Genomic DNA, 57,192 nt, shown 5'->3' on the forward strand with positions numbered 1-57,192 from the left:
GCTCTATGTAACTTTAATAGTTTTTTGAAGTGCCTATTTTGAAAGAAGAAAAATAAGACTGATAATTATAACTTAAGATCTCCTTTAACCTTATTGAATTAGCATAAAATTCATAAATTCGCTAGAATTAAATAAAACTCTTATGTCCAAAGATATCGTTATAGTAAGTGCAGTAAGAACTCCTATTGGAAGCTTTTTAGGAAGCTTAGCCAATATTCCTGCTACTAAATTGGGAGAAATTGCCATAAAAGGAGCTCTTTCCAAAATCAACTTAAAACCAGAATTGGTAGATGAAGTCCTCATGGGGAATGTTGTACAAGCCAATAATGGCCAAGCACCAGCAAGACAAGCAGCCATGGGTGCTGGTATTCCAAATACTGTCCCTTGTACCACTATTAATAAAGTTTGTGCTAGTGGTATGAAAGCTGTGATGCAAGCCGCTCAAGCTATTGCGTTAGGCGATGCTGAAATCGTTGTTGCCGGTGGAATGGAAAATATGAGTATGATTCCTCATTACTTGCATTTGAGAAAAGGTCAAAAATTTGGACCAGCTCAAATGGTTGACGGCCTGCAAAGAGATGGTCTAGTGGATGCTTATGACAATAATGCTATGGGAACTTGCGCGGACTTATGCGCCACAGAACACCAAATTTCTAGAGAAGAACAAGATGAATTCGCTAAAGAATCTTACCGAAGAAGCGCTGAAGCGTGGAAAGCTGGAAAGTTTGATGATGAAGTTATTCCTGTAGAAATTCCACAAAGACGCGGCGAACCTGTCATTATGAAAGAAGATGAAGAATTTAAAAATATCAATCTTGATAAAATTTCTAGCTTAAGGCCTGCGTTTAGTAAAGATGGCACTGCAACAGCTGCAAATTCCTCTGGTATAAATGACGGTGCCGGTGCTGTAATTTTGATGACTAAAGAAAAAGCTGAAGAATTGGGGCTTGAAATTTTAGCGACTATAAAAGGCTATGCTGATGCGGCTCAAGAGCCTGAGCGTTTCACTACTGCGCCTGCAAAAGCCTTGCCTCTCGCACTTAAAAAAGCAAAAGTATCCAAAGAAGATATTGACTTTTTTGAATTTAACGAAGCCTTTTCTGTCGTTGGTATTGCCAATACTAAATTGCTAGGCTTAGACAGTAATAAGGTTAACGTAAATGGTGGTGCGGTTTCTTTAGGACATCCATTAGGCTGCTCTGGAGTAAGAATACTGATTACGCTTATAAATATTATGAAACAAAATAATGCTAAGCTTGGAGCTGCTGCTATTTGTAATGGCGGCGGAGGTGCTTCTGCTATGATTTTAGAACGATAACTCTTAATACTTCAAAATGCTATACGGAATTTGTCCTCTAAGTGTTGTGCCTGTGAGAGCAGAAGCTAACGACACTTCAGAAATGGTTACCCAGTTGCTTTATGGGGATCATTTCGAAATTACTGAAATAAGACCCAAGTGGATTAAAATTCGCATAGCTTTTGATAGTTATGATGGCTGGATAGATGAGAATCAAGCTTTCAAAATCGATGAATTGACATTTCAAAACCTTCAAGAGACATCGACTTATTCTACAGATTTAATTGGTTTAATGACCACCTCTTCCAGTCAATTGATGCCTGTTTGCATTGGTTCTGCAGTTCACGCTTCAGAACTCCTTAGTCATCACTTCGATGGCTCTACCAATGCGAATTATAACAAAACACAGCTTGTAGATACAGCTATGCTTTATCTCAACTCTCCTTATTTATGGGGGGGTAAATCTCCATTTGGAATAGATTGTAGTGGATTTACCCAAATGGTCTATAAAATAAGCCTCATACCTCTTCATAGGGATGCTTATCAACAAGCTAAACAAGGTCAAGCTCTTTCTTTTATTGAAGAAAGCGAACCTGGCGATCTAGCCTTCTTTGATAATGAAGAAGGACACATTATTCACGTTGGTATTATGATGAAAAATAATTATATTATTCATGCTCATGGCCAAGTAAGGATCGATAGGATTGATCATTCAGGTATCTTTAATGAAGATATCAATCGCTATTCACACAATCTAAGAGTTATCAAAAAAATAGTTTAAAAGCTTGTACCAAAACCAAAAGAGAACCAAAATCCCTCTTCACTATGGAAAAAATTGAAGGTTCCCGCGAATAAATCAGCGCCATTCACCCAAAATCCAAGTCCATAATTATTTCTCCACTGGTTAGATTCTGGGACATCAGACCAAACCCTACCTACATCTAAACCACCAAACACTCCAAACTGAAGAGGCATCACACTGGTCCTTATAGTATTGAAACTATGTCTCAAATCGACATTACCTACCAAGCTTTGCTGACCTATAAATCGATCTCTTCGAAAACCTCTTAACCCATTATTTGCTCCCAATATAGCTGCTTGATAAAATTCATAATTATCATCGAAAAGAAGCTGAGAAGCTACTTTAGTTCTCAGCACCCATTTCTTATCTACAGAAATAGGATTATAAAATTCTAAATATGGATTCAAAAAGAAAAAATGCTGATCTGTATTTTCTACATTCATAGTCGCACCAGCTTCAATTTTGAAATCCATTCCACGCTTAGGGTTTAAATTATCATCCAAGCTTTTATAGTGATAGGAAGACCTGTAAGACACAAAATTTTGGGTATCAAAAAAATCAGGATTATTCGATAGTAATTCTGCACTAGCTTCGTCAATAAATCGACCTTCAGTTCTTTGGACTCTATAGTTTTGATAGCTCAATTTATGTTCAAAAATACTACCATAGGCAGATGCTTTTCTAAGACCGATTTCAGCTTCAATACGTCTTATTTTAACCCTGTTATAGTCTTTGCCTAACTCATCATCACGGTTTTCTGAATTATTTCCAATTCCAAAAAAGTTCCTAGCAAAATTTGGGCTTGTATAGTCTATACTAGTCACAAAATTATAATTGCCTATCACGTTAGCGAACTCCCCTTCATAACCAAGATCGAAACCACCCGTAGAGGTGTATAATCCTGCTCTTAATTTGTGCCGATATGTAAACGGATTGAGTTGAAATCCTTTAAATGCATGTGTGGTTTGCAAACCAAAAAGCAATCCATCATCTGGGTTAAAACCTAGCCTTGGCAAAAACGTATTGGAAGAGGATATTTTTCTGTTTTTATTGAAAAGATTTTGTTCATAATCATCGGACTTAACAACTCTAGCCTTCGACTTCTTTTTTACTGTATTTTCAAAAGACTTATAATCGTAAATTACAGTTCGTTGACCAGAATTTATAGTGTACTCATCCTCGTCATGCCCTCCTATTAATCTTACTTTTATTTTGCTTTTAAAATCGCCATTAACGTAAAACTCATCAGTTTCATCCAAACCATAAATCCATAATTCTTTGGTCTGTTCGGAGTCAAAAGTTTTATCAATCATCAAACTTTCGCGATCTCCGCCTTTGTTTCTATATACTCGAACTCGAGTCTTTCCATTTTCAAACCTGTCAACATCAATAATATCGTCTTTATCCGTAGCACTCAAAATAGCATATTCATTCAAGATATTGCTATAGCGTTTTGCTATAGACTCTAGATTTCCAAGTCTCTCTTTAAAGGTTTTGATTAAAGCTTCAGTATTCCTTTTATTAATTTCTTCTGGGAAATGACTAAAGGCTTTTTGGATCACTTCATCAGACAAATGGTTTTGAATATAAAGAGCTTCTTTTGTCCAGTCTTCTTCAGTTGCATTCCGAATGATAATTCTATCGAGTCCTAAGCCAGAATTATTAAACCATCTTAAGTATTTAATATCACTAGCATAAGGATGATAAATTTTAGGAAAGCTACTGATGGTCCGAATCGCATCAAAAAAACCACCGTCGAAATTGGCGAAAACTTGATCTCTATCTCTTGGAATAGGTTTGAAAGTATGATTTCCATCTTCATCTTCAAACTCAGACCAACGCCATTGATCTGAGTGCCTATCCCAATCTCCTAATAACATATCAAATAACCTAGCTCTTAAATAACCAGATTCATCTACACTGTATTTTTCATCACGACGAAGGCGTTCTATTAAATCTGCTGTACTGACTATATCGTGATTGGGGTTTCCAAACCTACCTTCTGTTCCCATCCAGTTACTTTCTGGACGTTCCTCTATCATGTAGATTGCATCACCATGTTTAGCATTAAACTCCCCTAGAGCTTCTTGTTTTGGGATGTAAACTAATTTTGGATTGGTGTGGTATATATCTAAAGCTTTTGCTAAATCTGGTACTGCCATAAATGAAAATGGGTGTGCCGAGGTTAGAAAATCTAATAATAACTCTTCTACTGCAGTATCATCAAATTCCCCAGTTAAGTTCTTATTTGGATAGACGAACTGCTGCAATAAACGTATAGGATTTTTCTTGATTTGCCTGATATTATATTGACGGCCTAAACTATCTTCTAACCTTAAAGAATTAGTTTGCATGCCGCCCCCTAATCGAATTGGAAGAAGACCTCCATATGCAGAGTCCAGATCAAGAACTGGCATCTCAATAGATCTTCCGTACATATCTCTGTACCGCTCTCCCCATATACTTTCAAAAAAATCTGTCCTTTTTAGTTTGAAATCTTCATAAATAGAAGCTTTTACTGTTTCTGGAAACTTCTCTGAAAGTTGATTTAAATCAAAAATCTCATCTGGACTATAAACCTCCTTCTGAAATATCAATTCTGATTCATCTTCGTTAGCTGAGTAAAATTGGACCCAAGAGGAACCATCCTTGAAAACATCAAAAATAGCAAAACCATAACCAGGATAGGCGAACTCACCATCACTTCCTAATTTGGCATAAGACACTTTAGACCCAGAACCAGAAACAATCTGCTTTACCAAATCGTGCTCAATGTATTGCAGATTATGCTCATGGCCGGAAGCGAAAATGACTTTATTCCAACGACTTGCAATAGCAGAGATCCTATCTACCATCTCTCGATATTGATTATTTTGAGTGTCTTGTATAGAAATCCCCCCTGTGGCCCTTATCATATTAGCTAAAGATCCCAAAACAGGTAGAGGAACTTTGCGTTGAGAAGGAAACAAATGTTTTACAAATTCGAAAGTTCCCCCGTGAATTCCATTGGTATACAAGGGATGATGAAGTGCTACAAGTGTCGTTTTATTTTGATTTTTTTTTAGCTCAGTTTCAAATTCACTGTAAAATTGATCTCGCGTTTTGATGTCTTCACAATCTCTATTGATTTGTGGTATGTTATCCCAATTTTGTAAAACCCATTGAGAATCTAAAATAATAAGATGAACATCGTCTGAAATGTCTACGAAAGACATCCCACAACCTGGCTCAGGCAACCAAGGTAAATCTTGGTTTGGCAAAGCGTCTTCAATTCGCTGCTTCTGGTTTTCTAAAGACTGAATGCCTTCTGAATACCAATCGTGATTCCCTGGAATAAAATGAACATCACCTTCAAAAAAATCAAGACTTGACGTTTGCCTGTCGATAATTTGTTCTGCTTGCACCCTATCCTCTTCCCCTTCACTTGGCAAACCTGCAGGATAAATATTATCCCCCAAAATAATAAGCTTATCCGTTTGAGTATCTATTTCCTCTGCAAATTTTCGAAAAGCTTGAAGGCCTGGTGCAACAGAATCTAACTTTTCATTTCCTGTATCCCCAATAAGATAAAAGCGCTGTAACCTTGTTTTATCCTCAGGATAAAAAGTCGATTCGAATTTTTCTAAGTTTTTATACTTAACTTCGTAAGTCGCGCAGGAAACAAATACCCCGCAAAGCACAATCAATTGTATTTTTTTTCTCATTCTTAAATTAAACTTAAATTATAGTCTCTTAAATATAGAAAAATGACAGATTTACTTTCTAAGGTTGAAACTTTTGTTTTGCATTTTTTCAAAGATAAGTTATCTAATATATATGTATACCATAATTTCAATCATACTAAAAGAGTTGTTGAAAATGCTGAGTTTCTAGCGGAGAAAAAAAAACTAAGTCCCCAAGATAAAAACTTGCTCCTTCTTGCCGCATGGTTCCACGATACAGGACATACAAGGTCTAATGAAAATCATGAAAAAGAGAGCAAACTGATAGCAAGGAGCTTCCTGAAAGAGCATAACCTGCCTGAAGATGATCTTTCGATTATTGAAAAAGCTATTGATATCACAAAGCTTGGTGTGCAACCCACAACTGATATTGAGAAAGTCCTAAAAGATGCCGACTGTTCTCATTTTGCTAGAGAAGACTTTAAAGAGATAAGCGAATTATTGAGGCAGGAATTTTATCTGCAAGGAAATTCATACAGTCCTAAAGAGTGGCTTGATCTTAATATCGATATGCTTTCAAGTCAGCATCAATTTTATACAGATTATGCCATTAAAAATTGGAATACTTTAAAGCAAAAGAATTTAATCGATCTTGTTATAGATAAAGACAAGAAGAAGAGAAAAGAGGAAAAAGAAAAATTAAAAGCAAAATTTAAGGCTCAATACAAAAACAACAATCCAGAAAGGAGTATACAAACCTTATTTAGGGTCACCTTAAGAAATCACATTAAGCTGAGTGATATCGCCGATACAAAAGCAAATATTCTGTTATCGGTAAATGCGATTATCATTTCTTTAGCTTTGGCTAATATCATCCCAAAATTAGATAATCCAAGTAACCAACATTTAATGATACCTACTCTTATCTTAATCTGTTTTAGTGTAGCATCAATTATTTTGTCGATATTATCTACAAGACCCAACGTGACTTCTGGAGAATTCACCAAAAAACAAGTAGAAGATAGGGATGTGAATATTTTATTTTTTGGGAATTTTCATAAAATGAGCTTTAAAGACTATTTATGGGGAGTAAAGGAGATTATAAAAGACAAAGACTATGTCTATGAAGCTTTGGTAAAGGACCTTTACCTGCTAGGAAAAGTATTAGAAAGAAAATATCGCCTCCTAAGGTTGACCTACACAACATTTATGGTCGGTATTATTATCTCTGTAGTTAGTTTTTTTATCGCTTTTAAAATTATATGACGCAACCATTTTTGGTTTTAGAGTCTTATGGAAAACAAGTTGAATGTTTAAATTCCATTCAGAGTTTAGTAGTCTTAAAAATTTATAATAAAACCAATTATGAAAAAACTCCTCATTATTTCTATTCTGTTAGTAAGCCTAAATGTTCAACTCCAGGCTCAAGACCAAATTAGCTTTGGAGTCAAAGCTGGTGTGAACTTCGCTTATGCTACTGGAGATGCTTCAGATTCGGGTTCTCAATTAGGATATGATGAAGGCCGAACAGCTTTTCATGCTGGACTAGTCTCAGAATTAGAGCTTACTGAGAAGTTCTCTATTCAGCCTGAACTGTTATATTCTCAGGTTGGAGCAGCTTATCTCTTCGACAACAGAAGTTTTGACGGGATTAGGGTCGAGTCAGATTTGAATTTAGATTACCTTAGTTTACCCATACTTGCAAAATATTACGTCTTCAAAGGTCTAAGCTTAGAATTAGGCCCACAATTCAGTTACATTTTAAATTCAGAAATTGAAAATCAAATATTATCTTCAGGTTTTATATCCACAGAAACTATAATAGTATCTGATTTTAACATCAAGGATGATATCAATCGTTTTGAGTTTGGTTTAGCTCTAGGAACGAGTTATGAACTACTCAACACTGGTTTATTCATTCAAGCACGTTATGTTATTGGCTTAACAGAAGTCTTCGACAACCAAAACTTCACAACCTCAACTGACTTAAAGAACGCAGTTATACAATTTTCAGTTGGGTATAAGTTTTAGTTTAATAGTCGATGGATTAAGAGTTTAGTGATTCTATCAGATCTTCATAAGTTAGACCAGAAGCTTCGCTTTTGTCGGTATGGTATAAAATCCCTACCCTTAGGGCTTTTAAGCCTGAAATACCTTGTAAATCTTCAACATCAAGAACCTCTACATTTTCATCTAGATACTTCTTCCTCTGCAAGTAATGAATATATTTCAGGTATTCTCTTTCAGATTCTTTTTGAGAGTAAACTATAGCTAGTTTCCCTTTGGAGGTAATACGCTCTTCGGTATGCTTTATAAAGGCTTTATCTATTCTTTTTTTGATGATTTCATAGCGGGCATTATAGGATCCGTCAACATCAAAGTGCTTTTCATCCATTCTATAATTAATACTTAAGGTGTTATTGAACGCTAAAATCAAAGATCTAGAACTCAACTTTAACTCATTGGAATCTTGCAATTTATAAAATTTGTTTTCCATCTCGCACATCACATTGAGTTGCCATAGTCTCAAATTTTGAAGTATCACTTCACTAAACTTTTGTTCACGAGTAATAGATTGACCTATGTACATATTATGTTCAACGCCATCGGTTTTGTAACGATCAAAATAATGAGGGAATATTTTCTGTGCTTCCACTTGCTTCAAATCAATATAGTTGGCCATACAAGAGTTTAAGGTAGAAACTGTCTCATCAAACTCGTCTCTTTGTTCATGAAAAGCTTTGGCACCTGCCTCTATTTTTTTTAAGTACGTATTGACTATACGTTTGCAGTTTGGAACATTATTTTTGATGTGTTGCAAGATAGGAAGAATATCATTTTTTAAAAGATTATCGATTTTCTGCTCTGTTGAAGCTGAGATTCCCTCCATTAAACTCGAAAGATTATCTGTTATTCTATATCCTATTTGCTCATATACTGGAATAGGTTGAGCTTCAAAGGCTGAATTAATGATATTCAGAACTTGATTGAGTTGATGAATTAAATCATTTTGAATCGCAGAATTTCTTTGGGTTGACGATCCTGCAATGTCTATTTGACCAAAGAGTGGATATACCTTTTTAAAGGTAATTTCATCTAAGTTAGCCTCTTCCTTATTTGCAAAACCTTCTAAAAACTTTTCTGCTTCTTCTTGGAATTTCCATTCTACACTTGGGTGTATAGAGGTGTATTCACTTTGAATGACCGCCTTTATGCGGTTTTGCTTTTCTTGTCTATAATTTTCTACTGTTTCAGCGATATAAGGAACGATATCATCAAGCTTTGTAGCATTGATATTATTTAAATCATTTTTGGAATAGCTCACCAATTCGAGAATGGCTAGAAGCTTTTCATTTTTGATTATCGGTGCTAGTATAGCTGATTTTATAGATTGTTGATGAAGATGTTTCGCGAATTTATTACTAGGATTTTTCTTAGCATAACTTTCCACATCTGGAATGCTAAAATAAGTATGTCGAGTTACAATAGATTTATAAGCTCCTTCACAAAAAGCTTCTTTACATCCATTTTCTGAAATTGAATCTAAAATAAAACTTTCTATATATTTTATATTTATATGTTGGAATTTCTCTTCGACTTCATTAAAAAGAGCAAAGCCAAATTTTAATTTGGGCAGACTAAAAATAGAGCTTAAAACATCTCTCATTTTCGTAGAAATAATCTTTGAGTGTGAGAGTATATTGTTGTTTAATAACAGGTTTTTAATTTCAGAAATGCTATTGTCTGCTGTAACATCAGATAGGTTTAGAATTGCAAATCCTTTAAAAATCCATGAATTTGGAGGAAATTTTTCCTTCCAAAAATCGATATCATCATAACGATTTAAAAGCTCATCTATATCTTTATCTGTGATATCCAAAGCCTCTTTTGTGGGGATGAGTTCAATAAAATCAGCATTTATAAAAAGCCGATAATTTTTTAGGTTACCATTTGCATCTGGAACATCATAATATTCTGGGCGGAAGAAATCAATATTATAGTTGTAATACGTATTTATAATTATGATGCAAGCTAAAATATAATCCTTTTCGATATTGAAATTTCTAGGTAGAAATTCAAAGTCTTTATCTTTTACTGAATTCAGTATGGATTCAAATCGCTTGGTTTTTCTAAACATTTTAGAGCGAAAAGGAACTGTAGCGACTTTTATCTCGTTGTAAGTTAACACATCTGGAAACAGATCATCAAGAAGAATTTTTATTTGATCTTGGTAGACTTCTAAATTTTCAAAGTCTTCGATACCTTCAAATAACTCTGGGTAAGATTTAGAGTATTCTAAAACACCTTTTATATATGTTTTGGAAATAGGATTGGTTTCAGTTTTCAAGCGTTGGCTAAAGTTATCCAATATTTTTTGGAAACTCAATTTTATTCTAAAAGGATAAATATCTTTACAGTGATCCATAGTTAAATATACAAAATACAATACTATTTATAACGGAAAGATTTGATAGTTCACTTAAGATACTTTTATAAGTTTTGGCTATTTTATTCTTAAGTTATTCTTCTACTCTTTTGGAGTTGTCTATTTTTGTACAAAATCAAAATTAAATTAAATGAAAATTTTATATGCCTTTTCGATCTTAGCCCTTCTTTTAGGATGTAACTCATCCTCTCCAAAACTCGAAGCATCTATTGATCAAGTTGCTGATGGAACCAATGTCTATTTGGCTCTTTTAGGTCCGCAAAATGTTCCTGTCCCGATAGACACGACTCAAGTGAGTAACAGTTCTTTTAAATTTGATTTAACTACCTCCAAAAATCAAGATATCAATCTTATTCAAATCGAAGGTGTAAACGGTAACATCATTTTTATTAATGATGCTGAATCAATAAAGATTGATGCTTCAAATGAAAATTTGAGAAATTCTAAAATAAAAGCAGGCGAACATAACATATTATTGAAAAACTATATCAGCATCATCACCAATTTTGCAGAAAAGAAAAATTTCATTAAAAATCAGCATACACAGGCTTCACAAAGTCAGAAAGAAATTGCCATGCTAGATGCTAGATTAGATATGGATGCCTTGGAAGAAGAATCAAAAAAAGCTACTTTGGATTTCATTAAGTCCCATACCAATTCTATAGTGGGAATGATGGCCTTGTCTGATGTCATGAACTCTAAATCTGTTCCCTCTAATAAAATGAAATCCCTTTACGAAGGTTTTATTGATACTGTAAAAGATACACCCCTAGGTAGGATGTTAGGCCAAAATATTGCAAAGATAGGCGCTACTGATGTTGGAGCAGAAGCTCCGAAATTTTCAGGACCAACACCAAGTGGAGAAGAGCTAACTCTTGATGAAGCAATGAGTAAAGTAACCCTTATTGATTTTTGGGCTTCTTGGTGTAGACCCTGTCGTGTTGAAAACCCTAATATTGTAAGTATTTATAACGACTATAAAGATAAAGGGTTTTCTGTAATAGGTGTTTCTTTAGACAAGCCAAATAGCAAAAATTCTTGGTTAAAAGCTATTGAGGATGATCAATTGGAATGGAATCATATTTCAAACCTAATGTACTGGCAAGAACCAATAGCCCAAAAATATGGAGTAAAAGCTATCCCAGCAGCATTCTTAATTGATGAAAATGGTGTCATTGTTGGTAAAGACCTTCGAGGTCAAGCTTTACGAGATAAGGTAAAAGAAGTTTTAGAAAAATAAATCTTATTAAACTTCCACTTAAAAAGGGACTTTTCACTAAAGCGAAAAGTCCCTTTTTAAGTGTTCGTAACAACTAATCGGGAGATCTTATTTTCTCTGCTTTAAAAGGCCTCACGATTAAGCGAGCCGCTCTATCGTAATTGATGTAGCTGTAAGTCCAGTTAAAAAAAGTGACTATTCTATTCCTGAATCCAACTAGGAACCACAGATGAACAAACATCCACACAAACCAAGCAAAGGCACCCCCAAATTGGATTTTACCTATGTCAACCACAGCTTTATTTCTTCCTACCGTTGCCATGGTACCTTTATCGAAATATTCAAAAGGAGTAAGAGATTGCTTATTTATAGTTCTCAACAAATTTTTTGCCAAGTGAGCACCTTGCTGAATAGCAGGTTGGGCGACCATAGGGTGGCCTTTTGGATACTCTGCGCTAACCATTAAAGCAATGTCGCCTATTGCAAATATAGTTTCGTAACCCTCTACTTGGTTAAATACATTTACATTATATTGGTTTGATTTCTTCATCAAAGCTCCATTCTTAAGTCCTTCTACAGATGCTCCAGTTACACCAGCGCTCCAGATAAAAGTTTCTGTAGGAAAAGAGAGGTCTTTGTTACTTGTCCTAACGATATGGTCTTCATAAGACTCAACAAAGGTATTGAGGTGGATTTCGACACCAAGTTCTTCTAAGTATTTCTTTGCATTTTTAGAAGATTTTGCACTCATTGGAGGTAGAACTTTATCCATCCCCTCAATTAAATGAATATGAATTTCCTCAGGATCGATATCTTGATAATCTTTAGGAATTACATTTTTACGAAGTTCTGCAATAGCGCCACTTAGTTCCACGCCTGTGGGTCCTGCACCTGCAATAACAAAATTCAGTAAAGCTTTTTTTCTTTCAGGATCTTCAGCTATTGTAGCTTCTTCAAAATTTTCCAAAATCAAACTCCTCAAATTTAGAGCTTGGGGTACTGTTTTCATCCAAATAGCATTGTCCTCTACACTTTTATTTCCAAAAAAATTAGTCCTTGACCCAGTTGCAATCACCAAATAATCATAAGTAACCTCTCCTATGTTTGTATGGATTAATTGTTTATCGGAGTCGATATGCTCGACATCCGCCATTCTGAAATAAGCATTTTTATTATTTTTAAGAATCTTTCTTATCGGATATGCTATAGAATCAGGCTCTAAACCAGAGGTTGATACTTGATATAATAAAGGTTGAAAAGTGTGATAATTCCTCTTATCTAGCATAACCACCTGAAATGGTTTTTTCTCTAGATCATTAACTAAACTTACTCCACCAAAACCAGCCCCTATAATAACCACTCTTGGCAAATCTGTAATTGGAATGTTCATAACTTTTTTTTTTAAAATTACTATCTTTTCCTGTTTAGCATGTAACTTTTGGTAAATTTAACGACATATAAACGTAATGTATAGTTTTGAAGACCTCATTAGAGAAAAAATTTATCGACCTACTAGAAAAGCATCAGAACATTGCTCACAAAATCTGTAGGATGTATACCTATGATGCGGATTCACATAAAGATTTGTTTCAGGAAATCACTGTTCAACTTTGGAAAGCTTACCCTAAGTTTAGGGAAGAATCTAAGTTTAGCACATGGATGTATCGTGTCGCTTTTAATACTGCGATAACTCTTTACAGAAAGAAAAAAAGAAGGGTGCAAACTTCGCCTTGGGAAGACTATGATTTTAAGATTTCTTCTGAGGGCTATGATTCAACTTTAGATGATAACTTAAAATTGATGTACGCAGCCATTAAGGAATTAAATGATATTGACAAAGCGCTGGTCCTGCTTTACCTGGAAGACAAACCTTATACTGAAATATCCGAAGCTTTAGGAATTTCTGAAGTTAATGCTAGAGTGAAAATGAATAGAGTGAAAACAAAATTAAAAAACATATTGAATCCTTAATTATGGATGAATTAGATCTTATAAAAAAGGACTGGCAGAATAGAACAAAAAATTTGCCCAACTACTCAAAAGATGAGCTATTTCCTATGATTCATAAGAAGTCTTCTTCTAATGTGAAGTGGATTTTGATCATCAGTATTTTAGAATTTTCATTTTGGATTATTGTAGAGTTACTAAGCTTTTCTCAAGATTATAATTCTGTTATTGAGAGCATCGGATTTACTTGGTTTCTAAGACTATCTTCGATTGTTAATTATACAGTCCTTGTCGGATTTATCATTGTTTTTTTTAGAAATTACAAACGTATACAGGTCAATGATTCTGCTAGACAACTTATGAAGCAAATCATCAAAACACGTTCGACTGTAAAATACTATGTGCGTTATAACATCATATTTTTAGCTATTATTTTTATAATAACGTCTGCAAAGGTCATTTTAAGTCAAACTGAGTTAGATCCTACAGAAATATGGATTATGACAGGAACCATGGTTTTTATCTTGTTGATTATCCTCGCCTTCTTTTTGCTTCTCTATAAATTACTTTATGGGATATTGACCAAGCGTCTTTACAAAAACTACAAAATATTAAGCAAAATAGAAGTTTAGCAATTAAGCTCTTGGATGGTAATTTTCTAAAACTGACTTAAGATGAGTTTTATCCAAATGCATATAAATTTCTGTAGTTGTAATGCTTTCATGACCTAGCATTTGTTGAATAACTCTTAAGTTGGCTCCATTCTCCAAAAGATGAGTCGCAAACGAATGCCTGAAAGTATGAGGACTAATGTTTTTTTGAAGATTTATTTTTTTAGCCAACTGTTTTACAATCGTAAAAATCATAGCACGAGTCAACTGAGCCCCTCGCCTATTCAGAAATAAAATATCTTTAAACTCTGACTGCTGATTGATATGTATTCTGAACTCATCTTTATAAATACTGATGAATTTCTGTGTGTACGTATTGATGGGAACTAGTCTTTCTTTATTTCCTTTTCCAATTACTTTTACAAAACCTTTCTCAAAAAAAAGATCTGAAATTTTAAGTTCTACGAGTTCACTGACGCGCAGGCCACAACCGTACAATGTTTCTATAATAGCTTTATTGCGGTGACCTTGCAGATGTGAAAGGTCTATAGCTTCAACAAGTTGATCTATTTCATCCGTAGACAGCGTATCTGGCAACCTCCTCCCTAATCGAGGGGATTCAATAAGCTCCAAAGGGTTGGTTTTTCTGTAATCTTCAAAAATGAGATAATCAAAAAAACTTTTTAAACCTGAAATTAATCGGGCCTGAGATCGTTCATTAATAACTTTTGAAATAGAGTAAATAAAACCTTGAAGGGTCTCTTCATCGACAAGCTCTGGGGTAAGAGTCGCATTATATTCTGAAATATAGTTGGTGAGTTTTAAGATATCTAGCCGATAATTTTGAACAGTATTATCGGCTAGCCCTCTTTCTATTTTAAGGTAATATGTAAAATCTTGAATTGCTTCTTGCCATTTCATGAAGGCAAGTTAAGATGATTATTTTAAAATTACAGAATTTGTTCAGCGTGAGTTTTGGTTTTCACCTTTGTAATCACCTCATCTAAAACTCCATTTTCATCTATAATAAAAGTGGTTCTATGAATACCGTCATATTCTTTGCCCATAAACTTTTTGGGCCCCCAGACTCCAAAGGCTTCAATAACCGATTTGTCTTCATCTGCGAGAAGTGGAAATGGTAACTCATATTTATTTTTAAAATTTTGTTGGCGCTTTTGTGAATCTGCACTTGCCCCTAATATATGGTAACCTTGAGCTTGTAAAGCTTTCCAGTTGTCTCTCAAGTTACAAGCTTCTGCAGTACAACCAGGAGTACTCGCTTTGGGATAGAAAAAAACAACGAGTTTTTTTCCTTCATAATCTTTTAAGCTATGTATATTTCCATCCTGGTCTTTAGCTTCAAAATTTGGAGCTTTATCTCCTGCTTTTAATGTTGTCATAATTCCTATTTTTGTATAAAAGTAAAGCAAATGAAAAAATCTGAAAAAGTAGATTTCGTTATAAATACGTTAGAAGAAATTTACCCAGAAATCCCAATACCTCTAGACCATAAAGATCCGTATACTTTATTAATTGCTGTGTTGCTTTCTGCGCAAAGCACAGATGTAAAGGTAAACCAAATTACTCCACTTCTTTTTGAAAGGGCCGATAATCCTTGGGACATGATAAAAATGAGTGCTGATCAAATACGAGAAATAATTAAGCCCGTTGGATTATCGCCTATGAAATCTAAAGGTATTTATGGTCTTTCTCAAATTATAATCGAAAAATACAATGGGAAAATACCTCAAAGTTTCGAGGGTTTGGAAGAATTACCGGCTGTTGGTCATAAAACTGCTAGTGTTGTTCTGGCACAAGCTTTTGGTGTTTCCACTTTTCCTGTGGACACTCATATCCACAGATTGATGTACCGATGGGGTCTTACGACTGGTAAGAATGTTCAAAAAACAGAAAAAGATGCTAAGCGATTGTTCCCTCAAGAAGTTTGGAACGATCTACACCTTCAGATCATTTGGTATGGACGACAATATTCTCCTGCCAGAGCATGGGACTTGGAAAAAGATATCATCACAAAAACCATTGGACGAAAATCTGTAATCGATGAATACAATAAAAAAAAGGCTTCTAAATCTAAATAAAGAAGTCTTTTCGATTTAAAGATAAAACCATTAATTTTGAACATTATCAAATTGAAGATTTTTGTAGGTCACTACAGTAAAAGCTTTAGAGAAATCCAAAATAAATCTAACTGTTTTTGCTGAAGGTTTCATACTCTTTGAAGGAGTTCGAGATGCTTCGTTTAAGTAAATTTTTGCCATATCTGTGAATTTAAGATATTACAAAAACGCAATTTTTTACGAATTATTGTAGACTAATTGGTCAAGACGACTTGGTGCTTTTCTATAATTTTTCTCAAATTGATAAGAGCATAACGCATACGGCCTAATGCAGTATTGATACTAACATCTGTTTTAAAGGCAATTTCTTTAAAACTCATCTCTTTAAAAATTCGCATTTCCAAAACTTCTAGCTGATCTTGTGGAAGTTCTTTAATTAATTCATGCAAATCAGTTTCAATCTGAGTTTTTATAATTTGCCGCTCAGCGTTAAGATCACCATCGGTCATGAAATCTAAAATTTCAAAATCTCCTTTCCCTTCAAACTTTGGCATCCTGTTACTTTTTCTGAAGTGATCTATGACCAAATTATGAGCAATTCTCATTACCCAAGGAAGGAATTTACCTTCTTCATTATACTTGCCGCGCTTTAAAGTTCTAATCACTTTAATGAAGGTATCTTGAAAAATATCTTCAGCTAAATCTTTATCATAAACTTTAGAAAAAATGAAACTAAAAATTTTTTGTTGATGCCTATTGATTAAAGTAGAAAGAGATTTTTCATCACCGTCTATGTACTGCTTTACTAATATGGCTTCCGAAGAAATTGGAATTCTATTCATGTCTTTTACTTAAATAAACACCTATCCTGAAGTGGTGGCGTTAATAATTAAAAATATTTTTAAGTAAAAGTGTTATATAGGCTATTATTTATAGAGCTAATATATAAATATAAGTTAACCCATCACGCACCGTTAATAAATTTAACACATTATACGGTTGTATTCAACTCCAATTTGGAGTGACATATCTTTATATTTGCAACATTCCATTAGTCTATGAAACAAATAAATTTAGATAAGTTCGATCCCAAAGAGTATATTATTATCAAAGGAGCGAAACTTCACAATCTTAAAAATATTGATGTTGTTATACCCAGAAATAAGCTAGTCGTTATTACAGGACTATCTGGCTCTGGAAAATCTACTTTAGCATTCGACACTCTATATGCAGAAGGTCAAAGACGTTATGTAGAAAGCCTTTCAGCGTATGCTAGGCAATTTCTTGGCAGATTAGATAAGCCTAAAGTAGATTATATTAAAGGTATTTCACCCGCAATAGCTATTGAACAAAAGGTGAATTCAACAAATCCCAGATCTACAGTAGGAACCTCTACTGAAATCTATGACTACCTTAAGTTACTCTATGCCAGAGTAGGAAAAACACTCTCTCCCATTTCTGGTAATGAAGTCAAAAAACATAGAGTTACCGATGTGATTGACTTTGTAAAGTCACTCGAAGAAAAACAAAAATTACTACTTCTTGCTCCTGTAAGTTTAGAAAAGAACAGAACTATAGAAGAGAAAATAAAAATTCTTCAGCAACAAGGCTTTAGCCGAATTAAGGTCGATGATAAGATCTTAAAAATAAGTGATGCCTTAGAGCAAAAAATATCTGAAAAGAGCGAACTTTCTATAGTTGTAGATCGAATTGTTGTTAAGCATGACGAAGATTTTTATAACCGATTAGCAGATTCAATTCAAAATGCTTTTTACGAAGGCAAAGGAGAATTAAATATCGAAGATGTAGCTTCTGGTCAACTCACCAATTTCAATAATAAATTTGAGCTCGATGGCATGCAATTCACAGAATCCAGTGTGCACCTTTTTAGCTTCAATAATCCTGTGGGGGCTTGTCCCAAATGCGAAGGTTATGGCGATATTGTAGATATTGATGAAGCTTTAGTTATTCCAAATACTGGCTTAAGTGTATACGAAGGGTGTATTGCTCCATGGAATGGAGAGACTTTAGGTTGGTATAAAAAGGAGTTGATAAAAAATGCTCATAAATTCGATTTTCCAGTTCACACGCCTTATTTTGAATTGACGGACGAACAAAAAAATATAATCTGGAATGGAAATCAATACATAACTGGTGTCAACGAGTTTTTTGTAGTGGTAAAGTCCAAAGCCTATAAAATTCAAAATAGGGTTTTATTATCCAGATACCGAGGACGAACCAAATGTCCAGAATGTAAAGGAAGACGACTTAAAAAAGAAACCACCTACGTCAAAATTAACGACGTTAATATCACAGACCTAGTCGATTTACCTATTGATAAAGTCAGTGAGTTTTTTGAAAATCTAAAGCTTAACGAACACGATACAATTGTTGCCAAACGCTTATTGAGAGAAATCAATAATAGGCTTAAATTTTTAATAGATGTAGGTTTAACCTACTTATCGCTTAACCGAAAGTCCAACACCCTATCTGGTGGAGAATCTCAACGTATTAATTTGGCTACCTCTTTAGGAAGTAGTCTGGTAGGTTCCATGTATATTCTTGACGAACCTTCCATTGGTCTACATTCTAAAGACAATGAACGCTTAATTGAAGTTTTAAAAAACTTAAGAGATCTGGGCAATACAGTTATTGTGGTAGAGCATGATGAAGATATAATGAAAGCTGCAGATTATATCATAGACATTGGCCCAGAAGCAGGAACTCATGGAGGGGATCTCGTCGGCAAGGGAAGTTATAAAGAGATTCTAAAAGGATCCTCCCTGACGTCTTCGTACCTCAATGGAAAAAAAGAAATTGAAATCCCTAAAAAAAGACGCAAGACGAAAGCTTTTGTAGAACTTAAAGGAGCCAGAGAAAACAACTTAAAAAACATCAATGTTAAAGTTCCTTTGGATTGTTTTGTAGCTATCACAGGAGTTTCTGGAAGTGGTAAAAGTACACTTGTTAAAAGAATTCTATACCCTGCCATGATTAAGCATAATGGGGGCTACGGAACCAAAGCTGGACAGTTTGATGGTATTGACGGAAACTTCAAGCACATCAAACATATAGAATATGTAGACCAAAATCCGATAGGGAGATCCTCTAGATCTAACCCTGTGACCTATATTAAAGCTTATGATGATATTCGGAATTTATTTGCTAAACAAAAGCTTTCTAAAATCAGGAATTTCAGACCAAAACATTTCAGTTTTAATGTAGAAGGAGGTCGTTGTGACACTTGTGAAGGTGAAGGTGAAGTGACTATCGAAATGCAATTTATGGCAGATGTTCACTTAGAATGTGAAGCTTGTTATGGAAAGCGCTTTAAACAGCAAGTTCTAGATGTGAAGTTTGAAAGTAAGAATATAGATGACGTCTTATCCATGACGATTGATGATGCTATGGAATTTTTCTCGTTTCATAATGAAACGAAAATTTCCAATAAGCTGGAAGCTCTACAAGAAGTAGGTTTGGGGTATGTCGCTTTAGGACAAAGTTCGTCTACTTTATCTGGTGGTGAAGCTCAGCGTATCAAATTAGCTTCATTTCTTACCAAAGGTAAAAATGCAGATAAGACCCTTTTCATTTTTGATGAGCCCACTACAGGACTTCATTTTCATGATATCAGTAAATTACTGAAATCTTTTGAAGCACTTATAGAAAATGGCCATAGTGTAGTGGTTATTGAACATAACATCGACTTAATAAAATGTGCAGACCATGTGATCGATCTTGGTCCTGAAGGAGGAATAAACGGGGGTAAATTACTTGCCGAAGGAACTCCGGAACAAGTCGCCCAAGTAAAGTCCTCATTTACTGGTCAATATTTAAAGATGAAAGTGTAAAGACTCAGAAATTTTTACGACTCACTAATGGATAGAGTGTATGTCGAGGCCTTATGCCTTAAAATAATTTTTGGTTGATTAATTCGGAAAACTCCTTAGTCTTAAATAGGCTAAGGAGTTTTCTTCTTAAAAATCAAATGATAAAATTTGGACAAGTCTTTAGATAGCTCTCCTTTTAAACTTGCAATAAGATATAAGCTGGTAATCATAATAGATTTAAGGATAATATTGACTAAAACGTGACCTGTTGTAAAATCCCAAAAATAGAAGCTAAGGCTCAAAAGTGATATGATTATTGAGATATAAAGACTCTTCTTATTGAAAGGATGAATTCCAAAAGTGATTTTTACAAAAATTAATTTGAAAATATTATACATCATAAAAGAAATAAAGGTTGCATAAGCTGCACCGTAAATTCCAAATGTTGGTATTAACCACATGTTTAAAAGAAAGGCAATCCCAACAACAATAAGGCCAACTAACAAGATAGTTTTATAGTATTTTGAATTAAAAACAATGCTGTTGTTATTCCCTAAAATATTGTCTGACAGCTTTACAAGACTGATCAAAAAAACAATACTCACTCCTATCCTGTAGGGCTCTGGAATAATTTGATAAAGCTGATACACATTGGTAACGATAAGTGTAAAAATTAATCCACTAATTAAGAAAAGGGTATTAGAACTTCTTACATAAAGATCTTTCAAGAGAAGAAAATCTTGAGAATTTAAATATTTAGCAGTAATTGGATTTGTAATTTGATGCATTGCTTTAGAGGGTACTGCTATGACAGTAGCGATATAGATAGCAATTCCATAAATAGAAACATGTTCTATAGGCATAAAGTATTCAATCATAACTTTATCCAGATCGAAAAGCGCAACAGCTACTGTTCCTGCAATAAAAATAAGCAGGGAATAGCTAATTATATCCTTCAGTTCTCTGGGGAGTTCAAAGCTAAAGCGGGGAGTATACAATCTAAGCGCATAGACCATCATCACCAATGTTCTCAAGAAGAAAACAAGTATGAGTAGATAAATAAATAATGAAACGTCAATAAATTCAAAATAAAGAAAGATCAGTAAAATAGAAATAGCTATCCTATGAAACAGTTCTCGCATCAAAGTTCCAAAGACACTTTTGTAGTAGACTTTTGCCCATGCAAAAAAAATTTCAAAATAAGCAGTGGTCATAGCAATCACAAAAATACCCCACACATAAGGTTGGACTAAATCATTTTCACCTTCAAAATAATTCAACAAGCTATCGTAAACTAAGACTCCTACAAAAGCCAACAAAACTCCTAATCCCAAAGGCAGTAAAAGAGCAAAGTTAAAAAGCTTATCAACGTCTTCTTTTAAGGTATATCTGCTAAAGTATTTAACGATTGTATTATGAACACCAAGAGCCATAAATGGCCAGAATAAATTTCCAGCCGATAGTAAAAAAGCAACTAAACCGTAATACTCTGAGGTTAAAAACATCGGGTAGAATATCAAAACATTAATCGCTCCAATCCCAAAACCCAAATAGGTTGAAATCAGGTTTCTGAAGGATTGTTTGGCGACTATTCCCATAGGAGATCATTTGATAAGTTTTACCAGCTTTTGAGTTAAATTCTTGCGGTGATATTGATCGATATTTTTAGTATTAGATTTCAATTTACCATTTAAAAAAGCCTTAAAAGCCTCTTTTACATAGCTTTTTAGGCTTGTTTTTTCATCGTAGTTAAAACATTTGCCTGAATGGGTTTCAAAAATAATTTGGTTGACGTCCCAACCCTTAGGACCAATAGCTAAAATAGGACGTCTGGAGGCTAAATACTCGAAAATCTTACCTGGGATAATACTCTTATTTTCGGGTTTGTTAATTTCAATGAGCAAGAGCATTTGAGAACTTTTTTGGCTCTCAACAGCATCTTTATGGTCCAAATAACCAATGATACTCACAAACTTTTTTAAACCAGATTGATAGGCAGATTCTAAAACACTATTGCTGACTTTACCAATTAATTTTAGTTCAAAGAAGTCTTTAAAGACTAGATCCTCTTCTATCAATTCTGCGAAAACCTCCCATAAAACTTTTGGATTTCTATCATTAAGCAGTGAGCCTACATGAGAGACTGTAAAGTTTTCGCTAAGCTCAACATACATCGGTGTATCTTCAAAGCCGTTTGTGATCACGTCTATAGGAGTTTTCGTTTTGGTTTCAAACTCGCCTTTAGTTTGAGAACTAGTCACTATAAGTTGATCTGCTGAGTCTAATACTTCCTTTTCTAATGCTTTATGTTTAGCTTGAGAAGAAACGGTAAGTTTCAAAGCGGAATGGTAACCTATGGTTGTCCAAGGATCTCTAAAGTCTGCGATCCATTGGAGATGTGGATTGGCCTGTTTTAAAGCTTTCCCTATAAGGTGCATACTATGTGGAGGACCCGTTGTGATTATCGTGTCTATCTGACTATTTGAAAGATACTCTTTCAGATAATCAACAGAGGGCTTCACCCAAAACTTTCTTGCATCCGGGATAAAAAAATTACCTCTGATGTAAAGCATTAATTGCTCAGACCAGGATTGTCTAGCTTTTAATTTAATAATACCGCTACTAATTGTTTTAGTGTCATCTTTCGATAAAAGATTAGCCATTGCATAGGGTTCAAAAATAGGTTTTTCAAGAACCACAACTTCTGGACTCACTTCCAAAGAAAAATCAAGAATAGGATAACTTGGATTTTTGGGTTTATAAATAATAGGCTGAATACCAAATTCTGGCAAATACTTGGAGAATTTAAGCCAACGCTGTACTCCTGGGCCTCCTGCTGGCGGCCAATAATAGGTCACAATCAATACTTTTTTCATTGCTGAATTTGCTTGTATTTTACTCTATAAATGATTCCTCCTACTGCTACTAAAACTAAAATTATAAAGCTTACTAAAGATACCCTTCCGCCAAACTTTATTACATCTGGCTGAAAGCTAAAAGTGATTTGATGCTTTCCTGCAGGCAATTCCAAAGCTCTTAAGACATAATTAGCCCTAAAGTGTGGAACTTCTTCTCCATCGACGGAAACCTTCCATCCTTGTGGATAATAAATTTCTGAAAACAAAGCGAGACGCTCTCCCTTACTATCATAAGAATAAGTCAATTCATTTTCTGAATAGGATTCTAGTTGAATCTTATCCGACGATTGTACATCGTAAGTTTTAGCCGACTTAGAAAATTGATTGGACTCTACTATTGCTGTAGTACGGGGATTGATTGTATCTAAAGCCAAGATCGCTTGATTGGCATTTTCCACAGGAATCAATTGGTCAACAAACCATGCATTCCCTAAATGGTCTGGGTTAGGTTGAGCCTTTGGCTGACCTTCATCATCAAAAATAAAGTACTTCACATTCAACATATTCAAAATACTTTGCTTGCCTTCATAAATGTAAAAGTCAAACAACTCTTGTGTGCGTCCAGGCTTAGCCGCGTGGTAACCGCCAATAGACTTATGAAAATAAGAAGCCCTTGCAGAGTTTAAAGGATTGGAAGTTAAATCATAAACTCTGTAATGAGAATCGTCGGTAAGAATATCCCGATCTGCTTGAGTAGGCTGGAAAGGTCTTGCTATCACAGAAGCTGCTACAAAATCATCTTCATTCACATATCTAGAATTCACTCCAATCAAATCCACAAGAATAAAAATTCCTATAAGACCTAAGAGCATTATTTGCTTTAAGTTTTTCTTTAGATATAAATAGAATACTGAAGCTAATAGCAAAACAAACACCAGAGATCTTATGGTGTCTGAGGTAAACATTGCCTTTCTATCTTCTTTAAGAGCTCTTACAAATTTTGCTCCATATTGTTCCAAAAACATAGAATCGGTGTTGCCGCTGAAATCAAAAAGCATTGACTTGAGTAATAAAAACAGTAAACTTAATCCTACAAGAATGAATGTGGTATTCTTTAGTGCATTCCATTTCGACTCATAAGACACTTTAGAACTTAAGAATTTGGAGAGTCCTAAAATTGCTAATAGAGGCACACAAAACTCTATGATAACTTGTATAGAAGATACCGCTCTAAATTTGTCATAAAATGGAACAACATCTACAAAGAACTTTGTCAATAGAGAAAAGTTATCTCCCCAAGATAAAAGCAAAGCAAGAATAGACCCTGCCACAATCCACCATTTAGTTTTACCCTTTATAAGAAAGAGGGCTAGAACAAATAGAAATAGTATAGATGCACCAATATAAGCTGGTGCCCCAATAAAGGTTTGATCTCCCCAATAAGTTGGCAAATTCTTACTAAACTCTAAAGCCTGAACTGGAGACGCTCCTAGTTGTATTATTTCATTGTAAACTTCAGAATCTTTGCCTAAAGACTCACTGCTAGATCCTCCCATGAATCTAGGGATAAACAAATTAAAGGTTTCCATAACACCGTAACTATATTCAGTGATGTAGTCGTAATCTAAACCAGATTTCACTTTTTCAGTTCCGTTGGGTTCTATCGTTAGACCTGTTTCACCTCGCGTACTAAAATCGGCGTACTCTTGTGTCGCCAATAAATTGGTTATATTAAGCAAAACAGCCAATATAATAGCTGGGATAAAACTTACGGCAGCCTTGAAATAAGATTTCAATTGTTTGTTTTTATATGCGTTTACAGCATACACAATAACCATAACAAAACACAGCAACATAAGATAATAGGTCATCTGGAAGTGATTGGTCATCAATTCAAAAGCCAAGCCTACACAGAAAAGGAGGTTTCCCCAAAATAACTTTTGCCTAAAAACGAGAACCACACCACTTATAACTATTGGAAAATATGCAATAGCATGAGCTTTAGCATTATGACCAACTCCTAAAATAATGATAAGGTATGTGGAAAATCCAAAAGCAAGTGCTCCTAAAAAGGCCAATTTATAATTAACCTTGAAACACAACAACAAAATATACATACCTATAAAATACAGGAACAAATAATCTGCAGGTCTTGGCAAAAACCTAAGTTGACGATCGATTTCTTTTATAAAATTATAAGGATAGTTTGCGCCTAATTGGTAGGTAGGCATTCCTCCAAAAGCAGAATTGGTCCAGTATGGTTCTTCTCCCTGACTTGCTCTAAAGTCGTTTTGAGCCTTTGCCATTCCTGTATACTGCACAATATCACTTTGATATATTGTTTTTCCCTTGAGAACAGGATAGAAAAAAGCTAATGCAGCTACTATAAATAAAACAATCACCAAAAGGTGCTTCCAAGAGTTCTTAAACAAAGACTTCATAAATAGTTTTAATTTGAAAAAACCTGAAAGTTAGTCAATTTCTTCATAATCTACGTACTCTCCTGCTTTGCTTTCTTTGGGTTTAGATTTAAAAGTTTTGGAAGTTTTAGTCTCTTTGTCTTGTGTTTGAGACTGAGCAGAATTGAATTTATCTTCCATATTTTTTCTGACTTTTTTGAAAACGTATTTCAGCAAAATCGGCCCAAGATACCTCGCCATCAATTTAAGGCCAAAAAAGACCAAAAGGATAATAAGTAAAGTCTTTAAAAATACCATAGTATTATATTGTATGACAAAAATACCACTATCTAGCTGTAACCTGAAAAGTAAAGCTCAAAAAATCATATTTTAACTTATATTTGGGCTATAAACTCTATCTATGAAACTGAAGCTAATCAGCCTTATAACTTTTATTTCCTTAACTGTAAACGCTCAATATACCGATGTGATTAATTCAAATAGACCAGGAGAATCCTTTGGAGCTTATTCCGTAGGTATTAATGTTTTACAATTCGAAACAGGATTAGCCTTTGGCCAAGACAATCACGTCTCCCCTTTAATTCCTGACCGTACTTTATTTGAATATCAATATCAAATCAGATATGGATTAGTAGTGGAGCGCCTAGAAATCTTATTGGACGGAACTTTTGCTAACGTTGAAGATCAATTATTAAGAGGCGGGACTCAAACGACCTCAAACTTCAGTAATTTCGAAAGCAATACATTAGGAGTCAAATATTTACTGTACGATCCTAATATTCAAAAAAAAATAGACGGGCCTAACCTATACAGTTGGAAGAAAAATAATCTTCCCCAGTGGAGTGATTTGATTCCTGCAGTATCTATTTATGCTGGAGTAAATTTGAATTTTGGCGATAATCCCTTCAAATTTGAAGGAGAACCTAATGCTTCCCCGAAAGCAGCTATCATAACACAACACAATATCGGAAGCAAATGGGTCTTTGTATCCAATCTTATTGCCGATAAACCCACTACCGACTTCCCTACTTATGCAGGAATATTTACGCTCACCCATTCTATTTATAAGAAAATAGGGGTTTTTGCTGAATTCCAAACTTACATCAGCGATCTCTACAGCGATGAAATTTTAAGAGGAGGCGTTGCCTTTTTAGCTGGTAAAAACCTTCAAATTGATGTTTCTGGACTTGTTAACTTCAAAGACTCTCCTGAACGCTGGAGAGCAGGCATAGGTATTTCTTATAGAATTGATATGCACGATTCTAACTAATATATTTTAAAAATGATAAAGAGCGTGAGCTTTACCTTGAAGAGCCATAAAATTATAGAAAAAAACGAAGTCTACAAGTTCAGTTTAATCTCAGCTGGGTTTAATTCCCCGAGGCTTGACTCGTGTTTTTAGGAAAGTTTGAAAACGGTTGGTTTTCATCAATCAAAAAAAGCCATTTAAATACCTCGTGGGCTTGCCCCGAGCATTATTTACTTGAAATTTTTAATCAAAAAATCCTCACTAGAAATTTTTAGATTACCATTTATTTTTTAAAATCTTTAAGTGTAGTTATAATGATATCTACACAATGTATCCATTGTTCTTTGTTGATCAATTAATGCTGGTAATAGTATGATGTTACCATGTGTCAGTTTTGTTAGTAAACCATTATTTTTGAAGCGTCACATATGTTTCAAACTCTAAAGCTTTCTTTAGAATTGTTGATGACTAGAGCATTAAGTAACCTTCAAAATATCATTGGCTTCTTTAAAATGTTAGCCTTTTTTATCACTATGATTTACAATTTGTTCTGGGGTTAAAATAGTTTGAACATAAAACCTTTACTTATGAATATTAGTTTCACAAGTAGAATAGTTGTGGTAGTCTATCTGTTTAAAATTTTTAATTCCACTGCTCTAAGTTAATACTGTTGTTTTGTTTTACGCTTACTTTCTTCTAGTCAGGATTATTCATCTTAGAATGGTATTAACTTAAACTAGGGTTTAAAGAAAAAAGATTGAAAGTCCACACTTTGTTTTTTGTGGCCTTACAATCAATAATTATAAAATTTAAATTCTAAAAAAGTCAACCTACTCAAGGTGATCCTAGTGGTTTCAAAAAATTGAATCAAAGCAATAAAGCTTTAAGAAAATGGAAGTTAAAATCAATTAATTTTGAAGTAAATACAACATTTCAGATCATCTGAGTTTAGACTTTGATCTGATCTTAAATCCAACAGTAAAGACTTAATTTTTATAAATTAGATATTCAGATTCGATATAAAAGGGTACTTTTGCACGATTGAATAGAAAATCTATTCTAGCATAAAAATTATTGAAATAATATTGGCATGTACTTAACACAAGAAGAAAAAGGCGAATTATTTGCCAAACACGGTAAGGATAGTAAAGATTCCGGATCTGCCGAAGGTCAAATCGCATTGATGACCGGAAGAATTGAATTCATTTCTCAACACCTTAAGACAAACAGAAAAGATTATAATTCTGAACGTTCACTAGTAAAACTTGTAGGTAAAAGAAGAAACCTATTGGATTATCTTATGAAGAAACATATTATGAGGTATAGAGCTATTGTAAAAGATTTAGGATTAAGAAAATAAATTTAAAGGGGCAATTTTGCCCCTTTTTTAGTTTAAAAGCGTTCCCTAGAAAAGCTTCCATTGGTTTATACCTTTTTTCTAAACAACAACACAACAACTATTTTCTAAGAAAATGTATAACCTTAAAATCATTAGTTTATGATTCCAAAAACATTTAGTGAAATTATCGATCTCGGCGATGGTAGAGAAATCAAGCTCGAAACAGGTAAATTAGCAAAACAAGCACACGGTTCTGTAGTCGTACAAATGGGTGACACTATGTTACTTTGTACAGTAGTGTCATCTTACAAAGAAAGTAAAATGGATTTCTTTCCATTAACTGTAGACTATAGAGAAAAATTTGCAGCAGCAGGTCGTTACCCAGGAGGATTCTTCAAAAGAGAAGCAAGACCAAGTGATGGTGAAGTATTAACAATGAGAATAGTAGATAGAGTTTTACGTCCGCTTTTCCCTTCAGATTACAGAACTGAAACACAAGTTATGATTCAACTTATGTCTCATGATGAAAATGTAATGCCAGACGCCTTAGCAGGCCTAGCCGCTTCTGCAGCCATACAACTTTCAGATATTCCTTTTGAAACGGCTATTTCTGAAGCTAGAGTTGCAAGAATAAATGGGGAATTTGTCATCAATCCAAGCCGAAGTCAGCTTAAAGAATCGGACATCGATATGATTATTGGTGCTTCTATGGATTCTGTGATGATGGTAGAAGGCGAGATGAAAGAAATTTCTGAAGAGGAAATGGCAGAAGCCATTCAGTTTGCTCACGAGCATATCAAAAAACAAGTGGAAGCGCAATTGCGTCTAGCAGAAGCTTTTGGTAAAAAACCAGTTAGAGAATATGCTGTAACTGAAGATAATGAAGATTTTGAAAAGAAAATTCATGATTTAGCTTACGATAAAATATATAAGATTGCTAAAGGTGGTCACAGCAAAAAAGATCGTGGAGAAGCTTTTTCAGCAGTAAAAGAGGAAGCCATGGCTTTATTTTCTGAAGAGGAATTAGAAGGAAACGAAAAGTTGATTAAAAAGTACTACAATAAAATCGAAAAAGCAGCAGTAAGGGAACTTACTCTAGCTGAAGGTTTACGTCTAGACGGAAGAAAAACAGACGAAATTAGACCTATCTGGTGTGAAGTCGCCTATTTACCTTCTGTTCATGGTTCAGCTATATTTACTCGTGGAGAAACCCAAGCTTTGGCTACAGTAACTCTTGGAACATCTAGAGAAGCCAGTACAATAGATATGCCAACTCACCAAGGTGAAGAGAAGTTCTATTTACATTATAACTTCCCTCCTTTTTGTACAGGTGAAGCTTATCCTATACGCGGGACTTCTAGACGAGAAATAGGTCATGGAAATCTTGCTCAAAGAGCTTTAAAAGGAATGATTCCGGAAAGCAATCCCTACACTGTAAGAGTTGTATCTGAAGTTTTAGAATCTAATGGATCGTCTTCTATGGCAACCGTTTGTGCGGGAACTATGGCTATGATGGATGCAGGAATAAAAATGAAAAAACCTGTTTCTGGAATAGCAATGGGATTGATTTCTGATGGAGATCGCCATGCTGTTTTATCCGATATCTTAGGAGATGAAGATCACTTAGGAGATATGGATTTTAAAGTGACAGGGACTGCAGACGGTATCACTGCTTGCCAAATGGATATTAAAGTAAAAGGTTTGCCTTACGAAATTCTTGTAAAAGCTTTACAACAAGCAAGAGCGGGTAGATTACATATTCTTGAGAAATTGACTGATACTATTTCACTACCAAATGAAAATGTGAAAGCCCACGCTCCAAAAATTATCACTAGAAGAATTCCAAATGAGTTTATTGGTGCATTAATTGGACCTGGAGGTAAAGTTATCCAAGAACTACAAAAATCAACAGGAACAGAAATAGTTATAAATGAAGATCCTGTTACTGAAGAAGGAATTGTAGAAATCCTTGGTACAAAACAAGAAGGTATAGACAAAGTCTTAGCTAAAATTGATTCTGTAACCTTCAAGCCAGAGAAAGGGAGTGTTTATGAAGTCACTGTCGTTAAAGTTTTAGACTTTGGTGCAGTTGTAGAATATAACGACGCCCCTGGAAATGAAGTTTTATTACACATTTCAGAATTAGCTTGGGAGCGTACAGAAAATGTTGCTGATGTTATGAAACTAGGTGATGTTTTAGATGTAAAATACTTTGGAGTGGATCCTAGAACTAAGAAACCTAAGGTTTCTAGAAAGGCTCTTTTAAAAAAACCCGAAAGACCTCAGAAAAATGAGGACGATTCAAGTAAATCTGAATAATTCAGATAAGTTTTAAAAAACGGTTTAGAATATTCTAAGCCGTTTTTTTTGTTTGCTGACAACATAGCATCACTGACATATTTTCAGAGGTTGTTTTGTTGAATATAGTGATGAAAAATAGGTTTATTTCATAAAATAGGTTTAATAATTCAAAATAAAATAATAAAATAGGTATTTTAGTAAATGTGCATGATCATTGCACTTTACAAGTAAATCATTTTTATTAATCATTAAAAAAATAGAATGAAAGTATTAGTAATTGGAGCGGGTAATATGGGATTAACTTACTCTGAAGGAATGGCAAAATCCCCTTTATTAAATAGAAAAAATCTGATGATTCATGACGTCTCAGAAGACTTATTGAAAAAACTTAGTGAAGTGTCTTACTATGACACCTTCGATAATCTACAAGATTGTGTGCCTAACGCAGATGTCGTCTTTCTAGCGGTTAAGCCTTACCACAGTGAGGAATTGTTTGAAAGAATGAAACCAATGCTCGATGAACAGCAAATCATTGTATCGCTGATGGCGGGCGTTACCATCGAAAACATTCAAAATGGACTCAATGTTAAAAAAGTAGTAAGGACTATGCCCAACTTACCTGCAAAGGTTGGTAAAGGGGTAACTTCTTATACGGAATCTAAGGAAGTCTCTAGAGTAGAGTTGCTTATGATTAGAAACCTACTGGATACTACAGGACAATCCATTCGTGTAAAAAATGAAGATTTCATAAATAAATCCACCGGTATTTCTGGTAGTGGACCAGCTTATATATTTTACTTTATGGCTTCGATGTTGGATGCTGCTAAGAAAATGGGATTTTCAGATCATGATTCTAAAATATTAGTGAGCAATACCTTTGAAGGTGCAGTTCATCTATTCAATGAATCTGATTTATCTCCTGAAAAGTGGATGGATCGCGTTGCGTCTAAAGGCGGTACAACTAGAGCAGCACTAGACTCTATGGACGATAATAATGTAAAACAGCTCATTCAGGATGCTGCCTATGCAGCCTTTAACAGAGCAGTAGAACTTGGTGATGAGTAATTTAAACCTTAAAAAAATGCATTCAAAACGTATAGTTGTAAAAGTTGGAACCAATGTCATGACCAACAGAAACAATAGAATTGTAGGTCCAATTCTAAAAAACTTAGTGAGACAAATTGCTTATTTATACGAGCGTGATATCATTACAATTCTTGTGTCTTCTGGATCTGCTATAGCAGGAAAAGAGGTCTTAGGCTCATGTTCTTCGAACGATAAGTCTATTAGACGACAAGTATATTCTTCTGTAGGACAGCCTAGAATGATGAGACATTATTATACGATGTTTCATGATTACGGGATGCGTTGTGGACAAGTATTAGCCACTAAAAGAGATTTCGCACCTGGTAAATATCGCGAAAATATGATCAATTGTTATGAAGGCCTTTTAAAAGAGGGCATCGTTCCAATTGCCAATGAAGATGATGCGGTTTCCCTTTCTATGTCTATGTTTTCCGACAATGATGAGTTAGCCAGTTTAGTTTCAGAATTGGTTAAGGCAGACATGTTAATTATGCTTACTGATATCGAAGGCCTTTATACAGGTCATCCAGATCATGAGGATTCCAAAGTGTTAAGACATGTGAGAGTCCACGATAATGTTGAAAAATATGTTCAAGAAAATGAAAAAGGAGAAGGCGAAGGCCGAGGTGGCATGGAGTCCAAGCTAAAAATAGCTAAGATGACGGCAAGTAAAAATATTCCTACTTTCATAGCCAACGGAAAGGATGAGAATATCATCATAGATATATTAGAAGGTAGAGAAGTCGGTACTAAATTTACTGTTTAATCTTAAAAACGATTTATGAAGTTATTAGATACAAAAGTTAAAAACGACGTTCTTCAATCGATGATAACTATTATCGATAAAAGAAGAGATGAGATTATAGAAGAAAATAAAAAAGACTTAGAATCCTTCAAGAGAAATGATCAGGCCCTTTACGATAGATTGGTGGTGAATCAAAGTAAAGTTAACGGTATGATTCAAGCTATTAAGGAAGTGAAAGAACAAGATGATCCTGTTGGAAAAACTATTTCTGAAAAAACCTTAGATAATGGTTTGAAGATTGTCAACAAAACAGATCCCTTTGGTACTATCATGATCATTTATGAATCAAGGCCAGATGTAACCATTGAAGCAGCAGTTTTAGCCTTTAAAGCGAATAATAAAATATTCTTGAAAGGTGGGAAAGAAGCGAATCATAGCAATATCATTTTAGAAAAATGCTGGCATGAAGCCTTAAAAGAAAATGGATTGTCTACAGATTGGATTTCTCTACTTCACCTCAATCGTGAAGAAACAAGAGAGTTTTTAAGCAATCCACCAGAAAAAATAGATCTAGTAGTTCCAAGAGGTGGTGATAAGTTGATAGATTTTGTGAAGAGAACAGCTAAAGGAGCTGTTCTCGTTAGTGGTAGAGGAAATAACTTTTTATACGTATCTCCCGATGCAGATTGGGATACCGCTAAAAAAGTAATCATCAATGCTAAAACAGATAAAATCTCTGGATGTAATGCTCTAGATAAGGTATTGATCGACTCTCACTTGCCAGATTTCGAAGCTAAGGTTAAGGGCTTAGCAGAGACTCTAGAAAATGATTATAAGGTAGAAATTCTTGTCGATGGTAAAGTGGAAGATGTTTTGGATAAACCTACACTTCCAACAAAAGATACATGGACAGAGGAATTTTTAGCTTTAAAAATAGTTTTATCTTCCGTAGAATCCTTTGATGAAGCTGTAGAGAAGATAAATACTTACTCTGGAGGTCATTCTTCTGTAATTATCACTGAAGATGATACTAAAGCTTTAGAATTTATGCAACAAATTGATTGTGCTGCTGTATATCAAAATGCGTCTACTAGATTTACAGACGGTGGACAAATGGGAGTTGGAGCTGAACTAGCAATTTCTACAGATAAATTGCATCACAGAGGCCCCTTAGGACTAAAACAACTGGTCACCAACAAATATTATATTTGGGGTAATGGACAAATCAGAGAATAAATATTAAAATTTAAGGTGCCTAACAGCCTGCTTTACAATCTAAAGCAGGCTTTTTTGTGAAAGATAACGTCGGTTTTAAAAATAATTTGATGCCTCCGTGTAACATTTTCTCCTTTTAGCTCGTAAAATAATATGTAGATAAACGATAATTGAGGACATAGCTAAATGAGACAACTTAAAATTACCAAACAGGTTACCAACAGAGAAACTGCATCCCTAGACAAGTATCTTCAAGAAATTGGAAAAGTAGACTTGATTACGGCGGAAGAAGAAGTTGAGCTTGCACAAAAAATTAAAGCTGGAGATGATTTAGCTTTAGAGAAATTGACCAAGGCCAATTTAAGATTTGTGGTATCTGTATCAAAGCAGTACCAAAATCAGGGTCTTACCCTACCCGATCTTATTAATGAAGGAAATTTAGGACTCATTAAAGCGGCAAAACGCTTTGATGAAACAAGGGGTTTCAAATTTATTTCCTATGCGGTGTGGTGGATTAGACAATCCATCCTTTCAGCTTTGGCTGAGCAATCCCGTGTAGTAAGATTACCTTTAAACAAAATTGGTTCTATTAACAAAATCAATAAGACTTTTGCCATTCTAGAGCAACGCCATCAACGACCACCGAGTCCAGATGAAATTGCAAAAGAATTGGAAATGACCGTTAATGACGTTAAAGAGTCTTTAAAAAATTCTGGGCGTCACTTATCTATGGATGCTCCGTTGATTGAAGGTGAAGACTCCAATTTATATGATGTTTTAAAATTTGGAGAATCTCCAAATCCAGAAAACGATTTGCTACACGAATCGCTTCAAACAGAAATAGAAAGAGCTCTAGAAACGTTAACCACACGGGAGGCCGATGTCATTCGTCTTTACTTTGGATTAGGAAATCAACAACCTATGACTTTGGAAGAAATTGGAGAGACTTTTGGACTTACTAGAGAAAGAGTAAGACAGATTAAGGAAAAAGGGGTTAGACGTTTAAAACACACCTCTAGAAGCACTATACTCAAAACATACCTAGGATAGGTTTAGGTTTTGAATTTTACTAAAAAAGCCCTCTAAATGAGGGCTTTTTTTATACTGATTTTTGAAAGAACCAATTAATTTTTATCGACCTCAATAGACGAATTGGTTTCTGCGGCTTTACTCTTGATTTGTTTTAGTAATTCTTCAGATTCAGAAATGATTTTAGGGTATGACTGAAAGTTTTTAATAATATTTTCTAAAATGTAAGTGGCCTGATAATCATCCCCTAAAGCATTAAAATTTTTGGCCATCAATAAAAGTCCTTTAACTCCAAATTCTTTATATCTAGAATAATTTTTTGTGAGATCCTGAATAACAAGTGTAGAGGCTTCATAATTCCGTGACTTGTTCTTAAAGTAAGCATCATAATATAAAGCCTCAGCTTTTAGTTTTCGTGTGGCCGTCGTTGACACTTCTCTATAAGCAGTTTCTGCTCTTTTTTCATCACCAACTTCCAAAGAAGCTCTAGCGATGAATATTTTTGCATCACTAAGGACCTCTTCGTCTATATTGTCTTTAGATAAGATCAATTCAGCATAAATGATAGTTCTATCAAAATTCTCAATTTCATAGTAGGCTTTCATTAGATTGGACTGCGCAAACACTACATTTTGAGAAAAATTGGCTTCTGTCTCTAACCTATTTAAACTGGTAATCGCTTGATCATAGTTCTTTTCAGATAAATAGATTTGAGCTAATCGCCTCAAGGATTCTTCTGTAAACTCACTAGATCGGCTATTGATGACTTCTTCGTAGTATGGAACAGATGCTTGGCGCTGATCGCTGTTAAACAAAGATTGAGCGAGATAGAAATTGGACTTTAAACTGTTTTTTCCATTAGGAAATTCTTCTAAGTATTTTTTAAATCCTTCAATTGCTTTATTAGTTTCATTGTCTAGAAACTTATTTTCTGCAGCTTCGTAAGTGGCTTCTTCAATATCAGAATCTGCAACTTCAACAAAGTCTAAGCCTCTTACCCAAGTGGCATATTCGTCTGTTTGGCCAAGATCTATATAAATTAGCCTAGCAGTTTGAACAGCCTGAAGGGCCTCCTGAGAGTTTGGATATTCCTTAATCAACTGTTTTAACCTCACTAAAGCCTCTTGATTTTCTCCTTTGTTGAAATAGATTAATGCCAGTTTTGACATAGCTTTAGGGTAATATATGCTTTGTTTATAATTGGTTAAAATGTTTTGATAAGTTGTAATTGCTGCTTGGTCTTCATTTTCTGCTACGTAGGTATTACCTAGCTCAAATAGAGCATCATCCTTGTAAATAGATTTCGGGTAACCCTGGACAAATAGATTTAAATTTTCAATTTTTTGTGCATTCCTATCCACAAATCCATAGCTATAAGCCTTTTGATAAAAAGCATAATCACTATTGTAATTCTTCATTGCAATAGCGCTATTATAAGCCTCCATTGCTGGCCAATATTGTCCTAATGCAAATTGTGCATCTCCTAATCTTACATAGGCATCATGAAGTCGTTGTGATGGCCTTTCAATAGCAGTGAAGCTTTCAAAGAAAGAAATAGTGGATCTATAGTTTTTTGTTTTAAAGTAAGCATACGCAATATTGTAATCTGTAGAGTAAAACTCAGACAACTGCTTTGCCATGGGCATCCCTTTAAACTCTTTGTAACCAATCAAGGCCATATCATAGTTCCCCAATGCATAGTCCACTTCTGCTTTCCAATACGTGGCTTTCGCAGTAAACTCTGGATCTAAGCGTTCCGCTAAAGACCTATTGAAATAGTCTTTAGCGGCTTTAAGTTGGTTATCTCTAAATAATTCAACTCCATAATAATAGGTTACTTTTTGTAAAGCCAATTTATTTTTATACTCCCGACTTCCACCTAGCATCGAAATTGCTTTCTCGTAATTTTTTGATGTTAAATATGAATCGATCAATAAATCTTTAATTAGTTCAGATTCTTGAGACGTTGGGTAGTTTTCAATAAACGCCTGCAGCACTTCAGGAACAGATTGGTATGTATTTCCAATTTCATAACTCAGCTTTGCATAATTTAAATAAGCATCTTCCTTTAGCTTGTCATCAAAGTTCATTTCTGTCACATTTTTAAAAGCATTGAGCGCTTGAATTTTCTTATCGGTTTTCAAGTAGGCCTTAGCAAGATGATAATATGCATTTTGGGCTACAAAATCTTGACCATCTAAGATTTTAGAGAATTCATCAATAGCCAATTCATACTGTCCCGTTTGATAATAGGCGTAACCCAGTTGGTAATAATCTGTGTTATTCCACTTACCTCTATCCCCTTTATAGTCCTTTAAGTATTGAATAGCACTAGTATAATCCTTTAAATTGAAATAACTTTCTCCTATAATTTTATCAAGTTGAGAGCGTTCGCGGGCATTCGATTTTGGTAGCTTTTCCATACCTAGATCAATCGCCTTTTGAAAATTACCAAGTTTGAAATTCATATCACTTTGGAAATAAGATATGTTATTTCCCTGAATACCTTCACTCCTAGCCTCATCAAATAATTCTGAAGCAGACTCGTATTCGTTTTCTTCATAAGCTATAAAACCTATATAGTATTTGGCCTGAGCTCCATATTTTTTATCATTTCTAACTCTATTAAAAAGTTGCTCTGCTTGGTCATAGTTCTTACTTTTAAAGCTTGTATACCCAAAATTAAACTCATAAGTATTAAGTTCATCCTTCGACAAGGAACGAGTATTCACTTGCGCAAACCATTTATTGGCTTTTAAAAAATCTCTCTTTTGGAAATAGTAATTTCCAACTTCAAGATAAGCCTTGTTGGTTTTTAAACTTGCAGGGTTTGCCTTTATAAAGTCTTCCATCTGCTCATCTGCAGTAGGTTCGCCTAGTTTAATGGCGCAATTCGCTAGATAAAATTCAATATTAGACTTTAACTGATCACTGTCCAAGGACCTATTTATCTGCTTAAAAGCCTTTACTGCAGCAGCAAGTTGATTTTGATCGTATAAATGAAGGGCGTCTTGATACTTTCCAAGGGCATCTTCAAAATATTGAGATTGCTGAGCCTGGACTAAAAAGGTTAAGAAAAGAAAACAAATGGTTAAGAACTTAGACATAAGTTGTGTGATTTTGATAACAGTCAAATATAAAATTATATAGTCATATAACGTTCCAAGCTCATTTTAATTATAAGTAAAAAACAGTAGATTTTTCACGCTTCACAAATTAATCCTATCTTTATCATTAATAATTTTTTCTCTAAAAGCCAATGTCAGATACCATTCTAGAACTCAATAATGCCAGTATATTTCAACGAGAAAACCTCATACTTTCTGATGTTAACATAGAAATTAAAAAAGGAGAATTCGTTTATCTTATAGGTAAAACAGGAACTGGTAAGAGTAGCTTTATGAAAACACTCTATGGCGATTTACCTCTAAAAAGTGGATCTGGACAAATTGTCGATATTGATTTACAAAGCTTGAAAGAAAAGGAAATTCCTTATCTAAGGAGAAAACTAGGAGTTGTTTTTCAGGACTTTAAGCTATTAAACGATAGAAATGTCAAGGAAAATTTAATCTTTGTCTTAAAAGCTACTGGTTGGAAAGACAAGACTAAAATGAATCAGAAAATTGAGGACGTTTTGGATAAAGTAGAGATGAAAACCAAAAGCTTTAAATTTCCTTACCAACTTTCTGGTGGTGAACAGCAGCGTGTAGCTATAGCTAGAGCTTTACTAAATGATCCAGAACTCATCTTAGCAGATGAGCCTACTGGAAACTTAGACCCACAAACCTCTGTGGAAGTTATGCAAGTCTTACAAGACATAAATAAAAATGGAAATACGATTTTGATGGCTACTCACGATTATGCTTTGTTGCTAAAATACCCTTCAAAAACATTAAAATGTGATGGACAACGTCTTTTTGAAGTAGTTCAAAAGAAACAACAACAGCATTAAAAATAGTTAACTATGAAACCTATTAAACTCACTGCAATCGCCTTACTTATTACATGTTTTGCTTGCAACACTGAAGATAAATCAAAAGACAATATGATAGCAGATAATACTTTACTAAAGAAATGGGAGGGTCCGTACGAGGGTGTACCGAATTTCGATGCTATGAACCTAAAAGATCTTGAGCCTGCTCTGGATGCTGCTATAGAAGAACACCTTAAGGAAATTGATGAGATCGCTAATGTTAAGGAGACCGCTACGTTCAAAAACACCATTGAAGCTATGGAACGTTCTGGTAAAAATGTAGATAGAGTCTACACCTATTACGGGATCTGGAGCAGTAATTTATCTTCTGAAGAATTTAGAGATATCCAACAGAAATTATCTCCAAAATTATCGGATTATCAATCTGAAATTCGTCAAAATGAAAAACTTTTCAATAGGATTAAGTCTGTTTATGAGTCTAGTCAAAAAGATCCTTTAGAGCCCCAAGCTCAACGAGTTGTAGATTTAGTGTATAAATCTTTTGAGATGAATGGCGCCAATTTAGATGACGAAGGAAAAACACGTTATGCAGGAATCAATAAAGAATTATCCAAACTTTATACCGATTTTTCAAACAACATACTTCATGATGAAGAGAACTATGTCACCTTTCTCAATGAAAATCAGCTAAGTGGTTTATCGGACTCCTTCATTAATTCTGCTAAAAAAACAGCTGAAGAACAGGAGAAACCAGATCAATATGCCATTGTAAACTCAAGATCCTCTATGGATCCTTTTCTCACTTACTCGGATGAAAGAAAACTCAGAAAACAAGTTTGGGAAAATTATTATTCTAGAGGAGATAATAATGATGAATACGATAACAATGCTCTTATCAAAGAAATTCTGAAATTAAGAGACGAACGGGTCAAATTGTTGGGCTACGGTAACTTTGCAGAGTGGAGGCTTCAAGACAGGATGGCTAAAAATCCTGAAAATGCGATGGATTTATTAATGGCAGTTTGGCCATCGGCCATCGGTAGAGTTGAAGAAGAAGTAGAAGATATGCAAAAGGTCGCCAAGCAAGAAGGAGCAGATTTTGAAATTGAAGCATGGGATTACAGGTATTATGCTGAGAAAGTAAGGCAAGAAAAATATGATTTAGACTCGGAGGAGGTAAAGGAATATTTAGTCTTAGAAAATCTAACAGATGCTATTTTTTATGTAGCTGGAAGACTTTTTGATTTTAAATTTTCTGAAATTACAGACGGTAGCGTTCCCATATTTCATGAGGATGTTAAGGTTTATGAAGTTACCGAAAAATCCAACGGAGAGCATGTTGGTGTGTTCTACCTAGACCCTTATGCCCGAAAAGGCAAACGATCTGGGGCTTGGGCTAACACCTATAGATCATACACAAATTTTGATGGAGAGACTAATGTGTTAGCGTCCAATAACTCCAACTTTGTGCAAGCAGCAGAAGGTGAACCAATTCTAGTATCTTGGGATGATGCAGAAACTTTTTTTCATGAATTTGGACATGCTCTACACTTTTTGAGTGCAGATGTAAAATACCCAACCTTAAATGGAGGCGTAAGAGATTATACAGAATTTCAATCCCAACTTTTGGAACGTTGGATTTATACCGATGAAGTTATCAATAACTTTCTAAAACATTATAAAACTGGCGAGCCTATGCCTGCAGAACTTATAGCCAAGATTAAAAAGGCTTCTAAATTCAACCAAGGTTTTGCAACCACTGAGTTTTTAGCATCAGCCATCATGGATATGAAATATCACACAACGGATCCTGAAACTATAAATCCAAAAACCTTTGAAAAGGAAACCTTAGACCAATTAAACATGCCAGATGAGCTTGTGATGCGTCATCGCTCACCACACTTTGGCCACGTGTTTTCTGGTGAAGGCTATGCTACAGGGTATTATGGATATTTATGGGCGGATGTACTTACCTCGGATGCTGCAGAAGCTTTTGCAGAGGCTGAAGGTGGTTTTTATGATGAAACGCTGTCACAAAACCTAGTGGACTTTCTATTTGCGCCACGAAATGCTATAGATCCAGCCGAAGCGTATCGACGATTTAGAGGAAGAGATGCAGAAATTGATGCCTTGATGCGAGACCGAGGTTTCCCAGTTCCAAAAAAATAAAATGCTTTCTATACTTATCAGATCTTTTGATGATCCATTGATTGATATTGTGTCTGTTTTATATACAGAATGTCAATTTTTGGATATTGAATTTGAAATTCTTATTTCTGATGATGACCCTAATGGCAAAAATTTAGACCACCAAAAATTTGGCCAATTTCCAATGGTAAACTATTGGAAAAATAGAAAAAATCTAGGGCGGTCCAATAATTTAAATAAATTGATACGTAAATCTAAATTCAATAGTGTATTGCTAATAGATGCAGATGTAATTCCATTAAAAACTGATTTTATCAAGCTATACTTGGAATCCTCCAAGTCTAACTGTGTCGTCACTTATGGTGGACTTGCTTACGAAAAGAATCCTCCAAAAACTTCTGAACTCTTAAGGTGGGTCTATGGACACAGAGAAGAAGCAAAGTCGGCTGACTTAAGACAATCTCGATATCCTTACAACATCTTAGTCTCTAACCTACTCATTAAAAAATCTGAATTTGAACAGCCCATTTTTAATACTGAATTAAATACTTACGGGTATGAAGATTTGGTTTTCTCTGAGTTTTTAAAAGAATACAAAATTGAGGTGATGCAAATTGATAATCCAGTCATCCATAAAGGTCTTGAAACCTCTATGGTGTTCCTTCAAAAAACAGAAACGGCCTTAGACAATTTGGTCGGTTTAATTCAAAAAGGAACTTTAAGCCAAGAAGCCACCAGCCTTTCGACCTTATATTTTAAACTTAGAAGATACAGACTTAATAGTGTTATTTATAAATTTCTAAACGCTATTGAAAGAGCACTTAAGTCTAATTTAGTCTCTAAGAAACCGAGTTTAATTTATTTTAAACTCTATAAACTTTACCATTTTTCAAAATCATATCAAAAACAATGATACAGTTTTCAGTCGCTATCCCCTTATATAACAAGGCCAACTTTATTCAAAACTGCCTAGAAAGCGTTTTAAAACAGACTCATAAAGACTTTGAAGTTATCCTTGTAAACGATGGAAGCACCGATGGTAGCGAAAGTGTAGTTGAAAAATTTCAAGACTCACGCATACGTCTGGTGCATCAAGAAAATAAAGGAGCTTCAGCGGCTAGAAACAAAGCTATTTCTTTAGCTAAACACGAGTGGATTGCCTTAATCGATGCAGATGATTATTGGTATCCAAATCATTTAGAGGAATTGCAAAACACCATTGAAAAATTTCCAAAAGCTGATGTTGTTTGTAACAATTATGAAATATTGCTTGAGAAGGATTATGTTAAACATCCTACTTTCTCTATTGAATATCCTCTTAAAGCTCAATACATCAAAGATTATTTTAAAGGGAGTTTAATAGATCCCATAACATTAACATGTGCACTTTGCTTTACACATTCAATGTTTAAAAAGGTGGGCGAATTTGATATTAAAATAAAATCTGGACAAGATATCGACTTAATGGTAAAATTTGGTTTAACAGCAACCATAGCTTTTAACCCAAAAACCTCGTCTCGTTACATCATAAACAGTGAAAACAACTTGGCTAAGACTAACTATTTTCCAGATAGACTTTACTTTATTTCAAAATATAAAAGGGAAGAAAATAAGAACTCATCTTTAAAAGCTTATTTAGATATCAACAGATATGCTTTAGTTATAAGATGTAAATTAGCTTCAATTCCTTTATGGAAAGATATAATACATGAAATAAATCCTGAAAATCTAAACTGTAAGCAAAAAATCTTACTTAGATTACCTTCAAAAATTCTAATATCAACCAAGAGATTTCAAAACTATTTAATAGATAAAGGACTTTATATAACTCCTTTCCGTTAATCAGTGCTGACTATCAATTTTAGATTTAAAATAGTCATCATAATCCAAGCGCTGTCCTATAATTCGCTTTACAGGTTCAAAATCTTTGGAAAATATGCTTTTTTTGGAATCCTTTTCATTAAAATCTATTTTCGACAAATCAGAAATAGAATGCAATAAGTGTTCAATAGAAAATGGGGTTTCAGGCTTAAAGTCAATCGTGTAATTTGACTTGTACTGAGGGGATAGCCATACCACAAAGGGAATTTCGAACATAGAGCGGGTAGGTTCTTCCAAATCATTATGCCCAAAAAAATCACGATCTGTAAACACCTCTTCTCCATGATCTGAAAAGTAAACAACAAAACTATTTTGATTTTGGGAACTCACCTTATTAATAACTTGATCCACAAGATAATCTACATAAGAAATTGAATTGTGATAGGTATTTATTATTTCAAAATTGGCCTTTTTTGGGAACCGAGTTTTAGGTATATCTTTAAAAATATCAAATTTATCAGGATATCTTAACTTATATCTTCCATGAGTTGCCAAGAGATGAAGCACGATGAATTTATTTGGGGAGTCATCGTTAAGAGCGATATCAAGGTGTGGTAACAGAACTTCGTCATAAGGTGTTTTAGAACCATAATCAGTTGTATTTGTAAACACATAGGAGTCTGATGCTTTTGCTACCTTACTTAATAAAGTATCATAAATACCTATCGGTATTTGGTTCGATAACCAAAAGGTTTTAAAACCAGCCTGATTCATAAGTTGAATAAGAGTAGATTCAGTTTCTTTTTTAAAATTATCTAAAGATAAAGCTGCTTGTAAGGATTCTATAGTATGAGATTCTGAACTTATAACGTCTTTATAAATTAATAGGTCCTCTTTAATCTGACTGAGTTTAGGAGTCGTAGACCTATAGAAATCATAAATACCTAGATGATGACGAGTTGTAGATTCTCCGATGATTAATACAAACGTATGAGAATCAGAATTTCCTTTAAATTCTACATTTTTGAAATTTCCAAAAGAGCTTTTAATATTGAATTTTTCATATTTTTTTATCTCATTAAAATACTCAGCCCCCCCTTTAATAAATTGATAGGGAAGGTTTGCAAAATATAAACCTGAATATGTGAGCAAGAAAAAAGTTGAAGTAAGAAATAGGTATTTATATTTTGCTTTAAATGAGGGTGGTTTGACTAAGACTGGAACATAACTTTTAATACTAAAAGTTATAATAAAGATTAGATCAATAAACAGAAGAAGAATTATTTCGAGGCTAACATAGCTAAAGAAAAACTCTGAAGCTTCAGCATAATTAGTTTCTAAAATGATAAAAATAGCTGAGGCTGAAAAAAAGGTATCAAAAATATAAAAATAGGCGCTTTCTATACCCATAGAAAAAACAAAGATCACATATAAGATTTTTGATAATGCGCTTTTGATATTTTTTTTTGGAATTAAAGATATAAACCCGAGTATAAGGGATAGTGATAAGAAATTCTCAATACAATTCTTCAAATTATATCCTCTGAATTCTGAAGATAGAAACTCAAATATAAGGCTTACCAAAATTGGAGATACCCACGTTAAAAACGATTTATAATTAAGCTTCATTCTCTAGAATTTTGATATCATTTATGGCTTTAATACCGATCTTATAGGCTTTAGGTTGTTCAAAAAAAGAAATATACTCATACCTGTATAAAAATAAAACGTACTTTAGAAGCCAGAGATATGTCCAGTTTTTATAAACTAAATATTTCTGAGCTGTAATTGCCCTTATAAATCCAGGTGTTCCTTGATTGGAAGCTGAGGTTTTTCGGCTATGTTTTAGTATGGGTTTAGCATAAAAAGCAACTCTTAAACTATGTCTTAATAGTGAGTCTTTGAAAATTTGCTCTTCAGCTGAAGGAAATGAAGTTCCAAGTCCGAAATTTTCATTCATTTTTATTCCTTTTTCTCTAACATCTTTTACCCTAAATGTCATTTCCACTGAAGATAGTGGTCGTTTTGTAGATGTCGTATACCCTTCAGATTTTGAGTATTTTTTTTGAAGTTGATCGTTCTCATCCAAAAATTGAAATGAAATTAAACTTGCTTGATCATATTTTTTATAGGCTCGCAAGATCGTTTTATTAAAGTCAGGTAGGTACTCTATATCGTCGTCTGCAATGGCTAGGATATCTCCAATAGCATTTTCAATTGCCAGATTTCTACTTTTACTCAATCCAAACTCTCTTGAATTAATTACTCGTATACCTTCAGTAGTAGATACTAAATCTTGATTTAATTTGGTCTGATTAATAATTAAAATGGAATATAAACTCAGATCCATGTCAGGAAACATCCCTCCTAAAAAAGAAAGGTCACTCCTATTCATGGTAGATATCATTATTTCCAAAGTAGGTTTTACGATCATCGTTTATAAAAAATTAAACTCTTTCTAAAAATAAATAATATAATGAAAAAGTAAAGTATATAGGTTAAAGCATGTCCAAAGACAACACCTTCAAGACCAATTTTTGGAACAAGGTATATGGCACTTAAATACAGACTTAACGCTAAAAATAAATCTGTGATAATATAATGCCAAAGCATTTTCTTAGCATGAAATTGATAAACCATCACCATTGCTAATACTCTAAAGAAATCTCCTACTATTTGCCAAAAAAATAAGTCGGCCGCTGGTAAAAAATCTTTTGAAAAAATTAGGGTCACTATCCAATCTCTTAAGACATATACCAAGATTAATCCTACTATAAAAAAAGGTAGAATCTGTTTATAGAAATTGAAAACAATAGCTCGGAATTCCGATGATTTTTGAGCTTCAGCCATTTTAGGTAAAATAAATAAATTCAATAAGGACAAAATAAACAAAAGGTAGTAGCTAGATATTCTTACTGTAGATTCCCAAAACCCAGCACTGCTTTCACCAAGCGAGTCGATAAGTAAGTTTCGAATCCCTAGAAAAACCAAAGGAAAACTCAAGCTTGAAATTAAGGTCATAAAGGCATACTGACCTAAATTTTTAAGAACTGGTGTTGAAAATTTGCTCCATTGAAACGAGGTGATTGCTCCAAACCAAGATTGTACATAGTACAAAGTAAAAATCAACATCGCGGAAGGTACAATAACAATGGTTAACAAAGCACCTTCAAGATTTAGCCAATACACCAGCAGTGCAAAAGCTATGATATTCAAAAAATGAGAGGCCATATTGATTTTTATGACTTTACTAAACGCATTGAAGCCTTGTAAAATAGAAATCAAATACAGATTAATAACGTGAAGAGGTAAGACAAAGGCCAACAAACGAATAACCGACACGAAATTTCTAGAACCAAAGATTAGCGTGTTGATAAATTCTGAGAAAACAAGAACCACAGTTATGGTAAGCATACACATCACCAATCCGGACCAGATTAAGGTGGATAAAAAGGAGGAGAATGCTTTGGGATCAGATTTGTGTTCTGCGGAGTATTTAACGACTGCATTGGCTAATCCTCCACTTGAAAACTTATGAAAAATTTCTAAAACATTTCTCAAGTTTCCTAATATCGCAATGCCTTGTGGACCAAGATAAATAGCCGTTAGCTTTGAAATACCAAGGCCTGTAATCATTTTAATAACAACGGATAATCCATTGAAAGAACTCACCTTCAATAGAGTAGATTGTTGAACTACAGATTTTATACGTTTAAGCACTTATATTGTTCCTATTCATGAATCGAAAGTACAATTTTTAAAAACTTTGAATATCATTTCGATTCACTTATAAACGACAAAAGCTTCTGTCGAGACAGAAGCTTTCTAAAATAGTTAAAAGTTTGATTACTGAAAGTAAAAACTGTTTGGTGCAAGACCAACATTAAACTCTTTTACAAATTGCCCTTCTGAAGAGTAAATGAATAACAATCCGTTAGATGTAAAACCTCCTGCATCCCCAACATAAATCTGGCCTTCGTTCACTTCAAATCCGTAAAATGCGCCAAAAGCAGAGTCACTCCCATAATCGAAAATAGCTTCAGAAGATAATTCTGTTGATGAAATTGAAGTGGTAAAAGCAGCTGTACCAGATGTATAATACAATTGATCATTTTCAATTCTCAGATTACTTACAGAAGTTAATACTTCAGGCTTATTTATTTCAGTTTCGACAGTAAAAGTTCCTAGGTCAATTCGCTTTACTCCTTCAGAATCTAAAACGTAGAGCTCTTGGTCATAAACTTGCATTGAATTAAGACCCTCTCCTACTTGAAGAGTTTTAGTAATCGTATTGGATATTGGATTCAATTTTGAAATGGTATTACCATTACCAAAAGATGCGTTTTGAATATAAATATCTCCAAAAATGCTTACTATATGTTCTGTTACACCACCAACGATAACAGTCTCTTCAATTTCCAAAGTTTCAAGATTAATAACAGCCACATAATCGTCTTGATCTGTATTAAATTCAGCAAGGTTAGTTACATACGCTTTTCCATTTAAAACCGTTCCATACCTCGGTACACTTAAGCCAGAATCAACTGTTCCTAGCAATTCAAAAGTATATCTATTAACAACTGAGATTATCTTAGATCCATTGGATATAATAAAAGCCTTTTCATCATCAAAAAATATGGATTGAAGAAAAAGACCTGGTCCTTGCCCATCATTGGCATCTGCGAAAATATCATTCATAACCTCTTGTTGATCAGTACCCAGAAAAGAAACAGAACCTCCAGCACTTCCACCTTCGTTAAGAATTAAAACACCATCAAAATAGTCTCCCTCGGGTATAACTGGCTGTGGGTTGTCATCATCGCTACTACAAGAGATAATAGCGAAAGCTGAAATGGCAATTACTAAAAATTTAAAATAAGTGTTCATTGATTTGTGTTTAAAAATTAATTAAAGTTTGAATAAAAAAGTGCCTCCCCGGCATGGGTCTGTTTTCTACAGTTTGGTAAGCAGCGTCAGTTATATTACTGACTTGAAAGGATAACTTAAGATTATGGATCTTAGGGAATTTATAAGATAGTCCTGAGCTCCAAAGCAAGTAATCTTCAAGAATGTCACCTTCGCTATTGTTAGATCTTGTAAAAATTTCTCCGATGTATTGATTTTGTATTTCAACTGAAAATCGATTCCAAGTGTATGTAAATCCATTTGTCAACTTATGTTTTGGAACATAAGTAAGTTGAAATCCTGTTTGTTTGTTTTCAGAAATAGTATACCCGTATAAAGAGTTCAACTGAAATAAATGTTCTCCAAATTTAAATGTTGACTCTAGTTGTGCTTCAAGGCCATAGGTTTCTACTTCATCTACGTTTTCTGGCTCCCAGATATTATTTAAATTGGGGATCCAACGGATTAAGTTATTGATATCGTTATAATATCCTGTCAATAAGAACCTATGATTTTTTTTAGCATTAGAAAAGATCAAAGAGCTCTCCAACTGATTAGAAGTTTCAGGCTGCAAATCGGTTTGACCACTTCCCTCCCAGTATAAATCATTAAATGTGGGGATTCTAAAGTTCTTTGACACCTTAGCTTTAGCCTCTACATAGTTTGAAAACACATAATTAAAACCTGTGCTAAATAAAAAGGGACTGTCATACACATTAGAATATTCCTGACGAAAACTCACTTCAGAAGTCAGTTGCTTCCACTGGTGTTTAGCGAGCAAAGCAAAACTCGCGATAGTTCGACTATCAGCTTTGATGTTATCACCATCTGCTGTGCTATAATTATATTCACTTAAGACATTAAAATCAAAATCATTATAGGTATAAAACAAACTATATCTAGCTATGGCAGTTTGAGCTCCAGCACCGGTGGGATTTGGGTTACTTGTATTGGCAATATATTGAAAGTCTTCCCCAAAATAGGCCATCTTCAACACAGAGGTTAAGTCTGAAAATTCTTTCTCCCATTCCAACATATGCCGATGGTCTTCATTGAGATAATTTGATCGCGGATCTGATGGAAACAACAAGGAGAAATTTCTATCCCCATTAAAATACATTCCATGATAAGTTAGCCTATGCCCATCACCCAGCTTACTGGAAAGGCTCAAATTGGCGTTATAATGTTCGGAATCTCCATTCAGATTTTTCCGATTAGCAGTAGGCCAATCGTAATCATTTTCAGAAGAGAACCTAGATAAAGCTAAAGATAAGCTCCAACGATTTGTGGATGTAGAAGCTTTTAATAAATTTTGAAAAGTTGAAAAACTCCCCACCCTAGCACTTAATACTGCTGAAGTTTCATCATCAAATTTCAACTGATTATTGAGATGAATACTGCCTCCTATGGCCCCTGTTCCATAGATGATGCTCCCTCCGCCTGGCCTTACAGATAACTCATCGAAACCGTCTACCAATAAAGTGTTGAAATCGGTTTGACCATTGAACTGTGAATTGATATTAAAACCATTCCAAACCACAGCGGTCTGTTGAGCAGTCGTTCCTCTAAAGGTTGGAGACGACACCATCCCATAACCATTTTGTTTAAAAAATATAGTGGTTTCTTGTCCTAAAACGTCGGTAAGTAAACCAGGTGTATTTTGAAGAATCGAGCTGGAAATGTTTTGAACACGTTGCCCTGTCGAAAATCGACTTATTTGTCGATCCACAACGATCACCTCTTCCAACTTTTGGATAGAGTCCAATTGAGCAACAGTTGGTATTGTCCAAAAACACACCAAAAGGCATAAGTAAATATAATGCTTCATACACCACTCGACTTTTATCCCGAAAGTCTTCGTTTTTAAATTATACATTAAGGCAGGTCTCCTGGCTTGCGTCTTTACTCAACCTTCCCATCTTAACAGACAGTGGTTATAAAGTTTTGAAGTAAAGCGTACGCACAAAACGTACTAAGCACACAGTTGCGGGAACAGCTTTCGATTTTAACGAAATTCCCTTTTAATCTTAAAAGTTGAAATACACCTTTAAGAACCAAAATGAATATCAAAATTAGACATTTCTTAAAGAATGATAGCTTTTTCTGAATTTAATTTTAATAAGCTTGAATTGAGGAGTTTAAAATTTGGAATAATTAATCATACTTTTGTCAAAATTTGTAGTGATGAAAAAAATTCTATTGGCATTCATTCTTATCGGTTTACTTTCTTGTGTCGATAACACAAAAAAAGAAGAAGATCTAGGAAGCTTTACTGAAGTTGAGATCACTCATGCTGAAGGATTTTCGATACATCATTACAAAGACTTTACTAAAGTCATAGTCCATTCTCCATGGCAAGAAGCGGAAAAAGGGCTAATCTATATTTTAAAAAATAAAGAGATGGAATTACCTATTTCAATGGTCTACGATGCGGTTATTGATTTACCTATCGAAAAGCTAGTCACAACCTCTACTACGCACATCCCCTCATTAATCACCCTTAATAAATTAGAAAAACTGGTTGGTTTCCCCAATCTCGATTACATTTCTTCCAAAGCTGCTAGAGAATTTATAGATGAAGGAAAGATCAAAGAACTGGGTAAAAATGAAGCGATAAATACCGAAATTGTTTTAGAACTAAATCCTGATGTCATTTTTAGTTTTGCACTAAAAGGACAAAATAAAGCCTTAAGCAAATTACAAGAGTCCGGAATACCTGTGGTCTATAACGGAGACTGGCTTGAAAAAAGCGCCCTTGGTAAGGCTGAATGGATTAAATTTTTTGGTGTTTTTCTTGGAGAGTTAGACCAATCTATAAAAGCTTTTGAAGACGTTGAGCAATCCTATCACTCTCTAAAGGTCTTAGCCAAGACCTCCACTAAAAAACCAAGTGTTATATCGGGAGCTATGCATCAAGACCGCTGGTATCTTCCGTATGGAACTAGCTGGCAGGCTCAATTTTTTGAAGATGCTCACGCAGATTATATTTATAGTCACACTCAAGGAAAAGGCAGCGCTGCCTTTGCTTTCGAAACAGTCCTGCAGGATGCTAAACAAGCTGAATTTTGGATATCGCCAGGACAATATACCACTTATGAGCAATTGACGGAAAACAATACCCATTATCAAGAATTTGATGCCTTTCAAGAAAAGAATATTTTTACAATGGCCAGAACTACAGGGGAAACTGGGGGAGTTCTTTTTTATGAACTAGGTCCAAATCGGCCAGATTTAATTTTAAAAGATCTAGTAAAAATATTCCACCCCGATTTACTCAAAGATAAAGACTTTACCTTTTTTAAGCCCCTAGCCATTGAATAGAAACATAGCAAATAGTCTAGGTCTTGTAGTTTTACTCCTTATTGGAATTGGGTTGAGTTTGTCTTTGGGCTCTGTCTCTATTCCCATAGATGAAGTCTTAAAAATTTTACTTGGCATTTCTACCGAAAATTCAACCTGGGAATATATCATAATCAATTACAGACTACCTAAAACACTTACAGCTTTGCTTATTGGCTCTGGTCTCGCTATAAGTGGATTGCTAATGCAAACCTTATTTAGAAATCCTTTAGCAGGCCCTTATGTCTTAGGCTTAAGCAGCGGTGCAAGTTTAGGGGTTGCTATTCTGTTGATGGGTGCAGGATTGTTTTCTGGTATTTTTGGAGAGTTTATGTTTTCAAAATGGTCCATTATTCTCGCCGCTAGTTTAGGTAGTATTCTAGTTATGCTTGCGGTACTAGCGACGGCCCAGAAAGTAAAAGACACGATGACACTTCTTATTATTGGGCTGATGGTCGCAAGTTTAACTTCTGCTGTAGTTAGTGTTCTTGCCTATTTTAGCAATGCAGAAGAACTTCAATTATATATTTTTTGGTCTTTTGGTAGTTTAGGAAATTTGGCTTGGGGAGAAGTAGGCCTATTAAGTCTTTGCTGGTGCATTGGACTTGGATTTGCTCTTATTTGTCTCAAAAACCTAAACGCTTTACTCTTGGGAGAAAATTATGCTAAAAGTATGGGTGTAAAATTAAATAGAAATCGAATTCTGATTATTTTATCCACTTCTATTTTTGCAGGAAGTGCTACTGCTTTTGCAGGTCCAATAGCCTTTGTAGGCTTAGCAGTTCCTCATTTAATAAGACAGCTCGTCACTACTAATGACCATAAAATTTTACTTCCCAATATTATTTTTGGTGGTGCTTTCTTAATGATTATTTGCGATATTATAGCCCAATTACCAGGGAGTGATAGCACATTACCTATTAATGCTGTAACCTCTATATTTGGTGCGCCAGTTGTCATCTGGCTTTTGGTAAGAAAGCGTAAACTCAAATTTTAAAATGTCTTCTAAAGTTAAATCTACACCATCAATACTAACGGCAAATTCTTTAAGCATAGGCTATAAAGACAAGAGGGAGACTATAGAAATCGCAAGTCAAATAAATTTTGACATTCAACCTGGTGAACTTGTAGCTTTAATTGGAATTAATGGTTCTGGAAAATCCACATTATTAAAAACTTTATCTGCTATAATCCCTGCACTTACTGGTGATGTTTTAATTGATAATATCTCTATTTCTAATTTACAAAACAAAGATTTAGCTTCTAAGCAAAGCTTGGTATTAACCAATGAAACCGTATCCAAACAACTTTCTGTATTTGAATTAGTTGCCTTAGGAAGACATCCGTATACCAACTGGTTGGGACACTTAAGTCAAAAAGATTTAACTCTTGTAAATGAAGCTATAGATCAAGTTGGATTACTTCAGAACCAACATAAAACCTGTGATGCTCTGAGTGACGGACAGTTTCAAAAAGTTTTAATCGCCAGAGCTTTGGCTCAAAATACACCTCTAATTTTGATGGATGAACCTACAACTCACCTAGATATGTATCACAAAGCTTATGTCTTACAACTTCTAAAATCGATAGTGAAACGGTCTCAGAAAAGCATTCTTTTTGCTTCTCATGAAATCAATTTAGCGCTGCAACTATGCGACAAGATTATTCTTATCGATCAAGGGAGAGTCACTTATGGAACTCCTTCAGAATTAATTCAAAAAGGAACATTCAATTCTCTATTTCCAAAAGATTTAATTGTTTTTGATGAAGTAAGTCAGAGCTTTCGAATGAAAATGAATACAGATTAATCTTTATCGAATAGTTTTCTCATAATAAATACATGTGGAAAGGTAATAGCAGCTATAAAAGCAAAAAGAAGGGATAAAAAGTTTTTAGAATCCTTAAACAACCATACAACAATGAGCATACCTATAATTGAAGCCAACCAATACGGAAAAGCTTTTTTAAAATAACGTAAGAAGTTTTTAAAATTAAACGTTCCGTATAGAGAATTAACCTGATCCTTCAAAGAGGGTATGCTATGCCAAAGCACAAAATAACTGGCAAAACCCCAGACTACATTACTAACAGCGAATAGGGCCATAAATAAAATAAGATATATCACATTTGGAAAAAGTGAGGACTTTAGTCTAGGGTTCGTTTTGGATAAAACTACAAACAGACTTATGCTTCCTAATGCTGAAATAAAAAGAACAATATTTAAAAACTGACTGGCAATAAGCAAACCCGTCATATCTTGAACAATGAGGATAACTTCTTTTGAATTTAAGCTTAAAATTAAAAATAAAACCAGTAATCCATAAATTAGAAAAAATAAGGAAGACCAAAAAGATTGAGTGTTTTGTAACTTATGGTGAAAATGCTGTTCTCCAAAATGATAAGAACTTATAATGACAAATGCCGCGAGTGCAAAAATGGGGATAAAATAAAACACAGCTACAAAGGACAAAACAACTCCCAAATAAGTAAATAACGACTTGTAAAAATTTGGTTTCTGAGAATTCGAGTTTAAATTTTCAATGACAAATAAGTCATTAGACCCATGTAAAATACCTAAACTAAAAATACCCAAAAGAGCTATAACATATTGAATTTCTGATATAAGAAGTTCTGAGCCTAATATAGCAAGCAAACTAAAAAGTATTATGTAATCGTAAAAATTTCTATTGTAAACTTTCATATTGTGCAAAAATAATTGAAAAAATTTCTTAAAACTAAAATTTAGTGTTTAATTTATTACTACATTTGATTAAACAAACTTAAATTTTATAACGCTATGAGAACATTTATGTACTTTATGGCCGACGTATCAAAGCTCGCAAATGACGACTACGTTGGTTTCACTTTTTTTGTAGGTAGTATGGCCATGTTGGCTGCATCTGCCTTCTTCTTTTTATCATTAAGTCAATTTGATAAAAAGTGGAGAACATCAGTATTAGTATCAGGTTTGATTACTTTTATTGCTGCAGTTCACTATTTCTACATGAGAGATTATTGGGATGCCTTTGGAGAATCACCTACTTTCTTTAGATATGTAGATTGGGTTTTAACAGTACCACTTATGTGTGTTGAATTCTTCCTTATTTTAAGAGTCGCTGGAGCAAAAGCTAGTCTAATGTGGAAATTGATTTTTTGGTCAGTTGTTATGTTAGTTACTGGTTACTTTGGTGAGGCTGTCCAACCAGATTACTCTTGGCAGTGGGGTGCACTTTCAGGCTTAGCTTACTTTGTTATTGTATACATTGTATGGTTTGGTGAAGCTAAAAAGTTAGCAGTAAACGCTGGTGGAGAAGTTTTAAAAGCTCACAATATTTTATGTTGGTTCGTACTTGTAGGATGGGCTATCTATCCTTTAGGTTACATTTTAGGAACTCCAGGTGGATTATTTGGATATGATTTTGGTGTAGACGCTTCATTTATGGACATTGTTTATAACATTGGTGATGCTGTAAATAAAATTGGATTTGGATTGGTGATTTTTGCTTTGGCAACTAAATCTTCTGAATAATTTTAGAATCAAGAATTATTACTAAGTCGAATCTTACGATTCGGCTTTTTTTATATCCTATATTGAAATAAACGGTTATTGGAATAATTGCTGTATTCGTGTTAATACAAGCTTTTTAGCATGTTCTTTTTTGGTTTAACTCTCTTTGCCTTCTACAAAAAAGTCAACAGCATGATTTAGTATTACATCCACTAACTCTTGATGTATAAAACTATCTACATAAATTAATGCTTAACTCCATTTCCACTCATCAGGTTTATATTAGCATTATCCTCTAGAAACGACTCTTGCATTTCAGTATTACCTATATAACTCACTGCCATTAAAGCTGTATGAAATTTAACATGTTGAGCCTCTATATTCTGGTCTTTAGTCAGCAAGTAAAGACCGTTGTATAGTTCAATGATTTCGCAATAATCTCTTTTTAACGCTAATCATTTTTGATGTTTTGTCTAAAATCTTCTTTTTAAGTTCTATTTCTAGCCTTTGCAGTTGTTTTCCTTTAAAATTTTACAATTAGATGTAATTTTCTCTGGATTTTGATGCAAATTATAACACATGGCTTCCATAAGATTTTGGGTATGCATTTTTTCTATGCCTCGATATCTTGCTAATCCTCAATTAAACCATCTTTTTACCCCTCCAAATGGAGACTCTACCTTGAATCTTGTCTAGCCTATTAATGTTTTGAACTTCTTTTCCCAACGTGTTGAAGGTTTATTCTTGTAATATTTTTTCTTAAAATTTTATTTTTAAAATTTAGCTTTTAGTAGTTCTCCATTTTTCTTCGACTGATACCCTTTATCTGCTTTTAATGGAATGCCTTTTGGTAAATATATAGTCACTGTTTCCAAAACGTCTTTTAAATTAGCTATCTTATTTTTACATGCCGTAGTGGTTAAGGCTCCTATGACAAGACCTTCGTTATCAGTTATATGGTGTTTTTAAAAGCCAAAATGATATTTTCCTCTTTTCTTTAGCCATCTTCCATCTGCATCAACACTTGAAGCATATTGCTTTTTTACCCTTACCTCTTCTTCAGTCCGATCTTGAGTTACCTTGTAATTGGTCTTTCCTTTTAGTCGACGTGGTGTATCAATACCACTAGCATCGACTATGATTCCCTTTTTAACAATAATATTGTGGTCTTCCAATTGTGCATTAATGATGCTGAACAGCTTCTCAAAAGTTTTGGTTTTAGTCAGTGCAGTTCTAAACCTACTAAGAGTACTATGGTCTGGCGCAACTTCATCTATATTCATTCCACAGAAATAGCTGATGGAGATACTGTCGTTCAACTTATTTTCTACTTTATAATCACTCAATCCATACCAACTTTTCAAAAGACACATTCTAAACACTAGTAGAGCACTATAAAAAGGTTTACCTACAGCATTTTTACCTCTAGAATAGTCAGCATCTATTAGCTCTTAGATGTCATCCCAATCGATTAACTCATTTATTTGGCTGAAAAGCGTTCTATTATCTTTCTTGATCGCAAATCAGAAATCGCGTCTGTTAATATAGTCTGTTTCTGTAGTTTCATATATTTAAAAATAATAACTAACTCCCTTTTATTCAGAATATTAAGGTGATTTAAAAACTTTATTTATGTATTAGATTTCACCTTGCAACGGTCTTTCATCGTTAATAAAGTGCCTTGATTTATCATATATGCTGTTCATCTGCAAAATCTCACCCTCTAACTAACATCTCATTACACTCAACGAATATTAAATTAATTTATCCTAAAGGTTTTTAGTTTTAAACATGATAAAATATAAAAGCCATGAAAACAATTATTCTTTCAATCGCTATTATCGCATATAGTTTTAGTTCTATATCGCGAGATGAACAGCTACCAATAGATATCTATCTTGGCACAACGGCTGATTTTATACTGTTTACAGGAGCCAAAGCAATCGCCAATACTGAAATTTCGGACATTACCGGAAATGTTGAATCACACATGGGAGCGATAGCTGGATATGGACCACCTACAATTTTAGATGGAACTATACAAAACACCAATTATATTACTGCACAAGCTTTATTGGATTTAGCATCAGAAAGTTCTTATGAAATTGCAACAGATATTTCTACGGGAAACATAAATGCAACAGGATACAATCCAGTAGATGACTATATTAGGAGATCTTTAAGTTCACCCGTAATGAAGGTATTACCTGTTTCTGATACAAATCCCGTTTTAAATAATATTGAATTGTCCAGCAGTGAAACATTCTGTGCAACCCAAGCTGCAGCGGATTTAATAACTTTATACAACGAATTAATAGCATATCCAGGCGGAGTAACTCACCCTCTAGTTTTTGGCAATGGAGAAGTTTTGTCTCCCGGAGTCTATGACATAGGTGGAGCACAATCAATTTCTGGAATACTTACAATGGATGGAGGTGGAGACCCAAAATCCTTGTTTATTATTAGAGGCCTTGGGGCATTCACTTCAGTAGCGGGTGCAACTGTAGTATTGACAGGAAATGCAAAACCAGAAAACATATTCTGGGTGAGTAGCGCGGCCATGTCTACGGGCGCTGGTACCACAATGAAAGGTACAATGGTTGGTGGAGGCGGTGGTGCTGGAGCAGTGTCATTAGGTGCCAATACCAACCATGTGGGAAGGATGTTTACAAAGTTAGGTGCAGTAAGCGTAGGTGCAAGCTCTATTCTTGCTATCCCAACGGGTACTCCTTTTTTTAATTTAAGAAGTCTTTCCACATTTGCAATGTGGTCTTCTGGTGGTGCGCTTTCAGATTCTGCTAGTTCTGATATCACAGGAGATGTTGGTACTGCATCAGGAGCCCTTGCAATTGCTGGGACTCATAATGGAGCAGTGTATCATCCAGGTATAGATTATTGCGCGCTTAATCCTACCACTTGGATTGGTGAAGTTTCTACAGTTGCTGAAAATATAAGTAATTGGACTAAGGGCTTCCCTGACAGTAATATTGATGTTGTAATCAATATTACACCAAATGATCCCCTTTTTTCAGAGAATATAGAAATGAAAAATTTATCGATCGCTACCGGTGCTAGTGTCTCACAAACCAATGAATCACAAATTGCTGTTTATGGCGATTTTCAGAATAATGGCACCTATAACCCAGGAAACTCAACTTTGGCGTTTAAAGGAGATGAAATTCAAAATTTTTCTACAAATAATACAATCTCAGTATATAACTTGACTATTGATAACGACAACAGCTTAAACCTATTATCTGGTAATATTGATATATTCAATAGTCTAAAGTTAACGACTGGTGATTTAATCACAAATTATGACCATACTATTCCTAATAATAACCTAGTAACTTTTAAATCTAGTGCTACTCACACATCTTTCATTAGTGAAATTGAAAATGC

General features: G+C 34.3%; 45 protein-coding genes and 1 riboswitch. Of the genes, 25 read left to right on the forward strand and 20 right to left on the reverse strand.

Annotated elements, in window-relative coordinates:
- The first annotated feature begins 142 nt into the window (after positions 1-142).
- Positions 143-1,318: an acetyl-CoA C-acyltransferase gene (locus CXF67_RS07005; protein WP_102088105.1), complete on the forward strand. Its 1,176-nt coding sequence runs from the start codon at positions 143-145 to the stop codon at positions 1,316-1,318.
- Between the two features lie 16 nt (positions 1,319-1,334).
- Positions 1,335-2,078 (forward strand): C40 family peptidase, encoded by a 744-nt coding sequence (locus CXF67_RS07010; RefSeq protein ID WP_102088106.1) that lies wholly within the window; start codon positions 1,335-1,337, stop codon positions 2,076-2,078.
- Here CXF67_RS07010 and CXF67_RS07015 read toward each other — a convergent pair.
- Entirely contained in the window at positions 2,075-5,803 is a 3,729-nt protein-coding gene (locus tag CXF67_RS07015; RefSeq protein WP_102088107.1) for a metallophosphoesterase, read from the reverse strand. The two genes, CXF67_RS07010 and CXF67_RS07015, sit on opposite strands and share 4 nt — an antisense overlap.
- A gap of 42 nt (positions 5,804-5,845) precedes the next feature.
- On the opposite strand from CXF67_RS07015, the gene CXF67_RS07020 reads away from it, so the two are divergent.
- Positions 5,846-7,027: a Pycsar system effector family protein gene (locus CXF67_RS07020; protein WP_102088108.1), complete on the forward strand. Its 1,182-nt coding sequence runs from the start codon at positions 5,846-5,848 to the stop codon at positions 7,025-7,027.
- A gap of 99 nt (positions 7,028-7,126) precedes the next feature.
- Positions 7,127-7,792 carry a porin family protein gene (locus CXF67_RS07025; RefSeq protein ID WP_102088109.1) on the forward strand — a complete coding sequence of 222 codons (666 nt, stop codon included), beginning with the start codon at positions 7,127-7,129 and terminating at the stop codon, positions 7,790-7,792.
- 16 nt (positions 7,793-7,808) lie between these two features.
- Here CXF67_RS07025 and CXF67_RS07030 read toward each other — a convergent pair whose 3' ends face one another.
- Positions 7,809-10,187 carry a GAF domain-containing protein gene (locus tag CXF67_RS07030; protein WP_102088110.1) on the reverse strand — a complete coding sequence of 793 codons (2,379 nt, stop codon included), beginning with the start codon at positions 10,185-10,187 and terminating at the stop codon, positions 7,809-7,811.
- A 151-nt stretch (positions 10,188-10,338) separates the two neighbouring features.
- Here CXF67_RS07030 and CXF67_RS07035 point away from each other — a divergent pair, with 151 nt between their 5' ends.
- Positions 10,339-11,448 carry a TlpA disulfide reductase family protein gene (locus tag CXF67_RS07035; protein ID WP_102088111.1) on the forward strand — a complete coding sequence of 370 codons (1,110 nt, stop codon included), beginning with the start codon at positions 10,339-10,341 and terminating at the stop codon, positions 11,446-11,448.
- Positions 11,449-11,521: 73 nt separating this feature from the next.
- Here CXF67_RS07035 and CXF67_RS07040 read toward each other — a convergent pair whose 3' ends face one another.
- Positions 11,522-12,817 (reverse strand): NAD(P)/FAD-dependent oxidoreductase, encoded by a 1,296-nt coding sequence (locus tag CXF67_RS07040; protein ID WP_102088112.1) that lies wholly within the window; start codon positions 12,815-12,817, stop codon positions 11,522-11,524.
- An 86-nt stretch (positions 12,818-12,903) separates the two neighbouring features.
- On the opposite strand from CXF67_RS07040, the gene CXF67_RS07045 reads away from it, so the two are divergent.
- Positions 12,904-13,398 (forward strand): RNA polymerase sigma factor, encoded by a 495-nt coding sequence (locus CXF67_RS07045; protein WP_015022805.1) that lies wholly within the window; start codon positions 12,904-12,906, stop codon positions 13,396-13,398.
- A gap of 2 nt (positions 13,399-13,400) precedes the next feature.
- Positions 13,401-14,006, forward strand: a complete 606-nt coding sequence (locus CXF67_RS07050) for a hypothetical protein (protein WP_102088113.1) — start codon at positions 13,401-13,403, stop codon at positions 14,004-14,006.
- Between the two features lie 3 nt (positions 14,007-14,009).
- Here the strand turns inward: CXF67_RS07050 and xerD are convergent, their stop codons facing one another.
- Both xerD and bcp read right to left on the reverse strand, forming a co-directional pair.
- Entirely contained in the window at positions 14,010-14,906 is an 897-nt protein-coding gene (gene xerD, locus CXF67_RS07055) for a site-specific tyrosine recombinase XerD (protein ID WP_102088114.1), read from the reverse strand.
- Positions 14,907-14,935: 29 nt separating this feature from the next.
- Positions 14,936-15,385, reverse strand: coding sequence for a thioredoxin-dependent thiol peroxidase (gene bcp, locus CXF67_RS07060; RefSeq protein WP_102088141.1), 450 nt, complete (start codon positions 15,383-15,385; stop codon positions 14,936-14,938).
- Between the two features lie 30 nt (positions 15,386-15,415).
- Between bcp and CXF67_RS07065 the strand changes: the two genes are divergently transcribed.
- Positions 15,416-16,084 (forward strand): endonuclease III domain-containing protein, encoded by a 669-nt coding sequence (locus tag CXF67_RS07065; protein WP_102088115.1) that lies wholly within the window; start codon positions 15,416-15,418, stop codon positions 16,082-16,084.
- A 30-nt stretch (positions 16,085-16,114) separates the two neighbouring features.
- Here the strand turns inward: CXF67_RS07065 and CXF67_RS18130 are convergent, their stop codons facing one another.
- Both CXF67_RS18130 and CXF67_RS07070 read right to left on the reverse strand, forming a co-directional pair.
- Positions 16,115-16,264 carry a hypothetical protein gene (locus CXF67_RS18130; RefSeq protein WP_180957916.1) on the reverse strand — a complete coding sequence of 50 codons (150 nt, stop codon included), beginning with the start codon at positions 16,262-16,264 and terminating at the stop codon, positions 16,115-16,117.
- A 53-nt stretch (positions 16,265-16,317) separates the two neighbouring features.
- On the reverse strand, positions 16,318-16,905 hold the full coding sequence (locus CXF67_RS07070; protein WP_102088116.1) for an RNA polymerase sigma factor: 588 nt from the start codon (positions 16,903-16,905) through the stop codon (positions 16,318-16,320).
- 216 nt (positions 16,906-17,121) lie between these two features.
- On the opposite strand from CXF67_RS07070, the gene uvrA reads away from it, so the two are divergent.
- Positions 17,122-19,914 (forward strand): excinuclease ABC subunit UvrA, encoded by a 2,793-nt coding sequence (gene uvrA, locus CXF67_RS07075; protein WP_102088117.1) that lies wholly within the window; start codon positions 17,122-17,124, stop codon positions 19,912-19,914.
- Positions 19,915-20,024: 110 nt separating this feature from the next.
- Here uvrA and CXF67_RS07080 read toward each other — a convergent pair whose 3' ends face one another.
- From CXF67_RS07080 to CXF67_RS18740, 4 genes are read right to left on the reverse strand one after another with little or no spacing between them, the layout of a single operon-like run.
- Positions 20,025-21,491 carry a lipopolysaccharide biosynthesis protein gene (locus CXF67_RS07080; protein ID WP_102088118.1) on the reverse strand — a complete coding sequence of 489 codons (1,467 nt, stop codon included), beginning with the start codon at positions 21,489-21,491 and terminating at the stop codon, positions 20,025-20,027.
- Between the two features lie 6 nt (positions 21,492-21,497).
- Entirely contained in the window at positions 21,498-22,769 is a 1,272-nt protein-coding gene (locus CXF67_RS07085; RefSeq protein ID WP_102088119.1) for a glycosyltransferase family protein, read from the reverse strand.
- Complete coding sequence (locus CXF67_RS07090) at positions 22,766-25,192, reverse strand: YfhO family protein (RefSeq protein WP_102088120.1); 2,427 nt, start codon at positions 25,190-25,192, stop codon at positions 22,766-22,768. The genes CXF67_RS07085 and CXF67_RS07090 overlap by 4 nt, the downstream gene beginning before the upstream one ends.
- 30 nt (positions 25,193-25,222) lie before the next feature.
- Positions 25,223-25,351 (reverse strand): DUF4834 family protein, encoded by a 129-nt coding sequence (locus CXF67_RS18740; RefSeq protein ID WP_257984619.1) that lies wholly within the window; start codon positions 25,349-25,351, stop codon positions 25,223-25,225.
- Between the two features lie 220 nt (positions 25,352-25,571).
- Here CXF67_RS18740 and CXF67_RS07100 point away from each other — a divergent pair, with 220 nt between their 5' ends.
- The 7 genes from CXF67_RS07100 (at position 25,572) to CXF67_RS07130 (ending at position 34,156) form a co-directional block, all read left to right on the forward strand.
- Entirely contained in the window at positions 25,572-26,441 is an 870-nt protein-coding gene (locus tag CXF67_RS07100) for a transporter (protein WP_102088122.1), read from the forward strand.
- A 1,069-nt stretch (positions 26,442-27,510) separates the two neighbouring features.
- On the forward strand, positions 27,511-27,780 hold the full coding sequence (gene rpsO / locus CXF67_RS07105; RefSeq protein ID WP_015022818.1) for a 30S ribosomal protein S15: 270 nt from the start codon (positions 27,511-27,513) through the stop codon (positions 27,778-27,780).
- Positions 27,781-27,918: 138 nt separating this feature from the next.
- Positions 27,919-30,078 carry a polyribonucleotide nucleotidyltransferase gene (locus CXF67_RS07110; RefSeq protein ID WP_102088123.1) on the forward strand — a complete coding sequence of 720 codons (2,160 nt, stop codon included), beginning with the start codon at positions 27,919-27,921 and terminating at the stop codon, positions 30,076-30,078.
- A 243-nt stretch (positions 30,079-30,321) separates the two neighbouring features.
- Positions 30,322-31,125, forward strand: coding sequence for a pyrroline-5-carboxylate reductase (gene proC, locus CXF67_RS07115; protein ID WP_015022820.1), 804 nt, complete (start codon positions 30,322-30,324; stop codon positions 31,123-31,125).
- 16 nt (positions 31,126-31,141) lie between these two features.
- Entirely contained in the window at positions 31,142-31,912 is a 771-nt protein-coding gene (gene proB / locus CXF67_RS07120; protein ID WP_180957917.1) for a glutamate 5-kinase, read from the forward strand.
- Between the two features lie 15 nt (positions 31,913-31,927).
- Positions 31,928-33,127: a glutamate-5-semialdehyde dehydrogenase gene (locus CXF67_RS07125; protein WP_102088125.1), complete on the forward strand. Its 1,200-nt coding sequence runs from the start codon at positions 31,928-31,930 to the stop codon at positions 33,125-33,127.
- Between the two features lie 165 nt (positions 33,128-33,292).
- Positions 33,293-34,156 (forward strand): sigma-70 family RNA polymerase sigma factor, encoded by an 864-nt coding sequence (locus CXF67_RS07130; RefSeq protein WP_015022823.1) that lies wholly within the window; start codon positions 33,293-33,295, stop codon positions 34,154-34,156.
- Between the two features lie 74 nt (positions 34,157-34,230).
- Here the strand turns inward: CXF67_RS07130 and CXF67_RS07135 are convergent, their stop codons facing one another.
- A complete protein-coding gene (locus CXF67_RS07135; RefSeq protein ID WP_102088126.1) occupies positions 34,231-37,242 on the reverse strand; it encodes a tetratricopeptide repeat protein in 3,012 nt (1,003 codons plus the stop codon).
- A 152-nt stretch (positions 37,243-37,394) separates the two neighbouring features.
- On the opposite strand from CXF67_RS07135, the gene CXF67_RS07140 reads away from it, so the two are divergent.
- Genes CXF67_RS07140 through CXF67_RS07155 form a run of 4 tightly spaced genes read left to right on the forward strand, consistent with a single transcriptional unit; the run spans position 37,395 to position 42,059 of the window.
- Positions 37,395-38,087 carry a cell division ATP-binding protein FtsE gene (locus CXF67_RS07140; RefSeq protein ID WP_102088127.1) on the forward strand — a complete coding sequence of 231 codons (693 nt, stop codon included), beginning with the start codon at positions 37,395-37,397 and terminating at the stop codon, positions 38,085-38,087.
- A 12-nt stretch (positions 38,088-38,099) separates the two neighbouring features.
- Positions 38,100-40,238, forward strand: a complete 2,139-nt coding sequence (locus CXF67_RS07145; RefSeq protein WP_102088128.1) for a M3 family metallopeptidase — start codon at positions 38,100-38,102, stop codon at positions 40,236-40,238.
- A gap of 1 nt (position 40,239) precedes the next feature.
- Positions 40,240-41,130: a glycosyltransferase family A protein gene (locus tag CXF67_RS07150; protein WP_102088129.1), complete on the forward strand. Its 891-nt coding sequence runs from the start codon at positions 40,240-40,242 to the stop codon at positions 41,128-41,130.
- Positions 41,127-42,059: a glycosyltransferase family 2 protein gene (locus CXF67_RS07155; protein ID WP_102088130.1), complete on the forward strand. Its 933-nt coding sequence runs from the start codon at positions 41,127-41,129 to the stop codon at positions 42,057-42,059. The genes CXF67_RS07150 and CXF67_RS07155 overlap by 4 nt, the downstream gene beginning before the upstream one ends.
- Here the strand turns inward: CXF67_RS07155 and CXF67_RS07160 are convergent, their stop codons facing one another.
- The 5 genes from CXF67_RS07160 to CXF67_RS07180 all read right to left on the reverse strand — a co-directional run bounded on the left by CXF67_RS07160 (position 42,060) and on the right by CXF67_RS07180 (position 48,771).
- Positions 42,060-43,667, reverse strand: a complete 1,608-nt coding sequence (locus CXF67_RS07160; RefSeq protein ID WP_102088131.1) for a sulfatase-like hydrolase/transferase — start codon at positions 43,665-43,667, stop codon at positions 42,060-42,062. It lies immediately after the preceding gene.
- On the reverse strand, positions 43,657-44,472 hold the full coding sequence (locus tag CXF67_RS07165; RefSeq protein ID WP_102088132.1) for a glycosyltransferase family 2 protein: 816 nt from the start codon (positions 44,470-44,472) through the stop codon (positions 43,657-43,659). Before CXF67_RS07165 ends, CXF67_RS07160 begins: the two co-directional genes overlap by 11 nt.
- Positions 44,469-45,758, reverse strand: coding sequence for an O-antigen translocase (locus CXF67_RS07170; RefSeq protein WP_102088133.1), 1,290 nt, complete (start codon positions 45,756-45,758; stop codon positions 44,469-44,471). Before CXF67_RS07170 ends, CXF67_RS07165 begins: the two co-directional genes overlap by 4 nt.
- 126 nt (positions 45,759-45,884) lie before the next feature.
- Positions 45,885-46,925, reverse strand: a complete 1,041-nt coding sequence (locus tag CXF67_RS07175; protein ID WP_102088134.1) for a YncE family protein — start codon at positions 46,923-46,925, stop codon at positions 45,885-45,887.
- Between the two features lie 10 nt (positions 46,926-46,935).
- Complete coding sequence (locus CXF67_RS07180) at positions 46,936-48,771, reverse strand: TonB-dependent receptor (protein ID WP_102088135.1); 1,836 nt, start codon at positions 48,769-48,771, stop codon at positions 46,936-46,938.
- A 34-nt stretch (positions 48,772-48,805) separates the two neighbouring features.
- Positions 48,806-49,017, reverse strand: a riboswitch (cobalamin riboswitch).
- Between the two features lie 110 nt (positions 49,018-49,127).
- Here CXF67_RS07180 and CXF67_RS07185 point away from each other — a divergent pair.
- The 3 genes from CXF67_RS07185 to CXF67_RS07195 are packed head-to-tail and all read left to right on the forward strand — an operon-like array spanning position 49,128 to position 52,090.
- Positions 49,128-50,264, forward strand: a complete 1,137-nt coding sequence (locus CXF67_RS07185) for an ABC transporter substrate-binding protein (RefSeq protein ID WP_102088136.1) — start codon at positions 49,128-49,130, stop codon at positions 50,262-50,264.
- The gene (locus CXF67_RS07190) at positions 50,257-51,279 is read left to right on the forward strand and encodes an iron ABC transporter permease (protein ID WP_102088137.1); all 1,023 of its coding nucleotides are present in this window, start codon (positions 50,257-50,259) and stop codon (positions 51,277-51,279) included. The genes CXF67_RS07185 and CXF67_RS07190 overlap by 8 nt, the downstream gene beginning before the upstream one ends.
- 1 nt (position 51,280) lies before the next feature.
- Positions 51,281-52,090: an ABC transporter ATP-binding protein gene (locus tag CXF67_RS07195; RefSeq protein ID WP_102088138.1), complete on the forward strand. Its 810-nt coding sequence runs from the start codon at positions 51,281-51,283 to the stop codon at positions 52,088-52,090.
- On the opposite strand, the gene CXF67_RS07200 is transcribed toward CXF67_RS07195, so the two are convergent.
- The gene (locus CXF67_RS07200; RefSeq protein WP_102088139.1) at positions 52,087-52,983 is read right to left on the reverse strand and encodes a Brp/Blh family beta-carotene 15,15'-dioxygenase; all 897 of its coding nucleotides are present in this window, start codon (positions 52,981-52,983) and stop codon (positions 52,087-52,089) included. The genes CXF67_RS07195 and CXF67_RS07200 overlap by 4 nt on opposite strands.
- Before the next feature lie 96 nt (positions 52,984-53,079).
- Between CXF67_RS07200 and CXF67_RS07205 the strand changes: the two genes are divergently transcribed.
- The gene (locus tag CXF67_RS07205; protein ID WP_180957918.1) at positions 53,080-53,811 is read left to right on the forward strand and encodes a bacteriorhodopsin-like; all 732 of its coding nucleotides are present in this window, start codon (positions 53,080-53,082) and stop codon (positions 53,809-53,811) included.
- Between the two features lie 224 nt (positions 53,812-54,035).
- On the opposite strand, the gene CXF67_RS18135 is transcribed toward CXF67_RS07205, so the two are convergent.
- Together CXF67_RS18135 and CXF67_RS17805 are read right to left on the reverse strand one after the other, a co-directional pair.
- Positions 54,036-54,191: a hypothetical protein gene (locus CXF67_RS18135; protein ID WP_180957919.1), complete on the reverse strand. Its 156-nt coding sequence runs from the start codon at positions 54,189-54,191 to the stop codon at positions 54,036-54,038.
- A gap of 564 nt (positions 54,192-54,755) precedes the next feature.
- Positions 54,756-55,154 carry a transposase gene (locus CXF67_RS17805; RefSeq protein WP_257984620.1) on the reverse strand — a complete coding sequence of 133 codons (399 nt, stop codon included), beginning with the start codon at positions 55,152-55,154 and terminating at the stop codon, positions 54,756-54,758.
- A gap of 446 nt (positions 55,155-55,600) precedes the next feature.
- Here CXF67_RS17805 and CXF67_RS07215 point away from each other — a divergent pair.
- A partial coding sequence (locus CXF67_RS07215) for an ice-binding family protein (RefSeq protein ID WP_145990395.1) occupies positions 55,601-57,192 on the forward strand: 1,592 nt, incomplete at its 3' end.

The sequence above is a fragment of the Psychroflexus sp. MES1-P1E genome (assembly GCF_002836055.1).
Classification (GTDB): domain Bacteria; phylum Bacteroidota; class Bacteroidia; order Flavobacteriales; family Flavobacteriaceae; genus Psychroflexus.

Excerpts from the sequence above, each read along its gene's own strand:
- CXF67_RS07155 (WP_102088130.1), top strand. The coding sequence starts at position 41,127 with ATGATACAGTTTTCAGTCGCTATCCCCTTATATAACAAGGCCAACTTT.
- CXF67_RS07100 (WP_102088122.1), top strand. The coding sequence starts at position 25,572 with ATGAAACTGAAGCTAATCAGCCTTATAACTTTTATTTCCTTAACTGTA.
- CXF67_RS07015 (WP_102088107.1), bottom strand. The coding sequence starts at position 5,803 with ATGAGAAAAAAAATACAATTGATTGTGCTTTGCGGGGTATTTGTTTCC.
- CXF67_RS07125 (WP_102088125.1), top strand. The coding sequence starts at position 31,928 with ATGAAGTTATTAGATACAAAAGTTAAAAACGACGTTCTTCAATCGATG.
- CXF67_RS07010 (WP_102088106.1), top strand. The coding sequence starts at position 1,335 with ATGCTATACGGAATTTGTCCTCTAAGTGTTGTGCCTGTGAGAGCAGAA.
- CXF67_RS07065 (WP_102088115.1), top strand. The coding sequence starts at position 15,416 with ATGAAAAAATCTGAAAAAGTAGATTTCGTTATAAATACGTTAGAAGAA.
- CXF67_RS07090 (WP_102088120.1), bottom strand. The coding sequence starts at position 25,192 with ATGAAGTCTTTGTTTAAGAACTCTTGGAAGCACCTTTTGGTGATTGTT.
- CXF67_RS07025 (WP_102088109.1), top strand. The coding sequence starts at position 7,127 with ATGAAAAAACTCCTCATTATTTCTATTCTGTTAGTAAGCCTAAATGTT.
- proC (WP_015022820.1), top strand. The coding sequence starts at position 30,322 with ATGAAAGTATTAGTAATTGGAGCGGGTAATATGGGATTAACTTACTCT.
- bcp (WP_102088141.1), bottom strand. The coding sequence starts at position 15,385 with ATGACAACATTAAAAGCAGGAGATAAAGCTCCAAATTTTGAAGCTAAA.
- CXF67_RS07160 (WP_102088131.1), bottom strand. The coding sequence starts at position 43,667 with ATGAAGCTTAATTATAAATCGTTTTTAACGTGGGTATCTCCAATTTTG.
- CXF67_RS07035 (WP_102088111.1), top strand. The coding sequence starts at position 10,339 with ATGAAAATTTTATATGCCTTTTCGATCTTAGCCCTTCTTTTAGGATGT.
- CXF67_RS07140 (WP_102088127.1), top strand. The coding sequence starts at position 37,395 with ATGTCAGATACCATTCTAGAACTCAATAATGCCAGTATATTTCAACGA.
- CXF67_RS07050 (WP_102088113.1), top strand. The coding sequence starts at position 13,401 with ATGGATGAATTAGATCTTATAAAAAAGGACTGGCAGAATAGAACAAAA.
- CXF67_RS07150 (WP_102088129.1), top strand. The coding sequence starts at position 40,240 with ATGCTTTCTATACTTATCAGATCTTTTGATGATCCATTGATTGATATT.
- CXF67_RS07040 (WP_102088112.1), bottom strand. The coding sequence starts at position 12,817 with ATGAACATTCCAATTACAGATTTGCCAAGAGTGGTTATTATAGGGGCT.
- xerD (WP_102088114.1), bottom strand. The coding sequence starts at position 14,906 with ATGAAATGGCAAGAAGCAATTCAAGATTTTACATATTACCTTAAAATA.
- CXF67_RS07185 (WP_102088136.1), top strand. The coding sequence starts at position 49,128 with ATGAAAAAAATTCTATTGGCATTCATTCTTATCGGTTTACTTTCTTGT.
- rpsO (WP_015022818.1), top strand. The coding sequence starts at position 27,511 with ATGTACTTAACACAAGAAGAAAAAGGCGAATTATTTGCCAAACACGGT.
- CXF67_RS07135 (WP_102088126.1), bottom strand. The coding sequence starts at position 37,242 with ATGTCTAAGTTCTTAACCATTTGTTTTCTTTTCTTAACCTTTTTAGTC.
- CXF67_RS07200 (WP_102088139.1), bottom strand. The coding sequence starts at position 52,983 with ATGAAAGTTTACAATAGAAATTTTTACGATTACATAATACTTTTTAGT.
- CXF67_RS07130 (WP_015022823.1), top strand. The coding sequence starts at position 33,293 with ATGAGACAACTTAAAATTACCAAACAGGTTACCAACAGAGAAACTGCA.
- CXF67_RS07030 (WP_102088110.1), bottom strand. The coding sequence starts at position 10,187 with ATGGATCACTGTAAAGATATTTATCCTTTTAGAATAAAATTGAGTTTC.
- proB (WP_180957917.1), top strand. The coding sequence starts at position 31,142 with ATGCATTCAAAACGTATAGTTGTAAAAGTTGGAACCAATGTCATGACC.
- CXF67_RS07175 (WP_102088134.1), bottom strand. The coding sequence starts at position 46,925 with ATGAACACTTATTTTAAATTTTTAGTAATTGCCATTTCAGCTTTCGCT.
- CXF67_RS07005 (WP_102088105.1), top strand. The coding sequence starts at position 143 with ATGTCCAAAGATATCGTTATAGTAAGTGCAGTAAGAACTCCTATTGGA.
- CXF67_RS18130 (WP_180957916.1), bottom strand. The coding sequence starts at position 16,264 with ATGGCAAAAATTTACTTAAACGAAGCATCTCGAACTCCTTCAAAGAGT.
- CXF67_RS07145 (WP_102088128.1), top strand. The coding sequence starts at position 38,100 with ATGAAACCTATTAAACTCACTGCAATCGCCTTACTTATTACATGTTTT.
- uvrA (WP_102088117.1), top strand. The coding sequence starts at position 17,122 with ATGAAACAAATAAATTTAGATAAGTTCGATCCCAAAGAGTATATTATT.
- CXF67_RS07070 (WP_102088116.1), bottom strand. The coding sequence starts at position 16,905 with ATGAATAGAATTCCAATTTCTTCGGAAGCCATATTAGTAAAGCAGTAC.
- CXF67_RS07080 (WP_102088118.1), bottom strand. The coding sequence starts at position 21,491 with ATGGGAATAGTCGCCAAACAATCCTTCAGAAACCTGATTTCAACCTAT.
- CXF67_RS07205 (WP_180957918.1), top strand. The coding sequence starts at position 53,080 with ATGAGAACATTTATGTACTTTATGGCCGACGTATCAAAGCTCGCAAAT.
- CXF67_RS07110 (WP_102088123.1), top strand. The coding sequence starts at position 27,919 with ATGATTCCAAAAACATTTAGTGAAATTATCGATCTCGGCGATGGTAGA.
- CXF67_RS07180 (WP_102088135.1), bottom strand. The coding sequence starts at position 48,771 with ATGAAGCATTATATTTACTTATGCCTTTTGGTGTGTTTTTGGACAATA.
- CXF67_RS07165 (WP_102088132.1), bottom strand. The coding sequence starts at position 44,472 with ATGATCGTAAAACCTACTTTGGAAATAATGATATCTACCATGAATAGG.
- CXF67_RS07085 (WP_102088119.1), bottom strand. The coding sequence starts at position 22,769 with ATGAAAAAAGTATTGATTGTGACCTATTATTGGCCGCCAGCAGGAGGC.
- CXF67_RS07195 (WP_102088138.1), top strand. The coding sequence starts at position 51,281 with ATGTCTTCTAAAGTTAAATCTACACCATCAATACTAACGGCAAATTCT.
- CXF67_RS18740 (WP_257984619.1), bottom strand. The coding sequence starts at position 25,351 with ATGGAAGATAAATTCAATTCTGCTCAGTCTCAAACACAAGACAAAGAG.
- CXF67_RS07020 (WP_102088108.1), top strand. The coding sequence starts at position 5,846 with ATGACAGATTTACTTTCTAAGGTTGAAACTTTTGTTTTGCATTTTTTC.